This is a genomic window from Streptomyces sp. NPDC031132 (assembly GCF_055570595.1).
On record NZ_JBVIGX010000015.1, the window covers coordinates 1 to 56,336 of the forward strand.

Here is a 56,336-nt window from a genome sequence, read left to right on the forward strand (position 1 = left end):
GGATCAGGGAGCGGCGTCCGGTGCGTGCGATCGCAAGGCCGAGGAGGGAGTCGACGCGGAGCGTCGGCGAGTGACGAGAACGCGGCGAGCGCGCGCACCGGACGCCGCGAGCCCGGCCTGATCGGCAAGACACCCCCTAGGACCAGGAAGCGGCCACCAGGGAGCGTTCCGCCGCGGCCAGGTGGGTGGAGGCGGCCAGCCAGGCCCAGGCGTAGGCGTCGGGTGAGGGGTCCGTCAGGCGGCCGAAGTGGTCGCGGGGGCGGCGGTCCGCCTCCGCGGCGAGGGCCGTGGCGAGCTCCGCCGCCGCGGTGAAGCCGGCCCGGCGCAGCGGGCCGTACGAGGTGGGGCGCTCGGCGGTGCGTGCCGCCTCGGCGACGGCGCGGCGGCCGCCCGCCACTCCGGCTTCCAGCAGCCGGCGTACCCGCCACAGCGGTGAGTCGGCCAGGGGGTCCGGACCCGTGGCAGCGGCGGCGGGGGCCGCTGCCGTCCCGGGCGGGAAGTGGCTGCCCTGGAGCAGGTCGTAGCCGAGGTCGGCGCGGCCCAGCCACTCCTCGGGCAGGCGCAGGGTGTGCTCCGCGCCGGGCACCGGCCCGACGGCGAGGGGGCGCAGGGTGGCGGCGCGGTCCAGGTCGGGGCGGCCCAGGACGCGGAGCACCAGCCCCGGATGGGCGGCGATACGGCGCAGGTTGGCCGTGTGCGGCAGTTCCGGATGCGGGTGGGCGGCGCGCAGCCGCAGCAGGGGCGCGTCCGCTCGTACCTCGCGGACCAGGAGGTCCTCGCCGGCCGCCCCGACGACGGTGACCTCACAGCCGAGGAGGGCGGCTGCGGCTCCGTCCGGGTCGGTGTCCCGGTCGGCGAGCTGGGCGGCCACGGCCTCGGCCGCCGGGCGGGCGAAGAGCGCAGCAGCGGGTTCCTCGGTCCACGGGACGCCGCGCAGCGGGGTGGCCTGGACCCCGCGTCCGGCGCCGAGGCGGCCGTCTGCGGAGACCGTGGCCCCGGCGATACGGAGTCCCCCGCGCGCGAGGCCCGCGTGGTCGAGGGCGGCTCCGCCGAGGGCCACGGAGGCGGAGCCGGCGCCGCGGGCGCGGGCCAGGCCGCCGGGGCGGACGTCGGACACCGAGTAGCGGGCGCCGTCGGGGGCGAGCAGGTGCGTGACCACTCCCCCGTAGCCGGTGGCCGAGAGGACCGGCTCCCGGCACAGGCCGTACACCCGCAGGCTGCCGCCCGGCTGGTAGGCGCGGCGTACGGTGCCGGTGACCGCCGGGCCGGCCGTACCGGAGGCCAGCAGTCCGGCGGTGTGCAGGAGTTCGCGGAACGCTCCGGCGAGGTCGCCGAGCCGGTGGGCGCCGCTGCGCTCCCGGGCGGCGCGCAGGCCCCGTACGACGCGCAGGGTGGCGGCCTCGGCGCGGGGCAGTCCGGCGAGGCGCGCGGTGTGGGCGGCACGCAGCAGCTCGGCCTGGACCACGGCGCCGCCGGCCGTGACGCCGGCCGCGAGGGCCTCGGCGGCGGCCTGCCAGAGCGCGGCGGCGGCGCCGAGCTGGGCGGCGGTGAGGGCCTCGGGGGCGGGCTCGGGCCCGCCCGAAGAGCCCGCGAGCCCGGCCCCCGAGGCGACTCGCCCCGCACTCGACCGGCCGGCGGCTGCAGCTCCCGTCTGCGACCCGGCCCCGGCATCGGGCGCGCTCGCGGAGTCGGCCCCCGGCACGGAAGGAGATGCGGGCACGGCTCCGGACCCGCCCGCGGACGCTGCATCGGCATCGGCATCGGCATCGGCATCGGGGTGCGGTAGTTGGTCCGCGTCGGCCAGGGGGGCTGCGCCCAGGACTGCCGCCCGGTGCAGGCAGCGCGGGGCCAGCAGGCAGGTGCAGAGGGCCTGTTCGGCCGCGGTGACCGTACCGGCGGGGCCCGGCCGGAGGGTGACGAGCGCGTCCTCGCCGAAGCGGACGGTGACGCTCCCGTCGTCCGCCCGGGCGGCGCCCGCGGCGCAGCCCTCGATGGCGGCGTCGAGCTTCTTGCGCAGCCGGGCGGTGAGGTTCTCGACGGCCTCGGCGAGGACCTCGGGGGCGACGGGCGGCAGGAGCCCTGTGTGCGACTCGGCACTCAGCTCGGTGTCGGTGTTCGTGTCGGTGCTCAACGGGGTTCTCCACGGAGGCGGTCGCCCACCCAGCGGGCGAGGGCGAGCGGGCTGAGGGCGGCCACCGGCATGCCGGCCGCGACGAGCTGCCGGGCGACGGGGACCGAGTACCGGGGCGCCCCGGCGTCGTCGAGCGCGGCGCAGCCCAGCAGATGGGCTCCGGACGCGGCCAGCGCGCGGACCTCCCCGAGGAGTCCGCCGATCGGCGCGCCCTCCTCGAAGTCGCTGACCACGACGACGAGGGTGCGGCTCGGCACGGTGATCAGGGACCGTGCGTGGGCCAGGCCCGCCGCGATGTGCGTACCGCCGCCGACGCGGACCTCCAGGAGCAGCGAGAGCGGGTCCTCGACGCGGTCGGTGAGGTCCACGACCTGGGTGGAGAAGGCCAGGAAGTGGGTGGACAGGGTCGGTACGCCGCCGAGGACGGCGGCGGTGAGGGCGGACCAGATGACCGAGGCCTCCATGGAGCCGGAGACGTCGACCACGAGGATCAGCCGCCAGTCGGCCTCGCGGCCGGCCCGGGTGCTGAACACGGGCCGTTCCGGCACGACGACCACCCGGCCGTCGCCCTGGCGGCGGGTGTGCGCGAGGTTGGCCCGCAGGGTCCGGGCCAGGTCGAGCCTGCCGCCGGGGCGGCGGGTGGGGCGCGGAGTGGCGAGGCCGGACAGCGCCGGGCGCAGCCGGGTGGCGAGCTCCTTGGCGAGCTCGTCGACCAGCCGCCTGACCAGGGGCCGCAGCCGGGCGAGTTGGGCCTCGGGCATGCCGCCGGCCAGCGACAGGACCGAGCTGAGCAGTTCCACGGAGGGGCGGACGGCCGCCGGGTCGAGCTGGCTCAGCACGTCGGTGCGGCCCGCGTCGGCCGCCTCGGCGAGCACCTCCTCGCGTACGTCGGCGCCGAAGAGCGATTCGAGCTCCTGCGACCATTCGCGGGCCGTGGGGAACGAGGGCTCCTGGCCGCCGCCGTTGCCGCCGTTGCCCCGGCCGCCTTCGAGGTCGGCGGCGCCTTCGCCGCGGCCGTTGCCGTACAGCTCGTCGAGGGCGTGGGCGTAGCGGCGGGCGCCGGCGGGGAGCCGGTCGCGCTGGCGGCCGAGCAGCAGGCGCCAACGATCGGCGGGGGCCAGCCGGTGGTCTCCGCGCAGGGGCGCGGGTACGGCCCGTACGGGTACCGCCGGATCGGGGCCGGGTTCGGGAGCCGGGGCCGCGTGGGCCGGCAGCGGAAGGGCCTTCAGGGCCGCGGCGCCGGCGGCGTCCGCGGCGGCCCAGAGGGCGAGCAGGGCGGGCGGCGCGTCGAGGGACAGGTCGAGGCGGTCGCCGAGCCGCTCGGTGACGGTGTCCAGCAGCCGGTCGCGGGCGGCCGGGGCGAGTACGTCGAAGCCTCCGCGCAGGGCCGGGAGCCGGTCCAGGAACTCCTGGTCGGCGAGGCCGTCGATCCGGTCGAGGACCGGGGTGAGGGCGGCCGCTGAGGAGTCGAGCAGCGGTCCGGCGGCGGCCAGGACGCCGCCGAGGCGGCGGGCGAGGGAGCGCCGGCCGTCGGGGGTGCCTGCGCCGTCGATCCATCCGGCGGCGCGGTCGCCGAGACCGGCGGCCGGGTCGAGATCGAGGAGGACCCGTACGGCCAGTGCCGCGCCCTGCATCAACGGGGATGCGGTGGCGCTCAGTTCCGCCAGGGCGGTGTCCATCCGCAGGCCCAGGTGCAGGGCGGCGGCCCGGTCGGCGAGGGCCACGAGGGCGCGCGCGTCGGCCTGGTCCTCGCTGCCGGCGAGACCGGGCAGGGACCGTACGGCCGCTTCGAGCAGTCGGCCGGTGAGCGCGGCGGCGGCGGTGCGGGAGCCGTCGGAGGTCCCGGGGAAGTGCCCGCGGGAGAGACCCTCCAAGAGGTCCAGCGACTCGAGGAGTTCGGGCAGGGTGGCGGTCTGCGGCAGGACCTCGGCGGCCTCCTCCAGTCGTACGTCGACCAGTTCGGGCAGATCGCACCGCGCGGCGGCGGCCAGCCCGGTGAGGAGCTGGGCCGGGGTCGGACCGCCTTCGGCGGCGGCCCGGCGGGCCGTGTCGCGCAGGGTTCCGGCGGCGGCCTGGGCGGCGGTGACGCCGCGGACGCCGGCCAGGTCGAGGCGGGCCGGGACGGAAGGCGTCCAGGTCAGCCGCCACTTGGTGCCGAGGGCGGTGCCGTCGCCGGTGGCGGCCACGGCGAGGGGCTCCCCGTACGAGGCCCCGCAGACGGCCAGCCGCTGGAGCAGCACCTCTCGGCGCCGGTCGAGCGGGGAGCGGAGGGGGTCGAGGCGGACCTCGCGGGAGGCGGGCTCCTCGGGACCCGGCAGCCGCAGCTCCGCCAGCTCGGCCTCGACGGAGGGGCCGAGGCCGGAGCGCGGGGCGTGCGGGGTGATCCGGCCGCGGCCGGTGCCGACGAGCACGGCCTCCAGCGCGCGGGCCAGCGCCCGGCCCCGGCCCAGGGGTTCGCCCTGGCCGAGCACGGTGGTGACGGCCTCGAGGAGTTCGCCCCGGCCGGGAGCGGGGAGCCCGCGCAGGACGGCGAGGTCGCAGGCGAGCCGCAGCGTCTCGGCGGCCTCGCCGGTCCCGGCGGTGTGCCCGGCACGGCGCAGCTCCCGGCAGATGCCGGTGACGGCGACGGAGGCGGCATCCCGCACCCGCACCGGATCCCCGCCGGCCTCGAGCACGGCCTGCTGCCAGAGCGGATCCCGGATCCCGGCGGGGTACCCGGAGCGGGAGTCGAGCAGATCGAAGGAGTACGGGACGAGCGAGGTGACGGCCTCCTCACCGGCATCCGCCGCGGGCACGAGGGCCGACCCTGCGGCCGATCCCCGGAGCGCCGCTTCCGGGCCACCCCCCGGGCCGGTACCGGACCCCGCCCCGCGACCGTCCCCGGGTGCCCCACCGGACCGCGTCGCCGAGCCGTCCCCGGAAGCACGCACCGAAGCCTGCCCGCTCACCGGGGTGTCCGAGCCGACGGCCTCGCCCGCGCCGGCCGCAGCAGCCCCCACGGCCGAAGCCGCCGACGCATCGGAACCGGGGACCGGGGGCTCCGGGGCGGAAGCATCCGTCCCCGGGTCGAGCGCCGGGCCGGCCGCGGACGGACCGACGAGCGGCTGCCCCCCGCGCGCGGAAGCCGCGCCGGTACGGGGACCGGGAATCGGCACCTCGTCCGCTGCCGTGGGCACGACGGCCGCGGGCTCCTTGCCCGACGCACGGTCCGCATCGGTGGTCCGGGGCGGGGTCGAGTGAGCAGCCCGGACGGCCGGTACGGCGGCACCCTCCGGACCGGGGTCGGTGACGACGAGGGCCGGAGCGTGGAAGGCGCCGATCAGCGCGGCGACCTTCCGGCCCCCGGAGGCGGCGGCATTGACGACGCTGCGCATGTGGGCCTCGCGGGCCAGGTCGGTCGCAGGTACGGGACCGTCCTGACGCAGCGCCCAGCCGACGCCGAGCGCGGCCCGCCGAACGGCTTCCGGGGCGCAGCCGGGAGCCAGCACCTCCACGGCCCGGTCCCACAGGTCGTCACCGTCGCGCCCGGTCCCGGACGCGGTCAGCGCCTGCGCGAAGGACCGCCGGCGGCCGGGGGCCGAGTCCCCCGCCGCGTCCTGGTCCGGGGACCGCAGGGTCCAGCCGGGGTCGGTCAGGGGGAGGTCGCAGCAGCGGACCTCCGCGCCGCGCGCACGCGCCCAGCGGATCGCGGCCAGCTCCGGGGAGAAGTCCGCGAACGGGTAGAAGGCCAGCCCGCCGTCCCGTCCCGTGCCGGCCAGGGCGACGGGAGCCGTGGTCTCCGGATCCGCCAAGTGCTCCAGCCACGGCTGGAAGTCGGTCGGCAGCTCGACGCAGACCACCTCCGCCTCCGAGGCGTCGAGCAACGCCGGGACCACCGCCGCCAGCGCGGGGCTGTGGTGGCGAACACCCAGCAGGTACGGCGCGCGGGACGCGGCGAGCGCGTCCACGACGTCCCGCGGATCGGCGTGCACGCCCCGCTTCGGCGCCGTCATCGGAGGTTTCCGCGGAGGTCCCACAGGCGGCGCCACATCGCCGAGCCGTCTTCCGCGCGGCGGCGGACCGGGCCGTCCCAGTACCCCAGCAGGCGGCCGTGGTCGGCCGGGTCGTCCTTGCGGACCACGCCGAGCAGGTGGCCCGGCAGGAGGTCCAGTACGTCGCCGCCCGGCAGGTACGCCGCGGCGACGCCCAGCGAGGCCGCCACCTGGACCGCCTCGGCGGTGGACATGACCGTACCGGGGCGTTCCACGTCCCAGCCCTCCGCCGAGCGGCCGGAGCGCAGGTCCCGGAAGACCGTCACCAGCGCGTCGAGCACCGCGTCGTCCACTCCGAACGCCGCCCCCGCCCGCTGCACCGCGGCCACCGCCTGGCGGCGGATCAGCGTGGTCTCCGCGTCCGCGTCCGCGATCGGCGCGACCGTCTCGAAGTTGAAGCGCCGCTTGAGGGCGGCGGACATCTCGGAGACCCCGCGGTCCCGCAGGTTGGCGGTGGCGATGACCGTGAACCCGGGGGCCGCGGAGACCACCGCGTCCTCGGTGGCGGTCAGTTCGGGCACGCTCACCCGCCGGTCGGACAGGATCGACACCAGCGCGTCCTGTACCTCGGGCAGACAGCGGGTGATCTCCTCCACGCGCACCACCCGCCCGGTCCGCATCGCGGAGAGCACCGGGGAGTCGACGAGCGCCTGGGAGCTGGGGCCCTGGGCGAGCAGCAGCGCGTAGTTCCAGCCGTACCGGAAGGCGTCCTCCGTGGTGCCGGCGGTGCCCTGCACGGTCAGCGCACTGGTACCGCAGACGGCGGCGGCCAGCAGCTCGGACAGCATCGACTTCGCGGTGCCGGGCTCGCCCGTGAGGAGCAGGCCCCGTTCCCCGGCGAGGGTGACGACGCACCGCTCCACCAGGGCCCGTTCGCCGACGAACTTCGGGGCGATGGCCAGCTTGGCCGGGAGCCCCGCGCGGCGGCGGCCCGGCAGGGCCAGCTCCACGCCCTCGCTGCCGCACACGAAGGTGACGACGGCGCGCGGCGTGAGCACCCAGCCGGGCGGGCGGGGGCCGGTGTCCTGGGCGGCGAGGAAGGCGAGTTCGGCGGCGTACCGCTCCTCGGCGGGCAGCGCTTGCCGCGCAGAGGTCTGAACGGGTGTGTCGGTAAGGGTCATGAGGTGGTGTGTCCTTCGCAAGGTACGGGCGTACGGGGTGCGGGGGGGGCCGGGCGGCGCAGTGCCCCGCCCGGCCCGCTCGGCGGTCGGCTTCAGCGGCGGCGCGTGCGCGTGCGCTTGACCTTCAGTGCCTCGAAGCGCGGTACGTCGCCCTCGCGGACCCGCTGCCAGGCCCGCCGGTAGAGGTCCGCGGCCGGCTCGTCCGGCACCAGCACGCCCAGCACCGGCCGGCCGCCCGGCGCCAGCCCGTACATCGGGAGCTTCCACCGCTCCACCGGCAGCACCGGCGAGGACATCTCCGCCCAGCCGCCGGGCAGGAACAGCGAGCGCCCCGCCCTCGTCCGGGAGGCCGTCACCACCAGCTCGGTGGCGGCCAGCTCGGCGCGGGCGGCCTTCAGCCGGGCCGGCTTCCAGCCCGTCCAGCGCGCCACGTTGCGGTCGGTGGGGTCGGGCATGGCGAGCAGCGCCAGGTACACGGCGGCCGCGTCCGCGCCCAGGCCGTGGGCCTCGGAGACCTCCGCCACCAGCTCGGGCACCGAGCGGCTCGGGTCCTGCGGCCACCACGTGCCGTCCTTGTCGACGGCGCCGGCGCCGGCCGCCGGAGCGCCCGGGTCGGCGAGCAGCGCGGCGAAGCGCGGGTCGTGGGCGGCGCGCAGCGCCGTCTCCACCGACGACGGCTGCTGGTCGTCGCCGCGCAGCGCCGGCAGGTAGGGGTCGGATCCGGTGGAGTCGAGCAGGGCCGTCCGCAGTGCGGGCTTGGGCCGGTCGTCCTGGGTGGCCATGACCACCGCGCCGTACCGCTCGTAGCCCTCGCCCGTCTCGGTCGGCGTGCCCGCCGCCTTCCGGAAGTCCGGGAGGCTGGTGAAGTGCCCGATGGTGAGGAGCAGGCCGGGCGCGGCGAGCCGCTGCCGTACGGCAGTGAGCGCGGGCGGCAGGGCGGCCCGTACGGGATCGCCCGCGGGCAGCCGGTGGGCGAGCCAGGCCGTCAGGGCCAGCGCTCCGGTCAGGACGGACGCGGTGAAGGGCTGGCCGGCCGGTTCGCAGGGCTCGGCGTGGTCGCCCTTCACCTCCCAGGCCACGTCGACGCCGAGCGACGGGGACGCCGCGGGGTCGAGGATCGCGGCCAGCGCCCGGTGCAGGGGCCACGACGTCTTCGCGGCCCGCGTGGCCTCGGTGAGCAGCCACTCGGGCACGGGCTTGCGACGGCCCACGCGCCGGTTCCACAGCTCCGCGGCGGCGGCCACGTCCGGGCCCTCGGTCCACAGCCGCGCCGGGTCGGCGGGCAGCAGCGTCGCCACGAGCTCGCGCCGCAGCTCGATTTCGAGGCTCTTGAGTTCGGTGCGGGCGTTCTTCGCGTCGGCCAGCTTGACGCCCAGGGCGGTGCGCAGTTCGGCCGGCAGGAAATCGTGCTCGTAGCTGTCGATGCTCGGCAGGCCGGCCAGCAGCAGGCGCGCCAGGGCGGCGGACACGCCGGTGAGGCGGACGAACTCGTCGGCGGCTTCGGGGAAGAACGGCGCCGGGCCGCGGTCCGCGGCCTCGGTCAGGAAGGCCGTCAGCCAGCCGGGGCCGCGCTCCCGGTCGCCGAGCGGGGCCTCGCCGCGCAGGGTGTACGGGCCGGGCACGGCGAAGCGGCCGGCGGGGTCGTACAGCAGCGCCCCGAACTCGTGGCCGTCGGGTACGGAGGTGCAGTGCTCGGTGAGGCCGAGGACGGCTCCGCCGCCGAGCGGGAGCAGGCTGCGGTGCGAGGTGTTCCGCTCGATGCCGTCGGGGGTGCGCAGGTGGCGCTGGTCGAGGTGGACCAGGACCCGGCGCCAGCGGTCGGCGGAGCCCTCGGCCGAGTCCAGCCCGAGGGCGTCCACCCGGCCGAGCAGGGTGCACAGGGCGGTCCGCTGCTCGTCGGTGGTGCCGACGGCGACGGCCCGGTACGCGATCGCCGCGGGCTGGTCCAGCAGCTGCGTGAACGGGAGGGCGGAGTAGGGCAGTGCGGGCAGGTCGAAGTGGAGCCGGCCGGGGACCTCTTCGGCACCCGTGTCGGCGGCCGCCCGGACCAGCCCGTCGAGGTAGCGGTAGGCGACGTCGCTCTGGGCGCCCCAGCGATAGTACCCGTTGCTGCCGAGCCCGTACAGCGCCTCGGCGATCAGTTCGTCGGTCGGGCCTTGCGGCTGCCGGTCGGCGGCCGCACCCGTGTCGGGGTCCAGCCGGGCGGCGACCTCGTCCAGCGCCTTCTGCTGGACGAGCGCGAAGCGGAGCACCTCGATGATGCCGCCGATCAGCTTCGGGGCGGTGACCTGCGGCAGCGCGGCGCGCACCACGTCGGGCAGGTCGGTGACGGCCTCGGCCGCGGCGGCCGCCCGGAGCAGGGCGCCGATCGCGACCCGGTCCGCCGCGCGCAGGGCGGCCGAGGCTTCGGGGTCGCGCGGGCGCAGCGCGTACCAGAAGGGCAGCGGCGGCAGGTCCACGCTGCCGGTCGCGAAGGCGGCGTTGCGGTAGTCGCCGCGCGACTGGGCGGTGACCACGCCGTCCGGGTCGCTGATGCTCAGCTCGCGCCAGCGGTGCGTCAGGGCGCGGGGCCGCTCGTCGCCGGGGAAGGCGAGCGCGGCGACGGGCATCTCGCTGCCCTCGGGCACGCTGACGGTGCGTCCGGCGGTGTCGGAGCCCTCCCAGCCCCGGCCGGGCAGGCGTACGGTGCGCCAGCCGAGCAGGCCGCCCGCGGGTGCGCCGAGGACCGAGCCCTCGACCGTGGGCGCCGGCCGCAGCCAGCAGGACTGGGCGGGGACGGTGGCCTCTCCGAGGGGGGCGCCCGATCGGCGGGTGAGGGCGTCGGCGAGGAAGCCCGGCTGCGAGAGCCGCCCGAGGGCGCCGTCCGAGGGGTCGTATTCGCGCCAGCCGCCGACGTTCTCCTGGTCGCGGCGCTGCCACACCCAGTACGAGGTCCCGTCGTGCAGCAGGGGCTGCTCGCTCGGCAGCCGGGTGTCCCCCGCGTGCAGGACGCCGCCGCCGGTGGTGCGGCCGCCGCCGGGAAGGGGCAGGCTGATGTCGTCGGAGCGCAGGTTCCAGTGGTTGCCGGAGTGGTCCAGGGTGAAGACGGTGCCGGGCGCGGTGTGCCAGTAGCCCTCGATGCCCCCGCCGCCCCAGTGGGAGGACCAGAAGACGAGCAGTTCGCCGTCGACGTAGTGGAATCCGTAGCGGTGCGCGTTGCCGCTCGGCGCCCGCAGGTCGTGGGTGAGCACGGTGGAGTCGGCGTCGATGACGCGGACCTGGGTGGAGTTGGCGACGATCAGGTACGGCCAGGCCTCGACGACCGTCAGCGCGTGCCCGCCCTGGGCGGGCGACAGCTCGGCGACCGCGGACTCCCAGGCGGGCCAGCACAGTTCCTCGAAGAGGCCGGCGCGCAGGGTACGGGCGAGGGTCTCGCCGAGGTCGGCGGCGGCCGCGGCGGCCACCTCCTCGCGGGCGAGTTCGAGGGCCTCGGCGGGCAGCCAGGTCAGCCGGCGGATGGCCTCGGGCAGGCCGGGCAGACCGGCGGCGGTGGAGGCGCCGGCCACGTCGTGCATCCACTCGGTGAGCAGGGGACGCCCGCCGGGCGAGGCGGCGAGCAGCCGCATGACGTTCACCGCGTCGGTGTCACCGCCGAGGCCGTACGCGGCGCGCCGGAAGGCGGGCCGGAATCGCTCGTCTGCGGCGATGGCGAGGAGGTCCCGGCGCCGGTCGGAGCTCGCCCAGTCGGTCAGGTTCAGCTGGTCGTGGCGCCGGCGGGAAGCGGGGTCGGGCTCGGGGTCGGTGACCGGGACGTCCAGGGAGAGCAGCAGGTCCAGCAGGTCGGCGTCCTCGACGCCCACCTTCAGGCCCGCTTCGCGGCCGGGCTCGGCGAGTTCGGCGCGCAGCCGGCCGGCGGCCCGGGTGACGAGGTCGAGCAGGGCGGGCAGCGTGGGGCGCGAGCCCCAGCCGGTGTGGCGGGCGGCGTGGAAGCGTTCGAGCCAGCCGGCGGCGCCGTCGGAGCAGCGCTGCTCGGCGGGCAGTCCGTCCTGGATCAGCCCGGCGGTGGCGCCGGATTCCTCGAGCACGCCCAGCCAGAGGGCGGAGAGTTCGCCGTCGCCGCCACCGGGCGGCATCAGACCGAGCAGGGTGCCCCGTACGGCCGGTACCCGGCGGGCCAGCGCGACCAGAGCCGTGCGGTGCGCCTTCCACCAGCCGAACGCGGCGCGCAGGGTCGCGGGCAGCGGCAGCAGTTCGGCGAGGTAGTCCTGCTCGGCCTCGGTGCCGGTCAGGCCGGCGGCCCGGGCGAGGCGGCGCAGCTCGGTCGCGGCCTGTGCGGAGGGCGGCAGCCCGCCGGCGGTGCGGCGTACGCACAGGCGGCGGAAGCGCTCGTGGGCCTCGGCGGGGCTGACGCGGCCGGACAGCTCTTTGGCGTATCCGGTGAGCACCTTCACCGGGAGGGCGCCGACCAGGGCGAATTCGAGGAAGACGCCGTCGAGGCGGTCCTCGTCGACGGCCAGGCCGTGCTGGGCCTCGCTGGTCCGGGCGCGGCCGAACAGCTGGGCGGCGTACGTGGTGTTCTCGACGGCGAGGAAGACGCGGGCGGCCTGCTCGTAGAAGACGGGCAGGAAGTGCGGGACGGCGGCGGCGAGCCGGCCGGCCAGTTCGTGGCAGGCGTCGAGGGCGGCCTTGGGCTTGGTCTTGGCCTGGCGGGCGACCCGGTCGAGTTCGGGGACGACGGCGAGGGCGTGGTGGCCGTCCTCCGGGTGGTGGACGAGGACCCATTCGGGGAAGCCGAGGGCCTGGCGCTGGCCGAGGCCGACCACGGGCGGTTCGCCCTCGTCGAGTACGAGTCCCAGGAAGCCGGCGGCCAGGTCCTCGGCGGGACCCAGTTCGGCGGCGGCCAGTCGGACGACGACGCGGTCGTCGGCGAGGGCGGGGTGGCGGTAGCTGCGCGCGGTCAGGTCGACGGCCGAGGGGCCTGCGCCCTCGGTTCCGCGGGGCAGCACGGCGCCCGCCTTGAGCAGCAGTTCGGCGTCGGCCGCGGTGTCGGTTGCCCTCGTGGTGCTGGTGGTGGTGCTCATCGCGCGTCCCCGCCCTCTTCGATCTTGCGCCCGGCGTAGAGCGCCGCGGCCATCCGCATTCCCTCGGACCAGGCGACCGGTCCGACCTCCGTCAGGCGCACCGCCCGGCCGTTCTCGTCGTGCCAGCTCAGGGCGCCGGTGCTCGTCTCGTCCTCGTAGTACGGCTCGCCGATCCAGACCGCCGCTTCCGTGCCCCCGCCCGTGTCGCGGACCTTGCAGGTCGCGTAGCCGCCGGAGACCCGGTAGCCGAGGCCCGTCGCCCGGGCGGCCAGGCCGAACCTGCTCGCGAAAACTCCGCCCGCGTAGTCCCGGACCTCGGTGGCGGTGGCCGCGAGCCCCTCCGGCTTCTCCCAGGTCGGCCGGTGGATCTGCTCGACGCGCTGGACGATGCCGAGTTCGGCCGCGAAGTCCCGTACGTCGTCCAGGTCGGGCAGCAGCACCGGGTGCGGCAGGGTCACCGTGCGCGGGGAGAGCCGTACGGTCTCGCCGTCGAGGTTGACCACCTTCAGCTCGCCGGAGGCGGTGGCGTCGCGCAGGAAGCCCACTTCGTCCGGGTCCTCACCGACGACGGCCATGTCGCGCAGCGCGCTCTGCCAGGCCTCGTCCGGCCAGACCTGCGCGAGCAGCGCCGTCGGCACGGGCAGCGAGGACACCATCCAGGTGTCCACCTGGGCGGTGCAGGCGGCCTCGTGCCGTTCCAGCCATTCGGCGAGCCGGCGCAGCCGGTCCACCTCGGGGTGGTCGCGCAGCGCCTTGGGCAGCGTCTTCAACTGCCGTCCCGCCGCGCGGCCGGTGGCGGACCGCGCCGCCACCTTCCCTTCCACCAGGGCGATCTCGTACCCCTCGCCCGCCGCCAGCCATGCCATCAGTACGTGCCCCTCCGCCTGCCCGATCCGGATGCGCGCAGCGTCGACCAGGGGGAAAAGCCCCCTGAGCTGCGGTATGCGGGGAGACTAGCGAGAGCCACTGACAACGCCCCACGAGGGGGCCCTGCTCGACTCCGGCGTGGGCGTGGCCGGTTGGGCGTCCGGTTGAATGTCCGGTTCTGGGTAGTCTTTCCCGGACAGGGTGCGGATCCGGCTCGGGGTGGGGTTCATGGGACGTCAGATACGTGTACGGGGTGCGGCCCTGGCGGCATCGGTGCTGCTGGCCGTGGCCGGGTGCTCGGGAACCGGCACGACGAGCCAGGACGCGAAGCCCTCGGCGCCGCCCGTCTCGGCAGGCACCTCGCCCTCCGCGCCGGGGGCGGGTGACGCCAAACCGGCCGCCGGGGACGTGCTGCCCGGCATGGTCGGCGTCCAAGAGGCCCGCACCCGGCTGGCCGCGCTGAAGGTCGCGCCGCCCGGCACCATGGCCGGCTACAGCCGCGCCAAGTTCACGCACTGGGCCGAGCAGGGCAACAAGTGCGACACCCGCGAAGTCGTCCTCAAGCGCGACGGCCAGGACGTCAGCCAGGACTCCGAGTGCAAGGCGGTCTCCGGCACCTGGAAGAGCCTGTACGACGGGGCGGTGGTCACCGAGGCGTCGAAGATGGACATCGACCACATCGTGCCGCTCGCCGAGGGCTGGCGCTCGGGTGCGGCCGGCTGGGACGCCGCGCAGCGCAAGGCCTTCGCGAACGACCTGACCCACCCTCAGCTGCTGTCGGTGACCGCGGCCACGAACCGCTCGAAGGGCGACCAGAGCCCGGACCTGTGGCAGCCGCCGGACAGGGCGAGCTGGTGCCAGTACGGGCGGGCCTGGACCACCGTGAAATCGACGTACGGCCTGACCGTGACGGAACCGGAGAAGAAGATGCTTTCGACGATGCTGGACAGCTGCGCGGCATGACCGGACGGCAGCAGTGGTGCGACGAGGTCCTGGCCGGGCCCGGCGGGGCGATGACCGACGAGGTGGGTGTCATCACGGGCCCGCTGACCGTGCGGACGACGGCGGCGGCGGACGGCCGGGTCCGGATCGAGATCCAGTACAAGGACGCGGAGGAGTGGTACACCCTGACCGGCAGCCCGGTCCCCCACCACGGCGACCCGGCCGCCGTCCACGCCGCCGCGCTCGCCGCGGTCCGCGCGGGCCGTGCGGCCGAGGCCCCGGGCGCGGCCCCCGCCTGAGCCGGGCGGACCCCGAAGGATGACCCGGCACGGACCCCGGAGGAAGGCCCGGGCCCGGACCCCGGAGGATGACGCGGCCCGGACCCCGAAGGAGCGGGCGGTCAGCCCTCGTACTCCGACAGGTCGATGCTGTGGATCTGGAGCAGGTGACCGTGCTCCGGGTCCGTCGTGTCGAGGTCCAGCACCATGCCGAGCTTGCGGATCACGTTCTCGGACTCCTCGTGGCCCGACCGGTTCACCGCGATCACCCGGTCGAGTCCCCGGTCCTGCAGGGCGAACTCCAGGGTGGCCTGCGCGGCCTCTGAGGCGTAGCCCTGCCCCCAGTACTGCCGGCCGAGCCGCCAGCTGACCGCCACGAAGTCCCGCGCTTCCGCCGGGGACTGCGCCACGGACAGGCCGACCGCCCCGATCAGCTCCCCCGAAGCCAGCAGTTCGACGGCGAACAGGCCGAAGCCCTCCTCGTCCCACTCCTCCTCCCAGCGCTCGATCTCCTCGGCGGTCTGCTCCAGGTCGAAGGTGGAGCCGTCGCCGATCCAGCGCATCACGTCCGGGTCGGCGTTGATCTCCGACAGGGGGACGAGGTCGTCGTCGGTCCAGCGGCGGAGGAGGAGTCGGGGGGTGCGGATCTCGGTCATGCCCCCATCCTGCCGAACACCCGCCGACCAGCGGTAATCGGGGCCTCCACCCGGGCCGAGGGTCCTCTTCCCGCTCCGGGAGGCGACCTCAGGACACGGTGATCGCGTCCAGCTTGCCCCGCAGGTACGCGTGCGAGTCCACGGGGTCGTGCAGCACCCGGCCGACGGGCGCCGGGAGGGACTCCACCCGGGTGTGCGGGTCGCATTCGTAGAAGTAGACCAGCGAGATCAGCTCCTCGGCCGGTGCGTCGGCGGGCGGCGGCAGCACCCGGTGACGGCCCGCGCGCCAGCGGTCCCCGGTCCAGCGGGCCATCAGGTCGCCGATGTTCACGGTGAGCGCGGCCGGGTCGTACGGGGCGTCCTGCCAGCCGTCGGCGTCGGTGTGGATCTGGAGCCCGCCCGAGCCCGGCTCGCGGTCGAGGACCGTGACCGTCCCGAAGTCCGTGTGCGCCCCGATGCGGAACTGTCCGGGCAGGGGCTCGCCGAGCACCTCGGTGCCCGGGTACCAGTTGAGGTTGAACCCCCAGGTGGGGTGCCCGGTGTGGCGGGTGAAATGGTCCGCGGCGAGGCCGAGCGCAGTGGCGAGGAGCTCCAGCAGCTCGTCGGACAGGGCCCGCATCCGGGCGATGTACTCGACGGCCAGCGGCTGCAGCGCGGGCACCTCGGCCGGCCAGGCGTTCGGGCGGAACCACTCGGCGTCCACGGACGGGTCCCCCGTCGGCTCGTCCGCCGCGCACGACCAGGACTCCTTGAGGTCGGGCGGCGAGGCCGCCCCCTCCGCGTAGCTGTTGGCCTCGGCGCCCGGGCCGAGCCAGCCGCGGCCGCCGACCGCGACGGCGTACGGCTCCTTCGCCTTCGCCGGCAGCCGGAAGAACTCCTTGGCGGCCTCCCGGATCCGCGCGGGCAGCTGCGGGTCCACGCCGTGCCCGGTGATCAGCAGGAACCCGGCGGCCTGGAGGGCCTCGTCGACGCGGGCGGCGATCCGCTCCCGCGCCCCGGGCTCACCGGACCGCCACGGCCCGAGGTCGATCACGGGGACCTGGGAACGAGCGGGGGCGGAGGGAGTCGGAGGAGGAGGAGAACTCGCCATCGGGACCTGCCTTCCGAGCCGGTGTCGGTCGTCCGTCTCCGAGGCTAGCGCCCCGCAGACCCGCCGGGCCTCAAGAACGCCCCACTGCCGGCCCCGCTGCACCGCGGCGCGTACGAAACGTACGGCTGCGGCTGCTGAGCAGCTGGTACCGGGCTGCGGCCCGCACGGTGTAGCGGGTTTCGCCGTCCTCGGTGGAGCCCGTGCGCTCGAAGCCCGCCCGGGCGACCACGCCGTGCGAGGGGGCGTTGTCCGCGTCGACCCGGGCGTGCAGCGCGTTGACGCCGGGCTGGGCGAAGGCCCAGGCGACCAGGCCCTTCAGCGCCTCGGTGACGTACCCGTTGCCCCGGGCGGAAGGTACGAGGTCGTAGCCGACCTCCGCGTTCCCCTCTGCGTCGGGGGCGCCGTGGAAGCCGATCCCGCCGATCGCGCGCCGGTCCTGCGTACGGACGATGGCGTACGCACCCCAACCCGGGCGGAACGTGCCCTCTTCCTTCGCCTTGGCCACCATCCCGGCGGCGGCCCGGGTGCCCTGGCCGGGGCCGTCCTCGGCCCAGGCGAAGCCGCCGGTGCCGCCGTCGTGGAGGTCGCCGGCGACGTGCGGGGAGATCTCGCAGAGCACGACGCGTTCCGTGGCGACGGGTTCGGCGTACCAGCGCCAGGCCGTGCGGCGGGGCAGGCCAGGCAGTTCGCCCCGGCCGGTGACCCACAGCAGGGTCGGCCACGGTCCGGCGGCGTCGCGCGGCACCTGTGGGAAGAGCCGGTCGAGGACCTGCTCGCAGAGGTCCCCGTCGGGCTCCCAGTCGTGGACGCCGAGACCGTTCAGGATGTCGTGGGTGTGCAGCAGCGTCTCGACGACGCCCATCGCGGCGAATCCGTCCGGGCCCGCGAAGCCGTACGGATGCCAGGCCCGGACCCCGGGGTCGGTCACGGCCACGGCGGCGGACAGCAGGCCTCCGGTGGCCTCGATGACCTGGATCAGGCCGGTGGGGGTGGTGCCGGGGGCCGCGCTGATGTCGAAGGGGGCGTACCCGCTGGTCGAGCGCCCGGTCAGCTGGGTGGCGTACCCGGTGAAATCGCTCGCCACGTGGACGGCCGTGTCGTAACAGCTCCACTCGAGGCCGGCGGCCGGGGCGGACCAGTCGAGGTGCGCCACCCCTCGGAGCGCCTGTGCGGTGAGGGACACGGATCGGTCTACGGCGTCGGAGCCCATGATCGTCATGGGCGGAACCCTAGGTCGGCGCCCGCGCCCGGGCCAGCGGATTTCCGGCACGGCTGCGTCGCCGTCACGATCCGGGGTCCGGGAGCGGGCCGCCGCAGCGGGAGCAGGTCCGGGCGACCCGTCCGGTGGCGAGCCGTCCGCAGTCGGGGCAGACCAGGTGGAGCAGGCAGGCCGACTCGCCGCCCTCCGCGGGGGCGAGTGTGGGGGCGGGGGCGGCCGCCGGCGCGGGCGCGGACGCCTGGTCGGAGTCGCTCGCCCCCTCGGGGCCGTGCGCCGCCGGGCCGTGCGTCTTCGGGCCGTGCGCGTGCGTCGTCATGTTCCGTCCTTCCCGTACCTGTACCCGTACCCCTCCCCCGAGGCGGGCCTCGCACACCTGGCGGATAAGGTCGTAGCCGGTCTGCGTCGGCCGTACCAGGGACAGGCGCGAGGCCGAGGCGGCGGTTGATCACCCTGCCTCCGTGCCGCCTCGACCGCGTTCCCCCTGTCGTCCTGCCCCGGAAACCGCACATGAGCACCGCCATGCCGTCCCCGTCCGCCACCGCCCCCGCCCCCGAACCCGCCGCCGAGCCGGTCCGGTCCCGGATCGCCCTCGGCCGGGCTCCCGCTCGCCCCACCCCCGCCGCCGCGTTCCACAGCATCAGCGCCGTGACAGCGGTCCTGCTGGGGCTCGTCGGGATCGGCGCGATGCTCCACGAGCCCGTGCTGATACCGCCGCTGGCGGCCAGCGCCGCCCTCGTGCACAGCGCCCCCACCCTGCCCCTGGCCCAGCCGCGCGGTGTGGTCGTCGGGCACCTGCTGGGCATGGCCGTCGGCTACGGCGTCCTCGCCGCCGCCGGCAGCAGCGCCTGGGCCGCGGCCGTCGCGGTCGGAGTCACGCTCGCGCTGCTGATGGTCGCCCGTACCCCGCACTCGCCCGCCTGCGCCACCTCCGTCGTGATCGTGCTCCAGGACCCGGCCCCGGCCCGGTTCGTCCCCCTGCTGTTCGGCGCCACGGTGCTGCTCGTCATGACCGGGTACGCCGCTTCGCGCATCCGGCGCAAGGCGCCGCGGTATCCCGCCTACTGGTGGTGACCCGTCCGGTCGTGCGCCGCGCGTCCGGCCGATGAATCCACGCCGCTGCGGGAGTCTTTGTCTGCGGTGGCCGGCCCGCTCGGCCCGCCTCCGCATCGGGAGAGGCATCGGGAGAGGTGGAGAGATGACCGGCCTGCGCGACATCCTGGAACGGCACGTGAGCAGCGGATCGCTGCCCGGGGCGGTGGGCCTGGTGGCCCGTGGCGACCGGGTGGAGGTCGAGGCCGTCGGTTCGGCCGACGTCGAGGGCACGGCTCCGATGGTCCGGGATTCGATCTTCCGTATCGCCTCGCTCACCAAACCGGTCACGGCCGCGGCGGTCATGATGCTGGTCGAGGAGGGCCGGTTCGCACTGGAGGACCCGGTCGAGGCGTGGCTGCCGGAGCTGGCTTCTCGCGTCGTCGTCCGTACGCCCGCGAGCCCGGTCGACGACGTGGTGCCGGCGGCCCGCCCGATCACCGTGTTCGACCTGCTCACGTTCCGCGCCGGTTACGGGTTCCCGTCCGACTTCTCCCTGCCTGCTGTCGGTCTGCTGGTCGACGAGCTGAAGCAGGGGCCGCCGCAGCCGCAGCACATCGAGGCGCCGGACGCGTGGATGAAGGCGCTGTCGCGCATTCCCCTGCTGTACCAGCCGGGCGAGGCCTGGCTGTACAACACCTGCTCGGACATCCTGGGCGTGCTGATCGCCCGGGTCTCGGGGCAGCCGCTGCCCGAGTTCCTGGCCGAGCGGATCTTCGAGCCGCTGGGCATGGCGGACACCGGGTTCGCCGTCCCGCCCGCCGACCTGGGCCGGTTCACGAGCTACTACCGCGGGAGCGACGGCGCCCTCGAACCGGGCGACGCCCCCCACGGGCAGTGGAGCAGCGTCCCGGCCTTCCCCTCCGGCGCCGGCGGCCTCGTCGGGACCGCCGACGACTGGTACGCGTTCGGTCGGATGCTCCTCGCGCAGGGGGCGCTGGACGGGGAGCGGGGCCGGCTCCTGTCGGCCCAGTCGGTGCGGCAGATGACCACCGACTGGCTGACCCCGACCCAGCGCTCCGGCGGCGAGCTGTTCCTGGAGGGCCAGGGCTGGGGGTTCGGCGGATCGGTGGACGTCACGGCCCGCGATCCGTGGAACGTGCAGGGCCGGTACGGCTGGGTCGGCGGCACGGGGACCGCGGCCCACATCACCCCGGCCACCGGCGCCGTCTCCGTCCTGCTCACCCAGCGGGAGATGACCGGCCCGACCCCGCCCGCCGTGATGCGCGACTTCTGGACGTACGCGGCCGGCGCCTGAAACTCCCGGGGCGGCCGGGCTACAGGCGGACGCTCCAGTCGACCGTGGACTTGAGGCTGCGGGCGATCTTCGGGTCGCGGACCGAGGGCGTGCGGTCCTCGGCCGTGACCGACAGCTTGTGCGTGCGCAGGTCGAAGAGCCACAGCTCGGACACCGCGACCTCGCTCCGGCCCGCGAACCGCTTCAACTCCCGCCCGTCGAGGTACCAGCGGACGTCGAGCTGCCGGGCGTCCGCACCGGCCAGCCGGGGCACGGAGACCCTGGCCGTGTTGCGCAGCCGCAGGGTGCGACCGGTCGGGGTGAGCGCGGCGGCGGGCTTGGCGTGCTGGTAGAAGCCGGCGATCATCGCCTCGGTGCCGGGCAGGTTGAAGGGCTTGCCGAGCACGCGCATGATCGAGTTGTCGGTGGGCCGGTACAGGCCGGTGACGTAGTAGCCGCCGCCCTCGTACGCGCCGACCGTGCCGCCGTCGGGCGACGGGGCGCCGAGCCAGCGGTACCACTTGGCCTGCTCGGCAGCCATCCGGTCGGCGGGCAGGGTGGAGGTGTTGGAGTCGGCGGGTTCGGGGCCCTCGTACTTCTCGTAGCCCGGGGTGTCGGGGTAGAAGTACTCGTCGGCGAGCTTGCCCAGGGAGTGGCCGGTTTCGTGGATGGCCACCTGGCCGGACTTCGCGTTGCCCGCCGACGCGGTCGATATCCCCTCGTAGCCGAGGGTGGCGCTGGGCTCGTTGTAGCCGGCGCCGCCGTACTTGGCGCTGTTGGCGAGGACGAGGACCAGGTCGGCCTCGGGCGCCTTCGCCACGTACGCGTCGACCTTCGGCTGGTCGATGCAGAGCAGCCGTTCGATGTCCTCGCACCAGAAGTACGAGCCGAGGGCGGTGTCGCGGACGGTGGCCGGCGTGGGGTCGCCGGACACTCCCGAGTCGTGGGAGACGGCGTCGACCGTCCAGACGTTGAACAGGTTGCGGTACGTGGAGTACGGCTCGACGGCGGCGATCTCGGCCCATTTGGCCCGGGCGTCGGCGTGGAACCGGTCCTGCTCCGCGGCGGTGTAGCCGTCGCCGATGACGACGATGTCGAGGCGGTCGGTGGTCGGGCCGTTGTCGACCATCTTGGCGACCTCACCGTCGGCCGCCCGCTCGGCCTCCGACAGCTGCGGGGCCTTCTTCGCCTGCCCGGCGACGGGCACGCGGACGTGGCCGGATCCGGCGGCGGTGCCGTCCTCCGGCCCGGGTACCTCCACCTCGGTCCCGGTCTTGCCCGGTGTCGGCGAAGGTATCGGCGGCGGGGCCGCGGCCGCCGTACCGAGGGGCCCTGCAGCCAGGAGCAGGGCCGTCGTACAGACCGCGGCGAGGGCGGCGCGCAGCGTCAGGCGAAAGGACGCGTCCATGGAGTTCTCCCCCGGGAAGCCGGAAATTGCCGCGAGTTAAGCGGCTTGATAAGTGTGCTGAAGCAGTTGCTTAAACTAGGGGGCGCACGAGACGTGCGCAATGGCCTGCCGCCCCTGCACCATGGGGAGTTGGAACGACCAGGGGGTCTTCATGGACGAACCGGCCGAGATCGGCCGCAGGGTTCAGCGCATGCGCGCGGAACTCGGCCTGACACAACGGGCCTTGGCGGAGCCCTCGTACACTTCCGCCTACATCTCGACCCTGGAGTCGGGCAAGGTCCGTCCCTCCGAGACGGCGCTGCGCTTCCTCGCCGGGCGGCTCGGCACCTCGTACGAGGAGCTGACCACCGGGCGCCCCGCCCACCTGGCCACCGAGGTGCGCCTCGCCCTCACCGACGCCCAGCAGACGCTGGCCACCGGCGACGCCGCCGAGGCCGCCGTCCGCTACCGGCAGCTCCTCGCGGACGCGGAACGGCTCGGCCTCGACGCCGAGCAGGCGGAGGCGCTGCTCGGCCTCGGCGACTGCGCCATCGAATCGGGGGAACTGCCGGAGGCCATCGCCCACTTCGAGGCGGCCGAGCGGCTGCTGGCCGACGAGCCGCTCCCCCGCCGCGCCCGCCCGATCCGCGGCCGGGCCGTCGCGCATCTGCTCGCCGGGGAGCTGCGTTACGCCTGCTACCTGCTGGAATCCGCCATCGACGAGCTCAACGCGAGTGGGCTGGCCGATCCGGAGGCGTTGGTGCTGCTCTACGCCGCCGTGATCGGCCCGTACATCGACATGGGCGCCCACGCCCGGGCCGCACACGCCGCCGAGCTGGCCCTGGCGCTGGCCCCGGAGGTGGCCGACCCGGCGCTGGTGGCGGGCATGCACCGGCAGGTCGCCCGAACCTTCCTCACCGCGGGGCGGCCGGCCGACGCCGACGCCTCGCTCGCCAAGGCGCAGGCCATCTACCGGCAGCTGCGGCTGCGGACCGATCTGGCGCACTGCCACTGGATGCGCGGCTACGTACAGGCACAGAACGGCGATCTCGTCGCGGCGGAGGCGGAGTTGCGCACGGCCCGGGACATGCTCTCGGCCCGGCGGGCCGCCCTGTTCACGGCGCAGGTCGAGGTGGAACTCGCCGACGTACTGCGCCGGCTCGGCCGGTGCGAGGAGGCCGCCGGGCTGCTCTCCGCACTGCTGGAGCTGGGCGACAGCCACGGCGCCGTGCATGCGGGCGGCGCGCACCGGCTGCTCGGCCTGATGGCCGAGGAGCGCGGGGCGACCGAGTCCGCCGAAGAGCACTACGTCCAGGCGCTGACCCTGCTGGAGCGCAGCGGCGCCAGCGGCGATCTCGCGGACCTGTGCCGGCTGCTGGGCGACCTGCTGCGGCGTACGGGTCGGATCGAGGCCGCGCTGGACGCCTACCGTACGGGCCTTGGCCACCGGGCTGCGCCGGGGACCACCACGCTGGGCCCGGCGCCCGCATCACCGCTGCGGCGGTGATGCGGGCGGCCGAATGCGGGGGCGGCGCGGTCAGTGGTTCTCGGTGGGCCGGAGGTCGCGCGGGATCATCGTCCAGGTGGTGGCCGCCGCGGCGACCGCGAGGAGTCCCGCGATGAGGAACGCCGGCGTGATGGCGAGGGTGTAGGCCTGGGAGGCCGCCTCGATCAGGCCCTTGCCCGCCGTGCCGCCCAGCCGTTCGGCGACGTGGGCGGCTTCGCCGACGGACTCGCGGACCGCCGCGGCGGTCGAGCCGTCCAGGTCGAGGGCCGGCAGGTTGCCGCGGTAGAGGACGGCCGCGGTGCTGCCGAGGACGGCGACACCCATGGCCGAGCCGAGTTCGTAGCAGGTCTCCTCGATGGCGGCTGCGCTGGATACCTCGTCGGCGGGCGCGGCCGAGATCAGCGTGACCGAGGCGACGGTGGTGGCGAGGCCCGCACCCAGGCCCATGACCGTCAGGGCCACGGCGAACGCCGCGTAGCCGAGGTCGGTGAACTGCTGGAAGGCCCAGGGCAGGGCCATGCCGGCGGCCAGGACCACCAGCCCGGCACCCAGCACGTGCCGGATCGCGAAGCGCTGCATCAGGCGGGGGGCCACCATCGAGGCGCAGATCAGCGCGAGCGGGGCGGGCAGCAAGCGCAGGCCGGCCTCGAGCGGGGTGTAGCCCTGGCCGTACTGGAACCACTGGGTGACGAGGAAGAGGATCGCGCCCATGCCGACCATGGGCAGGAAGATGGCGGTGGCGGCGACGCTGAAGGCGGGCTTGGCGAACAGCCGCACCTGGAGCAGCGGGTTCTCCACGCGCAGCTGGCGGCGTACGAAGACGGTCAACGCGACGGCGGCCAGGGCCAGCAGGGCCCACGGGAGCGGCTCGGCGACGCCGCTCTTGCCGAGCTGCTTGATGCCGCCCGCGAGGGCGAGCATGCCGACGATCGACTGGCCGACGCCCCACCAGTCCCAGCGGCCTGCGCTGCGCGCGGAGCGGGACTCGGGGAGGTAGCGCAGGCCGGCCGCGACGATGAGTGCGGCGACGGGAAGGTTGAGCAGGAACGCGGAGTGCCACCCGTAGTCCTGGACGAGGAGCCCGCCGACGACCGGGCCGAAGGCCATGCCACCGCCGAAGACGGCCGCCCAGACGGCGAGCGCGAAGGCCCGCTCCTTGGCGTCGGTGAACACGGTGCGCAGGATCGACAGGGTGGACGGCATGATCGCCGCGCCTCCGATGCCGAGGAGGGCGCGGGCCGCGATCACGTGCCATGCCTCGGTGGAGAAGACGGCGATGAGGGAGGCGACGGAGAAGATCGCGAAGCCCGCCGTCAGCAGCCGCTTACGACCCCAGCGATCACCCAGGGCTCCGGCGGTGACGAGCAGGCCGGACAGGGCGAGCGCGTAGACGTCGATGATCCACAGCTGCTGCACGGCGCCGGGCCGGAGGTCGCCGACGAGGGAGGGAAAGGCCACGTTCAGGATCGTGGTGTCCATCGAGATCAGCAGGAGGCTGCCGGACAGGATGGCGAGCACGATCCACCGACGCGGGTCGAGTGGAGCGGCGGGGCGGCGGGCGTGCATGGGGTTCCGTTCGGGGTTGCGGCGCGGCGAGGAGGCGGTCGCATCGCATCACAATGAGCCTCCCTCGCCTCGAATGATACAAATTTGTCTCATTCGATGCAAAGGAGGCTCATACCCGAGATCCGCGTACGCTGTTTTCTCGCCCTGCCCGCCCTGCCCCGCCCCCGCCCCCGCGAACGGAGATCCGCCGTGCCGGACGACAAGACCGAGGATCACGCCTCCGCGGCGGCGGAGCACGAGAAGTGGAAGGAGAAGGGCGTCGCGCTCCGCGCGTTCTTCTACATCTTCGGGACGCACGTGTTCGCCGGGTTCGTCTGGCTGCTGTTCTACCTGGGCGAACACGCCAAGAAGTAAGGCCCCTCAGGGATCCCGACTCGCCAGGCCCTCAGGGCCTGGCAGCGTCAGGGCCTCATAGCCTCAGGGCCTCAGTCCTCGCCGGTCCGGGCGCGCGCGCCCGACCTGGTCCGCCCCGGCGTCTGGGCACGCTGCGGGTGCCGGCGTACGTACTCGTGCTCCAGCTCGTTCATCCGCTGCGTATGGGTGACCAGGGCCTCGTCCGACCCGTACAGCAGGGTCTCGTGGCGGGTCCGGTGGATGGCCTCCAGCTCCTTGAGGAGCCTGCCTTCCTCCAGATTCGCTGCCGACGGACCGCCGTCATGTTCCGCCATCGCGTCGCACCTCCTCCACTCCATCATCCCCTCCGCCGCCGCGTTCGTCCCGGCCGCGGCCTTCCGCCCCGGCGTCCCGGCTACCCTTGCCGCATGACGCTGCGCAGGACGGTCAACGTGAGTGTTGACGCGATGATCGAGGACCTCAGGACACTCGTCGAAACCGAGTCTCCGTCGCGCGATCTCGAGGCCCTGGCCGCATCGGCCAAAACCGTCGCCGGCGTCATCGAGAGCCGCCTGGGCGGACAGGCCGTCCTCATCGACAGTGAAGCCGGACCGCACGTCCACTGGTCGGCCGGCGGCGATCCGAAGGTGCTGATCCTGGGTCACCACGACACGGTGTTCCCGCTCGGCACCCTCGAACGCCGCCCGTTCGCGGTCGAGGACGGGCACGCGACCGGCCCCGGGGTCTTCGACATGCTCGGCGGTCTGGTGCAGGCGATCCACGGTCTGGCGGCGCTCGAGGACCGGTCGGGCGTCGAGATCCTGGTCACCGCCGACGAGGAGGTCGGTTCCCACTCCTCCCGCGCCCTCATCGAGGAACGGGCCCTCGCCTGCGGCGCCGTGCTGGTCTTCGAAGGCGCCGCCGACGGCGGAGCCCTGAAGACCGGCCGCAAGGGCTGCGGCACGTTCCAGGTCTCCGTTGCGGGCCGGGCCTCGCACGCCGGCCTCGAGCCCGAGGCGGGGGTCAACGCCCTGATCGAGGCGGCACACCAGGTACTGGACATCGCCGCCCTCGGTCGGCCCGAGATCGGCACGACCGTCACCCCGACCGTCGCGTCCGCGGGAACCCTGGACAACGTCGTTCCGGCAGGGGCAACCGTCGTCGTCGACGTCCGGGTCGAGTCGGCAGACGAGAAGGAGCGCATCGAATCCGCGTTCGCGGCGCTCGCTCCGCATCTCGCAGACGCGCAGATCACGGTCCACGGATCCATCGGCCGTCCCCCGATGCCGGAGTCGGCGTCGACCGGTCTCTTCGCGGTGGCCCGGCAGCTGCTTCCCGGCCTCGAAGGCCGGTCGGTCGGCGGCGGAAGCGACGGCAATTTCACGGCCGCCCTGGGGGTGCCGACCCTTGACGGCCTGGGAGCCGTCGGAGGCGGCGCCCACGCCGACCACGAGTACGTGGTCGTCGAGGCCATGGCGGAACGGGCGAACCTCGTTGCCGGGCTGGTGCACGCGATCCAGAACGGGCAGGCGAGCGAGGACCTTTAGCACCTGCCCCTCCTCAGCGGGGTGCTGAGGGCGGCGGCGGGAAGAGGCGGTCCAGGTGGTGGCGGAGCACCGATGCGGCCGATTCGTGGGTGCGTTGGCCCACCAGGATGCTGGTGCCGAGGCCCGCGGACATCGCCAGGAGGCTGATCGCCTCCGTACGCGCATCGGTGTCCGGCGGGGCCAGTTCGGCGGCGACCGCCTGCCGGAGGAGGCCCGTGAGGGCGTCCTCGGCCGCGTTCGGCTTGTCGATGAACGGCTGGGCGGCGAGCGCCTCGTCCGTCAGGGCCAGGGCCGCGTACGCGGTGTACACGACGTGGAACGTCCGGCTGGCCTCGTCCGTGGGCAGTGACTCCATCAGCAGCGCCTCGATCACCGCGCGCGGCCCCGGATTCTCCCCCACCGCCCGCAGCCTCTCCGCCACCCGGGCGCCGAGGCCGGCGGCCAGGTGCTGGAGCCCGTAGAGGAGCAGGTTCTCCTTGGTCTGGAAGTAGTACTGGACGAGGCGCAGCGAGACCCCGGCCTCCGCGGCCACGTCCCGCATGCCCACCGCGTGCAGTCCGCGCCGGCCGGCGACGCGGACCAGCGCCTCCGCGATCTGGCTGCGCCGCTCCTCGTGGTCCACACGCTTCGGCATCCGCTATGTCTCCGCCCGCTCGGTCTGTCGTGGCCCGGCCCGGCCTGGCCGTCTCGTCTCGTCTCGCGGCGCCCGGCCCTGCCGCAGATTTTCATGGTACCGCCGTACCAGCATCGTGGTACGGTCGTATCAACAAAGCAACGGACCACCGGAGGTGCCCACCGTGCCCGAGACCATGACGCGCGACCGCAACCGCAACCGCGTCCCGGCCGACGTCGGCCGCTACGTGAGCGACGAGCTGCGCGATCGGTACTTCGCCGCCTGCGACGCCGTCTACGCCCTCGCGCCGGCCGCGGACGCCGAGATGGACATCGAGACGAGCTTCGGAACGACCCGCGTCTACCGCTTTGGCCCCGCCGATCCGCAGGCCGCCTCCCGGACCCCGGTGGTGCTCGTGCACGGCGCCGGGTCCAACTCCTCGATGTGGTACCCGAACCTCGCCGCCCTCAGCGCCGAGCGGCCGGTGTTCGCCGTCGACACGCTCGGCGATCCGGGCCGCAGCGTGCAGCACACTCCCATCCACCAGCCCGAGCGCGCCGCGCAGTGGCTCGACGAGGTCCTCGGGGGCCTCGGCCTCGACCGGGTCCACCTCGTCGGCAGCTCGTACGGCGGCTGGCTGTCACTGAATCAGGTGCACCGCCGGGCCGAGCGGCTGGCGTCGGTCACCCTGCTCGACCCCGGCGGCCTGGAGAAGACGGGAGCCCGCTTCTTCGTCTGGATCTTCATCAGCCTCTTCGCGACCATCGCCCCCGAGCCGATCCGGCGGCGCATGGCGGCCTGGCTGGACCAACCGGTCCTCATCGTCCCGGAGTTGCGCGCAATGACCATGCTCAGCGTACGCGCGTACCGGATCCGCCGGCCCGCTCCGCAGCCCCTGACCGAGGACGAACTGCGCACCATCCGCACGCCGCTGTACGTCCTGCTCGGCGAGCACAGCCTGCTCGTACACCCGGAGCGGCAGCGTGAGCGCGTCCCGCGCCTGATCCCCGGCGCCGTCGTCGAGATCATGGGCAACACCGGGCACGGACCCCAGATCGACCATGCCGACGAGACGAACACCCGGATGCTGAAGTTCATGGACTCCATCGGCTGAGCGGCGAGTACGTCACGATGCCTGTTCGGGCTGGACCGCCTGCTCCTGGGCGGCCGCGTGAGCTGGGCGGCCGCCGCGCGGCGTTCGTGCAGTGGAGGGCAGGACCCCGCCGCGGTGCCGTTACCTCCGTCGTCGCTCTCGCTCTCACGGTCGGCTGCGGGACGTCCAGGTGGTCAGTGACGTGCGGAGGGCGAGGGTTTCGGCGTGGTCGGGGCCCAGGACGCGTTCGAAGTCGGCGGCCATGGCGGCGAACTGGTCGCGGGCGGAGGCGGGGTCGCCTGCCTCGCCCGTCCACTGGGCGAGGTTCCTGCGGGTCATGAGGGTTTCCGGATGGTCCGGGCCCAGGACCCGGCCCTGCATGGGCAACAGGACGGCGAACTGGTCGCGGGCGCCCGCGGCGTCCCCTGTCTGGGCCGTCCAGTAGGCGAGGTTGGCGCGGGCGACGAGCGTGGCGGGGTGGTCGGGGCCCCAGACGCGTTCGCGGACCGCCAGCAGGGACGTGTACTGGTCCCGGGCGGCGGCCGCGTCGCCGGCCCGCCCCGTCCACCAGGCGAGATTGGAGCGGACCCACAGCGTCAGGTGGTGCTCCTCGCCGAAGACACGGTGGTGCCGGTCGAGCAGTTCGACACACTGGTCCCGAGCGGCGACGGGATCCCCGTTCTCGCCCAGCCAGCGTGCGTACTGGTCACGTGCGGCGAGGATGTCCGGGTGGTCGGCGCCCAGGACGCGCTCCCTGACCGGCAGGAGCGCCGCGTAGTGGGCACAGGCCCCGGCCGGGTCCCCGGCCTGGCCGGTCCAGAAGCCGAGGTCGGCCCAGAGGGTGAGGGTGTCCGGGTGTTCCTCGCCCACCGCCTCGCGCAGCCGGGGCAGCAGGTCGGCACAGATGTCCCGGGCGCGGGCCCAGGCGCCGGCCTGGCCCGTCCAGTCGGCGAAGCGACCGCGCAGCGCGAGGGTCCGCCCCTCGCCCGCGCCCCAGGCGCGTTCGCACTCCGGCAGCAGGGCCTCCAGCATGTCGCGGGCGGCGGCCGCGTCGCCGACCATGCCGGTCCAGTTCGCCAGTTCCGCCCGCGCGCCCAGGGTGTCGGGGTGCCCGGGGCCCAGGCGCGCGGTGAGGTCGGTGCAGATCTCGTCCTGCACCATCCTGGCGGTGCGGAAGTCACCGCTGGCGCCGAGGTACGCGACGAGTTTCGCGGTGCCGGGACGGTCCGGGCCGAGCGTGGCGCGGGCGTGCGGGACGAGCGCGCCGTAGACCGGCCAGGTCTCCGGCCGGTGCGGGTCCTGCGGCAGGGCGGCCTCGACCAAGGCGGCCATCGAGCCGCACCAGGCCGGCCGCTCCTCCTGGGGCAGGGCGTCGAGCGTGATGGCCTGTACGAGACGGTGGACGGAGACTGCGCCGTCCGCGAGCGGGCTGACCAACGAATAGCGGCGCAGGGCGAGGACCGCGTCCGCGACGGTGAGTTCGTCCTCCAGGAGCGGCGCGATCAGTCCCGCGGTCGCGGCGTCCTCGAAGACGGGCGCAGGAGCGTCCCCGTCCACGGGAGGTGGCAGCAGCAGCGGCAACGGGATGGCGTCCGGCGCGCAGCACGCCAGGAGGCGCAGCAGCGCGACGGCGGACGGCTCGGTGCGCTGGAGCCGGCGGAACGACAGTTCCCAGGTGGACGCGACCCGGCTCTCGTACGCCCAGGGTGTGCCACGCCGTAGCAGCGCCACGCGTTTTGCGGCGAGTTGGCCGCGGTACCAGCGTAGGGTGCGCCCGGTGGCGGCGATGAACGAGGCGGCCTGCGCGAGGGCGAGCGGCAGCGCACCGAGTTCGTCGGCGAGGGCCAGCGCGGCGTCGCGGTCGGTGTCGCCGGAGCGGGCCGTCAGGTAGTCGGCGGCGGCATCGCGGTCCAGTACCGTCACTTCGAGGTCCACCGAGCCGGGCCAGAGGGCGGAGCGGGTGGTCAGGAGAATGTCCCCGTCGCCCCCGGAGGGCAGCATGGTCCGGATCGCCTCCTCGTCGGCGACGTTGTCCAGCAGGAGCAGCCAGCGGTCGGTACGGGCGGCCAGGGCGGCGTGCACCTCGTCCACCGGGTCGACGTTCTCGGCCCGGTCCTTGAGGTCGAGCGCGACGGCGAGACGTCCGTAGTCCGCGGACAGGACGGCCGGGTCTTCGGCTCGCAACTGCCAGACCACCCCGTACTCGTCCTGGTGGCGGTGGGCGTACTCGACGGCGACGCTGGTCTTCCCGACACCGCCGAGGCCGTGCAGCACGAGCAGCCGGGGGCCGCTGACGGAGGACGGGCCCATGGCCGGAGCCGTGGAGGCCAGCCGTTCGCCCATCGTGGTGAGCAGAGGCTCCCGCCCCGCCAGGTCGGGCACCCTCGGATCGAGTCGGAACGGCCGTGTGGGCACGGCCCGCTGATGGATGACCGTCCGTAGGTCGACGTTCAGATCGCCGCCGACGGTCACCGTCGTCAGCTCCACCGAACGGACGTCACGCGCTGCGCCCTCGGGACCGGCGGCCGGTTCGGGCTGACGGGCCGCGGCTAAGGGTGGGGCGGGGGCTCCTCACCTGCGCGTACGTTGGTGATGGTGACGTCCCCGGTGAACTTGCCCTGCCGTACGCGCACCCCTGTGCCGGACGCCTTGACGGCGTCGATGCTCAGGGCGGCGGCCTCGATGCGCTCGAGGTCGATGCCGACGGCCGGTGCGGCCGTCGGCTGGTGGTTCTTCACCTGCTCGATCAACTGCCGGGCCGCATTGAGCAGTTCGACGTCCTCACCCGCCCCGGCCGCCGTCAAGTCCTCTTCAAGGGATCCACGCTTGGCCTCGGACTCCGGCCGCCGCTCGACCGCCGATACGTCCACGTCGGATCCGTAGCGCTCGCTGATGAGCCGTTTGAGTCCCTGGTAGGCGTCCCGTACCGCGCCCGCGGCGGATTCCTGCACTCCCGCCACCGCACCGAGTGCGATGGCCGACACGATCAGCGTCACTGGGTCCACGGTCCGAATCCTCTCCAAGGGCACAAGGCCGGTCAAGGCGATCGGCCAAGTCGGCTCACGGTCGTACAAGCGGGCCAGGACGTCTGCCTGATTCGGAAGGCAGTCGCACCGCCACGGGGCGCCCAGCAGCCGCAGGAGTCGGGCAGGACGATCGCAACCACGCCGCCACTCCCCCGGGAACGTGCAACCTGCGCGCCGAGGGCCGGGCCGTGCGCACTCGCACACGCGCGAACCCCTACCCTGGTGCCCGAGACGTGGCGGGATTCGAACAGTGCGGCGAACAGGGAGTTGACAGGTGACGGGGGCGAGCAGCGCGGATCTGACCGGCGAGGTTCTGGGCGGGCGATACCGCGTGACCGCCACGATCGGCCGCGGTGGCATGGGTGTGGTCGCCCGGGCGGTGGACCAGTTGCTGAACCGCGAGGTCGCCGTCAAGGTCCTGCGGGCCTACACCGACGCCTCCCCGGCCGAACTGGCCGATCTGCGGGTCCGGATGCAGAGGGAGGCGCAAGCCGCGGCCCGTATCCGTCACAGCGGTGTGGTCACCGTGCACGACGTGGTCGAGGAGCAGGGGCTGCCGGTCATCGTCATGGAGTTGGTCGACGGGCCCTCCCTCGACACTGTGCTGGCGGAGCGCGGCTCGCTGGATCCGCGCGAAGCGGCCGCGATCGGCGCCAAGCTGATGGACGCGCTCGACGCGGCACACCGGGCCGGGGTCCTCCACCGGGACGTCAAGCCCGGCAACGTACTGCTCGAGCGCAGCGGCCGGGTCGTGCTCACCGACTTCGGCATCGCCAGCATGGAGACCTCCGGCGACGAGGCCCTGGCCAAGCTGACCCAGAGCGGTCAGATCGTCGGCTCTCTCGACTACCTGCCACCGGAGCGCGCACAAGGCCAGGTACCGGGTGCCGCGTCGGACATCTGGGCGCTCGGCATGACGCTGTACGCGGCCGTGGAGGGCGCTTCGCCCTTCCGCCGTACGTCGGTGTGGTCCACGCTGACGGCGATCGTCAGCGATCCGCTGCCGGAGCCCCGGCGCGCCGGACCGCTCACCCCGGTGCTGCAGGCGCTGATGGCCAAGGATCCGCTGCAGCGACCCGACGCCGCGCAGGCGCGCAAGATGCTGGAAGCGGTCGCCGGGGGCAAGGAGGACGACCTCACGACGGCACCGGCGCCGCAGCCCCTCACTCCGCCGGGCTTCGGTCCCCCCGTCGCCGCACCGTTCTCCCCGCCCGCCCCCCAGCCCGTCGCTCCCTACATGCCGGCCGGCCCGTACGCCGCCCCTCCGCCGGCGGGCCCCGTGCAGCCGGGCATGGCGCCCGGCATACCCGCCGGTCACGGCAGCGGTCCCGAGACCCGCGCCACGATGGTCCGCGGGCAGCGCCGGCGCACCCGTACGATCGTCGCGGTGGCGGCCGCCACCGTCCTCACCTGCGCCGGAGTCGCCTACGCCCTCGTGGACATGCAAGGCGCGAAAGGCGGCGGCGGGTCGAACACGGCGCTTCCCACGGCGAGTACCCGCGCCGACGGTGACGTGTCCGGCGCGGGCGGGACGTCCATCAGCCCGGGCGGGACGCCGTCCAGCACGCCCTCGAAGAAGGACGGGGACCGAAAGACCGGTCCCACGCCTACGCCCGGCAACGGCGGTGGCAAGCCGGCCGGCGACCCGTCAGCCTCTGCGAAGGCAACTCCCGGTGCCACGGTGAAGCAGCCCGCCCCGGTGTCGACGGCGTGCACCGGCTGGGCCCACTCGAACAGCAGCGATGGCTCCGGCCACGCGTCCCAGGAAACCCACCTTTACACCGGCCCGTACGCGGCGTGCTCCTATGTGACCCTGGTCAAGTCCGGCACGAAGGTCTACTACCACTGCTATGTCACCAATGCCGAGGCCAACAAGTGGATCTACGCCCGCATCGCGGGCACGGGCACCGAAGGCTGGGTGTTCAGCGAGAAATCCACCCTGGACAGCGGCACACTCGCCCGCTGTTGAGTCCGGTCTTCCCCGACGCCACCCCCGAAAGCCACTTGGCGGCGTCACCCCGGCCTCGACCCACTCCGGGTTGAGGGTGTCTGGAAGGCGCCCGAGCTCCAGCGGAGCATGGCCGAGCACGGCCTGGTGATCTCGGCCGGCAAGTTGTCCGGCCTGGCCACCTTCGCCGAGTTCGAGTTCGACGTGCTGCGCATGCGCACCCGCGCAGGCATGGCGGTGGGTCGGGCGGTCAGGAGCGAACTCAAGCGGATGCAGGTTCAGTTGACCGCACGTCAGCAGACGCACCTGGTCCAGCAGCACCAGTCCGGCGGGCAGTGACGTGCTGCTCTACGTCTACCGGGTCACCCAGTACGACCCTGCCGACCGCGATCGGCACGGTCACCACACCGGCTCCGACCCCGCGACCAGCGACCACGGACCGGTCGAAGCCGCCTACCTCCAGGCCATCGCCGCCTTCGCCGAAGAGACCGGTGTCGACCAGTTGGCCATCCGTGAGCCGCAGATCAGCGGCTTCGCCCACTTCGGCCTGGAGCCGCCGGTCGACGGCTACGGCCTGGCGGACCTCTTCCCAGCCGGCCTCACCGGGTTCCATGACGGTGCGCTGGTGCCGAGCACCACCGGTCTGGAACTCGTCCGGGCCATGCTCCGCGACAACGGCGCCTGGTGCCGCTTTGAGGCGGAGGCTGCGTCCTGCGGAGGTTGCGCCGGCGTACGGTAACGCCGCGCGCCGCTCAGTACATACGTATCGCCGGACGCGGCCGACGCGACATCGAACACCGCGAAGCGCCGGCCGTCGGAGGGCTTGGAGGCCAGATCGACGCGGTGCGCCGCCACCAGCGAAGCGGTCAGGGTCATGGGAACGTGTGAACCGTGATCAGTTTGGTCCGACGTCCCACTGACAGCCCCGGCGTCTGAGAACCCGGCCGCTCTCCAGGCCCTGGGCCGTACTCAAGCGCCGCGGTCGGGCCAACCTGAGCACCCCTGTCTGCCGGCGTGCGTGCCTGGGGTCATCCGGGGATGGCACCGGGGTCGACGCCGGTCAGGTCACAGCTTGCGTCCCACAACCGCGCCGCGACGGAGGGGTCGGCCAGGTGCTTCCACACCGGTTCACGTCGGGGCTCGCCGCGCAGGCCGAAGACGCGCGGTCCCCACAGCTGGCCTCCACGCACCGCCGCGTCGAGCACCGCCCGGACCGCGGGCCATGCGCCGGCGTGCTTGCCCTGGACGAGGAGCGCCGCAGGTGCCGCGCTCAGCCGTGCGCCGGTGGTTCGCACATGGATCGGTGGCCGCGACGGGGTCAGGGAGTCCAGCGCGCCGCCGGGATGGACCACCACGCTCGCCACCGTGCTGCCGGCAGCGCGCAGGCGGCGGTCGAGTTCGACGCCGAAGTACATCTGTGCCAACTTGGAGCGTCCGTAAGTGCGCTTGGGCTGGTAGTCCTTCCGGGACTGCAGGTCGTCGAGGTCGAGCCGCTCGGACTTCGCCGCGAAGCTGCCCATGGTCACGACGCGGGCCGCCGGCGCGGCCGACAGCAGCGGCATCAGCCACTGGGTCAAGGCGAAGTGCCCGAGGTGGTTCGTGCCGAACATGAGCTCGTGACCGTCCCCGGTCTCCTTGCGCGGCGGGTCGTCGAGCGCGACGCCGGCGTTGTGGACCACCGCGTCGAGGCGGCCCGCCTCCAGTGATTCCACCGCTGTTTCGAGCGACGAGAGGTCGGCGAGGTCCAGCCGTACGACACGCACCCGCGCGCCGGGGACACGCGCACGGATCGAGGCCACGGCAACCTCGGCCTTGGCGGGATTGCGGCTGCCGAGTACGACGGTGGCTCCGGTTGCCGACAACTGCTCCGCGACGAAGTACCCGATGCCGGCGTTACCGCCGGTGACCAGGAAGACGCGGCCATCGGCACGCGGCAGCCGTTGGACATTCCAGGGCGGGGTGGAGGATGCGGACGACATGGCGACGGGGCTCCCTTGCTGGTGAGGGCGGCTGCGACTGCTCCGCCGGCAACTCGACACCCACGGTTCCAGCGGCCACCGACACGTCGCCCATGGATCACCGACAGCCCCGCCAGGAGACCGACATCCTGCCGACGCGGTATCGGCCGTCGCCGCACCGTGCCGGTGAACGTCGCGTCAGCCGACCGGAGCGCTCAAGGGCCAACGGGGACGCTCGGCCACCAGGGGCCAGACGACAAGCTGGGCTGAAATGGGGGGTCCTGACCTGACGGCATTTCGGGTCGTCCCGGGCCGTGAGGGCGCGGGCGAGGTCAGAGGATCGTCGCCGCCGGTGTCGCGGGCGAGGCGCTGCTCGAGGTCGGCGGTCCACTGCTGGGCCCAGTCCCGCAGGTCGGTGATGGTCGCGGGGTCGAGGCCGTACGCGTCGAACTCCTCGTCGTCGTACCAGTCGGCGCCGGGCGAGGCGGTCGTGGAGGTCCTCGAGGCGGAATTCGTCGCGGCCGTGGCGCCGACCGAGGCTTTCGAGTGCGGCGGTGGTGCGCAGGCGGGAGGCGGCGTGGACGTCGATGAGGTCCCGGACGGCGCCGCGGTCGGCCAGGGCGCGGACCTTGGTGCCGATGACGTCGTCGAGGGCGAGGACCGGGCCGTACTCGGTGTGGGCCGGGGCGCTCCAGAGGTTCTCTTTGAGGACGTCGACCTCGCATTCGGCGCCGTCTGCGGGGTCGGTGACCATGAGGCGGGCGGACAGCGGGTCGACGGCGATGACGGCGACCTGCCAGCCGCGTTTGGCCAGCTCGTGGGCCAGGTCGGCGGTGATGTCGGCCATGGGTGCGGGGTTCTCGGTGGCGACGTCGAGGTCCTGGCTGAGGCGGTCGACGAGGCCGTGGGCCTGGACGGCGTAGCCGCCGGTGATCACGAGGGGGTAGGGCGTGCCGATGGCGATCACGTCGGCCAGGAGCCGGCGGTGGAGTGCGCTGAGGTTCACGCCGCGGACGTCGTCCGCGTCCGGGCGGTGAGTTGGGGGAAGCGGTCTTCCCAGACCTGGCGGATGTGCCGGCTGACCAGGGTGCGCAGGACGGGCCACTGCTCGGCCGGCAGGTCGCGGTCGAGGAGGGCGGTGAGGTCGTCGCGCTGGCCTTCGGCCAGGACGGTGCGGTACAGGCTCATCCGCTGCCGGGGCCGGTCCAGGTCGTACGCGCGCAGCCCGGACCAGGCCACGTGCAGGGGCAGCTCCACCACTCCGCGGGTCGGGCCGGCCAGCTCGCCGAGGGCGGCGGGCAGACGGCGGCGGCGGGCGCCGGTGAGACGGGGGACGAGAGCTGAGCCATGAGGTCAGTGTCCCGTGCCACGGCCCCCACAGGTCCAGCGGATTGCGACATCCGTCCCGTCCTTGGCCTGCGTCGCTCCACTCGCACCATAAATCGAACACATGCTTGAATTGGTGGATGCAGTGCACCTCCTTCCCCGACGACCTGGTCTCCCTCCAGGCCGAGTGGCTCCGTACCTACCGGGAACTGGCCCGGCGGCCCGCAACCGCCGGCACGACCCCGCTCCGCCGACGGCTGATCACGCTCTCGCGCGCGTTCGCCGCTCATCCGTACTGGTCATGCCCGGCCCGTACGGCGGGCGGCCCGGTCGAGCTCCGCCGCGTGGCGAGGGCCAGGGCCTGGGTGAGAGCGGCATGACGAGCGCCTGCCCCGGAAACGACCCGGGACCCGACACGCCGACCCCTGCTCCCCGCCTGGTCGTCCATCCCCCGGACCACCGCGGATGGCGCCGCGTGCGGTACGAGGGCCAGAGCCTGGGCACGGCATACCGAATCGGCGACATCGCCGTCTTCCTCGCCGCGACGGGCATGGAGAACGCCGAGGACTTCGACGTCACGGACCCCACCCTGGTCGACTGGCGCGGCGGCGGCCCCGACTGCTGGACACCACCGCCGGCGTAGCGAGCCCCGGCCGGTGACGGCGGCGACGCCCGGCGGCGAGGGCAGGGCACGCTAGTCGGCTCGCGGGCGGCTGCCGCGCGAATCCCCGCCGGCGCGGGGAGCAGGCTTGCTGAGCTGCCAATCGAGAGACTGTCCCGTAATGATCACCTGGCTCAGGGCGGTCACGGGTTAGAACGCCAACGCCCACCTTCGGCTTGTCTGAGCTCCCTCGCGGCGCAGGGCGGTCACGAGCCCGAAGCAGCGCGGGCTCAGCCTGGCGAACGGGGCTATCCAGGACGGTTGCGACGCCGTGATCACAGCAGCCATTGCAAGATCGTCTCATCTGCCAGTGCGGCAGTTGCCAAGCCAGTCTGCCTGTTCTGCACGATTGGCGCCGGCGTCGCCATGCACCACGTAAGCCAGCGCCTCAGCGAAGGTCGACCCCAGAGGCCAGAGGAAGTTCGGCGCGACGGCGACGACGACGCGGTACCGGATCGTCCGGTCGACGGTCTGCCGGTAGCGCAGCCAGTCGCGGCCGAGCAGCGGGCGCAGCGCGGGTTCCGCGAGCGCCGCGGTGAGCCACTCGCCCCAGGTGGGGAAGACCGAGGACGCCCGCTGGCCGCAATGTACGACCTGAACTGGACCGACCACAGACCAAGGGGACTGTAGTGCTCTGCATACCGGTGCCTCAGCTTGGACGCTTCTGCGGCGGTGTCGACGCAGGCCTCAACAGCGTCTATGTGCAGTGACGAGGCAGGGACACGGGCGGGGGAGCTCTTGACCGTCAGCTCGCCGAACTCTGCCCAGATCCCGACCACCGGGTCATCGAGCACGAACCCAGCGGCTGCCAGTTGCAGTCTCCAGCGCGCAGTGCCGACCTTGCGACCTGCTGTCCACCCAGCAGCGCCAAGTGCCGCCAACACCGACGGACCACACCCCGCCAACGACCCACTGATCGATTCTATGCGCCCTCCCCGCCCACGCGGCCGTCTCCGTTGCCCGAAGTCTGCCGCACATGCGGACCGGCAGACAGGGCTGCTCGTCACAGAGCGTACGGAGATCGTTCAGGGACAAGCTTTAGGCGGCCGGCAAACTCCTGCCAGCGCACTTTCACTGATCGCGGCAACTGCGGCACACCATTGCTGACTCGGCTACCGCGTAGTGACAGCTACCCCCCGGCCGGCCTCGGAGTCGCCGGGGTAAGTCCGGATCGGCTGCTCCAACGCGAACACTCAGAGTTGACGCGGCGTTCTGGTGACATCCAGCCGTTCGATGACCAGAAGTCAACTAGGCCTTTCCACAAGCGAATCAGCCCCGTAGCGTCCCAGGGGTTCTCCACCCTCAGGGCTGGGGTTCACCGTCTGCAATAAAGGGTGGGTATGCAGTTCAAGAAAGCAGCGGCGATAGCACTCGGCGCGGCGGCTCTGTTAGGCAGTTCGCCCGCGATCGCGTACGACATCAATTCGTACAAGGACGGCGCGGTCCACGCCTACTCGTACGGGACCAACACTCGGGTCGCCGTGAGTGACACCAAGCAGGACGGCCACCCGGTCTACGTGAACTACAAGCGTGAAACCAGCACCGAGCTGTACACACTGTGGAACAAGAGCGGCAACGGCTCGACCACCACAAGTGCCTCCGCCGGCATGATCTACGTCATCCAGGCATGCGTGTCCATCGACGGCTGGCCCGACAGCTGCGACTCCAATCGCGAGTGAGTCCCCGCACGGGATCACACCAGAAGATCACGGCAGCCTGACGACCTGCCTGCAAGGACGGATTCACTTCATTCCACAGGGGGAGCGTGTGCGGTACAGGAAAACGGCTGCGCGGATCGCAGTAGTGCTCGGCGCGGCAGCAATCTTAGGTAGTTCGCCCGCCATGGCGGTCGACATCCACTCTTACAAGGATGGCGCGGTTCACGCCTACTCGTACGGTACGAACACCCGATCTGCGGTGAGCGACACCAAGGAAGACGGTCACTCGGTCTACGCCGAATACGGACGTCAGGCCGAGTCCGGGCGGTACAGACTCCACAACAAGAGTGGAGAGGGCACGACCGCGACCAGTGGTGCCGGCTCGGCGGTGTGGTACCTGCGAGGGTGCATCTCCCTGTCATGGGAACCCGACCGCTGCGACATCGATCGAACCTGATCACCGCACGGAACGTTGAGTGGGGTTACCGGTGCCGGTAACCCCACTGCCCTTTCAGTAAGTAGGGAAGCATGGGAAAGCACGGCGTGTCGGATACGGCGCGGGGATCCACTGCACTGGAGCTGAGCTCGCTGCGGTACGCCATCGGCGGTAGAACCCTGTTCGAAAGCCTTGACCTTCGGCTGCCGGTGGGTGAGTCCGTCGCCGTGATGGGCCCCAGTGGCAGCGGAAAGAGCACGCTGATTTCGTGCGCCCTCGGGCTGGTGGCACCACAGGGCGTCGTGAGGGTGGCGGGCACCGACATCACGCGGATGCGGCGGCGGGAGTTGGCGCGGCATCGCGGAGCCCACACAGGGGTGGTGTTCCAGTTCGGCGAGCTTCTGCCGGAACTGACGCCGGTGGAGAACGTGGCACTGGCGGGCCTTCTCTCCGGCGCCTCGCGCAGCGACGCCTACGAGGACGCGGAGAAGCTGCTTGCGGAACTGGGCGTCCCCGGCGCCGAGCGCACCACCGGGACCCTGTCGGGCGGCGAGCGCCAGCGCACGGCGGTGGCCCGCGCGCTGATCAACAAACCGGCACTGCTGCTTGCGGACGAGCCGACAGGCGCGTTGGACGATGCGAACCGCAACAGTGTCGCGGACATGTTGTTCCAAGTGCCGAGCCGGTGGGAGTGCGGTCTGTTGGTCGTCACCCATGACGAGCAGGTGGCGAGCCGAGCCGATCGCGTTCTGCATCTCGTCGACGGCCGGTTGCAGGCGAGGAGGACGTCATGAGCCGAGGACGGCGCGCGCCCTTGTGGTGGCAGCTGTTGCGGATCGGAACAGCTGCAGGCCGCGAGGCTTCGGCCGGACGAGCCCGGTTCGTCGCGCTCAGCTGTGCCACGCTGGCGGTTGGCCTCGTCCTCTCCGCGCTCACACTGATCTTCGCCGCGTATGAGGGACGCGATCTGCGCGATGCGGCCCGTTCACCACGGCACGCTTCGGAGAACGCCAAGGCGGAGGCGCCACTGCTGTACCGGCCCACATTCGACGTGGTGGAAAACCTGCAGTTCCAGGTCGTCTATCTGGTGCCGCTGCGTGACGATGCCCCCTTGCCCCCTGGTGTCTCTGCGTGGCCGCAGCCGGGCCAGGCGATCCTTTCGCCGGCACTACTCGCTGCGGGCCGGGACGAAGGCATCACGACCCGCTACGGCGCCCTGGCCGGCACGATCGGGGAAGAGGGGTTGGCGAGCCCGCGTGAGCGGTTCGCGTACGTCCGGCCGGCCCTGCCCCCGGGCGACACCGACAGGATGTGGCCGGTCACCGGCTTCGGTACGCCGTCCCCTTCCGGCATCGGCGAGGGGCTGTTCGTCAAACCTCTCTACCTGCTGCTCGGCATTGCCGTCTTCATGGGGGCGATTCCCGCTGCTGCCCTGTCCGTTTCCGCCGCGCGGGCCGGATCGGACGCCCGCGATCAGCGCACGGCACTGCTGGGGGCATTGGGGGGCGGCTGGCGGGTCCGCGCCCTCATCAACATGGGCGAGGCTGCTCTTCCGGTGGCTGCGGGAGCACTCGCCGGCATGGCCGCGAGCCTGTGGGTTCTGTCCCGTGACACCGGACTGCCATGGGTGGGATACACCCTCTCGGTGGCCGATGCGCGCCGGTGGGGCTGGGCCCTGCTGGGCGCCCCGCTCCTGGCTGCCGGTCTCGTTCTGCTGTGCGTTGTTCTCGCGCATCCGCCGCAGGACAGACGCCAGGGCGTACGGCCTCGTCTCGTGCGGACCCGCCTGCCCCGGTGGTGGCCTTACCTCTGCCCGTTCATGGTGTTCATCGCGGTACGGGGTCCCGGACTGGCCCCGAATCCGCCGATGCGCCTCCTGATCTACGTGATCGGTGTGAGCGGCACGATTCTCACCCTGCCCTCGCTGATCGGCCTCGCGGCGGTGGCGGCCGGGCACGGCCTGGCCTCCCTGGGGCGCCGTACCGGCCGGTCAGGCGCCCTCGTCTCCGGGCGCTGGGCGGCTGCCTGGCCCGGTGCGACCGTCCGGCTCACCGCCGGTGTGGTCATCGCGTTCGTCCTCGTCGGGCAGACGCAGTTGTGGGTCACCCGCAACACCGGGCCGGCAGTGCAGGCACAGCAGACGGTCAAGCGCGTGGGGACCGGTGCAGTCCTGGTGGAGCTACGAGATGACAAGCCGGTTCCACGTGCGTTCCTCGATGCCCTGCCCCCGGGTGTGGAAGCCGTGCGGTTGAACGTCGACCAGGTCAAGGCCACTGCCGAACTCAACGGCCCGTGCGAGGCGCTGCAACGTCTTTCCCTCCCCTGCACGCCGGAACCGGCAGCCGTTGAGCTGCGCAGTGCGGACGTGCGGGTCAAGGAGCTCTACAGCTGGGACACGCCCGGCCAGGGCCTGTTCGCCCGGCAGACCCCGACGCCGAAGGGGTCCGTCATCGTGCTGGTGGGCCTTCCGGAACAGCAGATCTCGGTGCCCGCGGTGAAGGAGGCCGCCAACCGGCATCTCGGCATTGCGGTGCCGGTTGAGACCATCGCCGGCTCCTGGCTGAACGCAGCGAACATGGACAGCCGCCAAGGGCTGTGGGTGCTACTGTTCGGCGCTTTCGCAGTCGTCGTCATCGCGGTCTCCATCGTCGTGTCGAACCTGGCGGAATTCGTCCGCTTCAGCCGCCAGATCACCGCGCTGAGCGTGCTCTCCGGCAACCGGACCGTCTACCTCAGCACCTCGTTCTTCACCCTGTTCATCCCGTTGTCGGTCGCGTCCCTGATCGGCATGGCCACCCACTATTGGCTGGCCACACCCATGACGACCGGCGCCTATTCTGACGGCGCATCCCACTCCTGGCCGGTCCTGACCGCCGTACTCGGCACCACGCTCGCCATGGCGCTGCTCGTGTGGCTGTGGGGCGCCTACGGCGCGGTGCGCTTGACGCACCGGTGGCGTCCGACAGCTGATTGATCACCGATTTACCCACCACCCCGTGCCCCCTGCATGGAGCCGTCGGCGACGAACTGTGGGCTTTGGCCCTGCGCCCTGTTGGGTTCCCCCGCCGATGCCCCTTGCTGCGCCCCCACCGAATACGACGAAGCCACCAGTGCTCACCTCAAGGGCAGAGCCCATGACTTCTCCGCCCGTCTCCTCGGCGGCGCCTGCGGCATCGCCGACACCTTCTCCTTCCTCGACGACCTCGCCCTCTTCCTCCGCCATACGCTCGCCCTCGTCCAGGGAGCTTTCGGCCCCACCACCTGGATCAAGGACTCCCTCCGCATCCACACCCCCGACACCGAGGCCCACCAGGACATTTGGGTCCACCACGGCTTCACGGGCACCGGCATGTGGATCAGCCCGGTCGAAGGCCGCTGGGCCGTCCTTCTCACCAACAAGCTCCGCATCAACCGAGACCGCGAACCCCTCACCGGGATCCGCAACGCGTTCCGTGCTGCTGCGATGCCTCCCTGTAGGGCTAACCCTCTTCGTGGGCGTTGATACGGCCCTCACCGCGACGGGGGGCAGCTGCTCGAAGGGAGATTCACCCGGCAGTCCATCGCCGCCTGAGCCGACGATGACGCGAAGGCCGCCGTTCTTATCGCGAGGCGCCTCGCCTGGCCGTGCCGATCCGATCGCGGGAGAGCGGGGCTGCGGTGTGCCCCGTTGCGGCCCACGTGTGCCTAGGGAGGGTGGGCCGCACGGTGCGGTGGGTCATCGGCTGCCGGCGATCCATCGTTGGACGGCTGCGTTGGTGATGGCGTCGAGGGCGGAGACGGCGTCGATGGCGTGAAGGTCTCCGGCGAGCGGTGGGATGCCGGCCGCGGTCAGCGCGGCGTGCAGGTCGAGGCGCCGGTGGTGTGCTGCGCTGATGCGGCTGAGAGGCGGCTCCGCCGCGTCCAGGGTCGGCACGGAGCTTTGGAGGCGAGTGTCCTCCTCGTCCTCGAGTCCCCGGACGCCGGGGAAGCGGTAGGGGTCGAGCGCCCCCTGCGGTTTCGGTGTGTGCGAGGCAGCTCGCCACGTGTTCATGCAAGGACCTCCTGGAGTCTGCCTGTCGGCGGTGAAGTTGCGGTGGGGCTGTACGGGAGCGGCGCGGTGGGGAGCGAACCGGATGCCTCCGGGCGCGGCGGGGAGCAGGTGCTCACGTCCGCTGCTGCTGCAGGGCCATGGCACCCGCGGCGACCACCTCGGCGAGCTGGTTGGCGACCGCGACGCTGCATCCGCCGAGCCGGACGAACCCGCGGCAGCCCAGGGGTCCGTCGTTGGCCAGGGAGGGGAGGACCAGCCCTGCGAGCGCGAGGGCCGCCTCGAGATGGGCGACGGCCTCCTGGCCTGTCTGGTAGGCGGCGTCCTGCAGTCGCTTGTACTGGATTCGCTCAGCGTAGGAGGGCTCGTACGCCATTGTTGCTGTCCTCTCTCAATAGGCCAGGGGAGGTGCGGTGTGGAATGCGGGGGTCGTGATGCTTCAGTGGCTCGCGAGCCCGTTCGGTCCGGGGCGGCGGGGCGGGACGGGCCGTCGGACAGGTGGCAGCGGAGTCCGGGCAACCGAGATGGGCTCCGAGCTGCGGTAAGTCAGGTGGCGGGGCCGGCTTCGCGTGCACGGGGGGTGGTCGAAGGCTGTTGTGCCGAGATTGCGGACCGCCCGTGACTTATCGGATTCGATTGTCGTTCCTCAGGTGTAAACGATCACTCAGTCGGGCTTCGGGAAGGACCACGTGCTCCATGCGGTCAGCGGCTGTCACGCCTTCGCCTCCGGCGCCGTATGCGGCGGCGCCGGCTCTGCCTTCGGCGGCGCGGCCACGACTGACGCAGCAGACTCCGGCCCGGCCCGCCCAAACGGTCGCCCCCTCCGCCAGGGCGTCGTGGCGGCCCTCACCGCCCTCGACCGCACCCGGCGACCGTCCGCCGGGCCCAGAACTCCTTCGCACGGGCGGCGGACCGACCAAGGCCAGGGACTTCCAGGACGTGACCGTCATGCCCCGTAGTGGAATTTGGGGGCCGGGGAGGACCTGGAGTTGCGGTGCCGTGGCGTCGGTTGACGGGGCGGTCGGGTGAGAGTGATCTGGCGGACGAGCTGTTGGAAGCAGGCGAGCGCCGCAATGGCGGGAAGCGTCGCCGCGGCCTCGGCGGCGAACGTCCTCGGCGCCTGGGCCACGCACAGGAGCGTGGCCAGCGTGGAGAACAGCAGGACGATGGACCAGGAGTGGATGGCGCGGCGCTGGTGCAGGGCCGCCCTGAGGATGGACAGGGAGGCGACCATCCAGGGTCCGTAGATCAGCAGCGGCCACCAGCTGACCACGTCGTGGGCGGTGCGGGGCGAGGCACTGTGCCGAAGGGCGTCGCAGATGGCAAGGCCGCTGAGGACGCTCACGACGGCGGCGATGAGTCCGACCAACACGGCCGTGCACAGGCTGCCCGTTCGCAACAGCGCCACTGCCGAGGCCTTCGCTTTGACGGCCCGGCGGTGCCCCCCGGCCGCTGCTGCCTCCGGTAGCCCGACGACGCCCGGCAATCCGGCTGCCAGCCCGGTGGTGCTCACCATGTCGCCGGCTTCGTCGAAGCCGCCCCGATCGAAGGGCTCCGCCTGGCCGGCGGCCATGCTCCCCTGAAGGAGACAGGCGAGCTCCTCCGCCGGATCCCATGTGCTGTTCCCCTGGGCCACTCCGAACGGCGAGTGCCCCGTGGCGATGTGCTGTTCGGGATCCGGTACGGGCCGAAAGATGCGGGCGTCCGGCTGGGTGGGGAAGCCGTTCCAGTCGTGATGACCGTACGGTTCATACACGGGGGCCCTGCCTCACTTGGCCGTCGGTGCACATTCCGGATGTCTCGGACGTCCCGGATGCAGCCACGTCTTGCGACCGTCGGTTGAACTCGTGATGGATCGTGCTGATCACCTTCAGGAAATCCTCAAAGATCGAGGACGAGTAATTCAGCTCGATTTTCCGACCTTCATGCTGCAGAGTCGCGTTCTCGCCCTGGGTGCGGTCCGCTGAAGCCGGTGTGAATGTCCACTTACCCATCTGGGAGGCCCCTGGGCCCACAGGGAGAACTTCCTCTTCCGTATGCCGACGGAAGATTGCATCGAAGCTTGCTGTTGTCATAGTCCAACCAACGCTTCCGACGCCGGGCGGGGTATGAGCTATGCGGGTGATGATGGTGGTGCGAACGAGTGGTGGCCGTTTCCGTTCATCATTTATGCACTCGCGCCGAACCCGTCAGGACCGCCTCGCGCGTCTCGCCTGCGATGCATCGTCTCAGCTCAGGTGGGTTACGGTGCGGTCGTGGGCGGGCCGGCGGGCCGTCGGGCCGTCACGCTTCCACCCGGCCTGCCGGCATGCCGGGATGCCGGGATGCCGCGACGCCGGACTGCCGGCGGTAATCGGTAATTATTACCATCGGACGGAGTGCTGCACATGGCTGCAATGCGACGGCGGGGCATAACTCTGCATATGCCGCTGCGTTATGTCGAGATGTTGCCGAGGGCTCGACCACGGGCCCCGCTGTGCGAATCCGTCACCCCAAAGGACCCGCTGTGACAGACGTGTTGATGAGGCTTGTGCTGATCTGTGCCGTACTAGGTGCGTTCTGGAGCGCATTGGCATCGTCGGGGGTGGGCCGAATGCGGCAAAGGGACATCCTCGAACTGAAGCGCCAGCAACACTTCAGGTACGTCCTGGCCCGGAATGCGAATGCGCCCTGGCTCCCCCACCAGGAAGACCCGGCGGCTGCCGCGCCGACGCAGGAAACCGTCGCCGGTGCGCCGTGTACTGCCTGCGGAGCCCTGTCCGGTTGGGAAGGCGGTATTCCTGGCTGAGTGCCGTCGCGGCCCACCGCTTACGAGGATCGGGTGTGGAGCCGGATGGTGTCGTGGATGAACCGGCGGCTCTGTTCGAGGCTGAGTGCCTGTGCTTGGAGGTGGTCGTACATGAGGTGGTAGGGCTGTCGGTCCACGGGCTTCTCCAGGTAGAGGTCGCTGGTGAAGCGCTCCAAATACACGACTCCCGCGTCGCTGTCGCGGAACGTGAGGATGGAGAACTGCCCCGAGGCGCCGGGGTGGGCTCCTGCGGTGTGCGGGAGGACCTGCACGGTGATGTGCGGCTGGGCGCCCAGGCGGTTCAGGTGTTCGAGCTGTTCGCGCATGACGTCGGCGGCGCCGACGGCGCGATGTAATGCCGATTCGTCCAGAACAACCCATAAACGGAAGGGGCGGGCGGGGTGGTGGGCGCGATGCTGGCGCCGTAACCGCACCTCCAGTCGGGTGGCGGCTTGCTCGGCCGTGATGTGAGGGTTCGTTTCCTCAATGACCGCCGCGGCGTAGGCGGGGGTCTGCAGCAGGCCCGGGATCACCAGCGGCTCGTACGAGTGGATGGAGGCGGCCTCCGTCTCCATCCCGATGAACACGCTGTAGGGGACGTCCCCGTAGGCGACCCACCAGCCCTGCCGGCCGGACTCCTTCGCCATCCGCATCAACGAGGCGACGAGCGACTGGTCGGTGACCTCGTAGAGCTCACACAGATCACGCACGTCACGCGGGTTGATGGCGCGACGTCCCGTCTCCAAAAGGCTGATCTTGGACTGGGACACCAGGAGCCGACCCGCCACCTGTTGGGACGTCATACCTGCGGCACGACGCATCTGGCGAAGTTCCGCGCCCAGGCGGCGTCTTCTGACGGTGGGGCTTCCGTTCGCCGCCATCAGCGGTACTACCTCCAACTACAGGAACTCACGCAGAAATACACAACCCTAAGCACGCGGCAAAGGCATTCTGCATACCCGAACCGACAAGGAGCACATCCAGACAACGAAGATCACCTGTCCGGCCCAAAGGGCACCTGCGGCAGTAACACCCCGGTGCCAGGCGGCCCGACGGGCCGCGCCAAGCACCGTCGGACGTCCGGGGACCGTCCCGCCCGCAGCCTCTGTGAGGCGAGCTGTGCCCCGAAAGGCGGCGGCGTTCCCGCCGCGCTGCGGGCGTCTTGCCGAGCGGCATCGATCCAGGTGGCGGCAGCCCGTCGCGAACCACCTCGAAGCCTCTGCCCGCGGGCCGCCGGGGCCGCACCCCTGTACACGAGTTGCGGGTTCCGGCTCACGTTCCGTGGAGCCTGCACGCTGAGTGCCGGTTGCAGTCGAGCCCTTGGATCGATTGCCGGCCCTGGGAGCGAGGGGTCCGTTGGACGGACTTGGCTTCCAGGTGTCGCGCTATCAGCCACACCGTACCCGGCATGGAGATCGAGATGATGGATCGTCAGAGATGGTGCACGGTGGCCGCACTGTCCGACCAAAGCCAGTTCACGGGCGCGTACTGTTTCTTCAGCGCGGTGCGCTCACGCCCGTAGCCCTTCAGCGCGGCCTCCACCGCCACCGCCAGGTCGTCCAGGTCTTGCGGCACTGGCACCCGCAGCAGCAGGTGCTGCTTGCGATGTGCGAGGAGCAGCTCCCCTGCGGGTGTGCACTCCAACAAGGCGAAGTGGACGAGAGGTTTGAAGGGCTTCTCCGCAGTGGACATCCGGGCGCGCAGCACCCCGTCGGCACTCCACGCGTACATGCCGTAGCGGTTGAGATGGAAGGCACGGGCGCGATGCGGGTCGGCAACGACGGTGAAGTCGAAGCCGGTGAACGGGCTGTCCTCGCGCAGGTGCAAGCCTCCCAGTCGGCCGCGCAACACCCCGCGGTCGTCGACGAGGGCGAAACTGAACTCCTGCCCCCGGTTGGTCGAACGGTAGGTCTTCCCGAAGACCGGGACGACGAACAGGTCATCGCCGAGCGCTGCCGGGCGGCTCATCCTGGAGTCGAGGTAGCCGTAGAGGCTGCCGCTGGTCCCGGTGAGCTCCGACAGGGCCTCGGTCAACGAGGGCGAGGGCCGGTTGCCGCGCCCCACCGGCTCGTCGCCGTACCGCACGTGCGCGTACGAGTCGGCGTCGCTCTGGCGGTCGGTGCGCGCGTCCAGGGTCGCGATGGCGCGCAGCACGGGCTTGCGGCCTGGGCCGAGTGGTGTGCCGGGTTCGGAAACGGCGACGATGTTGGGATGGGCACGGCCCAGTTGCTGAGCCCGTACTCGGAGGTCATGCACAGCAGCCGACCCGCGGGGGTGACGGCGATCGACGCGGCGAACGGGTCGTCCCCGGGGCCCTGCTGCTTTCCCCAGCCCCAGGGCATCGGCCAAGAGGCGCGGACCTCGTCCAGGCCCGGGGACAGGAGATGGGTGCTGCCGGGCTTGGAGCTGAGGGCGACCGCGCCGTCCGGGAGGACGGCCAAGGTCGCCACGTCGCCCTCCGGGATGGCCGACGGGCTACCGCCTGGCACCGCCTGTCCGAACACGGCGGTGGCTGTGGGCTTTCCGTCGGAGCCGTGGCGGGTGATCAGCTGGTAGCCGAAATCCTGCTCGGCGGGGTCGGCCGAGCCGACCGCATGCGCGCGGTAGCGGCGCAGGCCGGTGAGGACGTAGGTGTCGCCGGCTGCCGTCGCGACCGCGTGATCGACCCTGAGCCCCCATCCGTCGGCTTCGGGGTCGAGCTGGTGGACGTCCAGCAGGGACGCGGGCGCGGTGATCGGCAGCAATTTCATAGCACATCCTCTCCCCCGCCAGCGACAATCGTCACTCAGAGTGCATGCTCTACGGAAAGCAGGCCAGAACCCGTTCTCGCGTACAAAGCCACACCGCCGAGGTTCAGCGGCTGAACGTGCCGGGGCTGACGCAGACGATCGCCCAGGAGTACCGAAAGGCCGGAGCCGGCTGAGACCGGGGATGCGCGAAGGCCCCACCTGTTGCGGTGGGGCCTTCGTCGTTCGATCTGCGGGCGCGTCCTACGACAGTTTCTGCGCCGCGGTCTTGTACTCCTCGGCTTGGGCGGGCGTGAGGTAGTGGCTGACCCGGATGAGATGGACGCCGTGGACGTAGTCGTACTCGGTGAGGCTGGGAAGGGCCTTGGTGGCGGCCTGGATGTAGGTGGCGCGGGCCTGGGCTTCGGTGTTGCTGGCGAAGGTTTCGATGGCACCGCCGAGTTGTACGTCGCCGGGCTCGAGGCCCTGGGCGTCTGCCGGTTTGATGCGACTGTCCCCGAACGTGATCTTCGACGTGTACTGGCCGGGCCGGCCCAAGAGGTGGTTGGGGTCGTTGTCCGCGGTAACCGGAGTGCCACCGGTCGCGGAGGGTACGGCCGCCGCGATCTTCTTGAACGCGGTCGCAGCATCGGCGGCGGGCTGCGCTGCGGAGGACGAGGTTGCCGCGGTGGGCGGCGCCGGCTGGGGTTTGCTGTCGTTGCTGCTGGGGCTCGAGCAGGCGGCGGCCAGCAGGGCGGTACCGACTGTGAGCGCGGCGAGGCGCGTGGTGCGGGTCATGAGTCCCACAGGGTGTCTGCCGCGGGAGGGCCCCGTTCGCGGTGTTGCTGACTCGTGACCTTGAGGTTCGAGCTGGGGGCCGTTGGCGTATGGCCCGTTGGCGGGTGATGACACGTCGATGCCCCTGCCTCTCGGCAGGGGCATCGCGCTGGTCTTCGGCCGACAGTCCGTCCCGCCCCTGGACCTTGCCGGCTATCGGGCGACCGCTCCCTTGTGTCGCCCTCCGCAGGTCAGGCGCCGCACCGACCCGGATCCTCACCCCAGCCATGGCCTTTACGGAACGGCAGCCAGGGTGCCGGAAAATGATGGTGCGTCAGCCGAGTGAGCGTCGAGGTGGAGCGTTGGGGACAGCTGGCAATCAGTCGTGCGGCGATTCGTCGGCAGCCGACCGACGCCCCCCGATGGAGGCGACCAATGCGTCTGCCACGAGCGCCGCATCGGCGTCTGCAACATCTGCCGGGTATTCCGGCAGCAGATCGTCCCAGACGGGCATCCATGATCCGTACAGCTGCGTCTGTCCCTCGGGCCGGGCGAAGAACCAGATGTGCAGGTGTGCGCCTCCATCTCCGATGCGGTAGACGTGGGCTCGCGAAATGTGTGGCAGGGCCTGCACGTGGCGGACGATGTGCGTGGACAGGACGCCCAACTCGGCTGCCAGCTCATCGGGCAGGTCGGCCATGTCATAGTGCTCAAGAGGATGCAGCATGAGCACCAGCGGCACACCAACTCCCGTGATCCGGGTGAGCCGCCAACTGTCGTTGAACCAGATCCCAACGCCTCCGTCACGGCACGCCCCGCAGTTCGACGGGTCCTCGCCGTGTCGCGGAGGCTCGGGCAGAACCGGAGGGCGCAGCGGCGCGACGCGCAATCCGTCCGGCTCGAACGGGCTGATGTCCCACCCTGTCATGCGCGCGAGCGGGAGCCGACGCTCCCCGTCGGCAGCGGCAAGCGCGTGGTCGTAGAACTCGTCAGGTCGCAAAGCCATGATCCGAAGACTAGTTCGCCATCGACACCCAATGAGGACCGGGGTGACCTGACTTGACCCCTGTGCGGGGCAGAGCACGAACCTGGTTGTGGATGACCTGCAGATTCACGAAATCGCGGCCAGAGCCGAACTCACAGATCCTCATCGCTTTCACCGAAACCGGCAAACCCGGCGCATCCACCTGCATGCCACACCCCTGCAGGGCTGCGCCCATCCTGCTCGCCGGCCTTGGTGGGAGCGCACCACCGTCCTCGCCCGGTGAAGCCTCGGCCACAGAAGGTGCGCCCAACCGATAGCCGCAGGCGCAACCCGGTGTACGGGCGCTACTCCGCACCATAGACGGCCCCAGCCACTGTGCTGCCTTTGACGATGCACGGCCACAACGCGCTCGCCACCGTCCCTCACAGCCCAGTTGACGACACGGGTACCGGAGCGCGGCGCAGGTCGCAGCCAACCCCATGGAGCCTGACGGGTGGATTCGAGACACCGTGGCGGTGCACCGTCCCCCACAGGGATGAAAAACACGTTGGCCGGTCCGCCGCGGAGCTGCGACGATGCCCTCTGTTTCTCTAGCGGAGGACGTTTGTTCGTTTTCGTGTGTGCTGGGTGCGGCGCCAGGCTGACCATCCCGCTGTCCCAGGTGGAGCTGCCGGCTCACGCCCATCAGAAGTACGGGAACGGGATTCAGCTCCCGGTGCTCATGGAGTCAGGCACGTTCGCCGTGGAACCGGAGCCGTGGGGGCCGCCGTGGCGGAGGTGGCAGGATACCGATCCAGACGAGGCGGCGGCCCGCGGCATCCACGCTCCGGTCTACGCCTTGTCCGACGGCCCACCCGGCACGATCGTCATCGCGCCCGGGGATGCCCCCGGCACCGTGCTCGTCCCGGAGGAAGGCGGCGGCTACTGCTGCGGCCTCGACTGGGGCGACGGCCCCAACATGGCCTGCGAGGCGTGCGGTCTGCCCGTGGCAAGCCGGATCGACGACTGCTCACTCTGGCAGGCGGTCTGGCTCGTGCCGGATGCCGTGCACCGCCTGCCCGTCGACGACGCCGACACCACACCCCTCTCCTGGGCAGAAGTGTTGGAGGAGGGGAAAGCCACGCCCCCGATCGCGCCGATCACCAGGTGGGGCTCGCTGCTCGGGCTGAACCACTGGTGGTCATGGAGCCCTCAGTGGGAAGCGGCAGCCGGCCGGGCGCTGGCCCACCTGCTGGCAGCCTCGGACGGCCGGACGGTGACTGTCCCACAAGGCCTGATCGCGCAAGTGTTCCAACGCGCCCTCGACGCCCTGCTACCCGCGGTCCAGCCGGCGCGGCGCGCCGTCCTTGCCGGACCCGGACTACCCGCCCCCGCCACGGACGCCGACATGGTCCTCGTACCGACTCACCCACAGACGGGGGAACCCTGGAGGCCCGCCGGCCCGGCCGCATCGGCATACCCGGTGCCGCTGCCGTTCGGGGTGTGGATGTGGATGGCCTTTCCCGAGCCACACCTACACCTACCCGCGTCGGGGACCATGCCCGACGGCGTTCTCCGCGACGACCCGCCCGCGCCGCGCCCCCACCACTGTTCCGGGCCGACCCGGGGACCTTCCAGCACACGCTGGTCCGGTTGCCGGCCGTCCGCAGCCCGTGGCTTCGCGAGATCCGCGAAAACCTCACCCACCACATGCGCGCCGGCCTCTTCTAGCCGACCGACAGGGGCATCGGTACTCACTCTCAGGAACTGCCGCAATCGAACAGCATCGGGCAGTGGTGCCTTCCGGAATGGTGGTCGTCCGACTTTTGTACGCGGACAAGAGTCGGGGCGGCTGCGGGCTCCCCCGAGCTCAGCATCCGCCGGATCTCGTCGGGCAGTTCCAGCAGCACCAGCTGGTTCGTCACCCACGACGGCGAGCGCCCCAGCCGCTCCGCCGCCCCGGACTTGGCGCCGTGCTCACGGCCTTCCTCCTCCGCGCAGGTGTCGACCGGCTACTGCAGTCAGGCCACAGCCGCAGGTACGCGCTCCTGCTGGCCACGACGCACGCGGAGAGCCGCGCCTGCCGCAGCTCCTCGCCGAAGTTGCGGCGCGCGTTGTGGGGCGTGGCAGAGATCTGCTCCAAGGGGACTCGGAGCGGTTCGTGCGTCGGCACGTCGCCCTGGGCGACGGGCGTGGCGGGCCGGCCGCGGTTGCTGCGGCCGCCGGTGTGGCGGGCGTTGCTGACGGCAGCGGCGGTTCCGAGGGGATCGCTCTTGCTCATGCCGCGATCCTCCGGACGATCTCGCGCACCGCTTCCGCCTGCTCGCAGGGGCAGCTTGACGGGAACGGCCTCCTTTTGCTCCTTCAGGTCGGAGATGAAAGTGATGACGGGCAGCGTCCACTCGTATAGTAGACACTGTCTATGGAACAGCACAGCCCACTCCGGGAACGTCTGATCGACGTCGGCGTCGACCTCGTCATGACCGAGGGCACCACCGCGCTCGGCCTGCGCGAGATCGCCCGCCGCGCCGGGGTGTCGCACGGCGCGCCCCGGCGCTACTTCCCCACCCACCACTCCCTGCTCTCGGCGATCGCCCGGCGCGGATTCGCCGACCTCGGCGGCCGGTTCGCGGCGGCGACCGCCGGCGCGTCCTCGCCGCGCGAGCAGGTGCGGGCCCTCGGGTGTGCCTACGTCGGCTACGCGCTGGAGCACCGCGGGATGTTCGAGCTGATGTTCCGCCACGAACTGCTCGACAGCAAGGGACAGGAGGGCGCCGGGCAGGAGGAGCCCGGGCAGCAGCAGCCGCGGCTGCGTGAGTCCACCCTGCCCCTGTTCCGCCTGCTCGTCGGGCTCGTCTCCCGCTGCCGGGCCGGCGGGGACCCCGAGGTCAGCGCCGCCGCCCTGTGGGCCAACCTGCACGGCGTGGCCCAGTTGTGGGCCTGGGGCAGCCTGCCCCTCGTCCTCGGCGACCCGGCCGGCCACCCGGCCGGCGTCGAACGGCTCGTCGACGCCGCCCTCGACGCCCACCTCGGGGCGGTCCCCGCATGACCCGCCCCAGGCAGCGGATCGCGCTCCTCGTCAGCGTCGGCGGCGCGATGCTCGTCGCCCTCGACGGCACCGTCCTCAGCGTGGCGCAGCCCCGCCTGCGCCACGACCTCGGGGCGGGCGTGGCCCAGGTCCAGTGGACCAGCACCGCCTACCTCCTCGCCGTGGCCGCCTTCCTGGTCATCGCCGGCCGCCTCGGCGACCGGTACGGGCATCCGCGGCTGCTCCTCATCGGCGTGCTCGGCTTCGCCGCGACCTCCGCCGGGATCGCGCTCGCGCCCGGCATCGGCTGGGTCATCGCCCTGCGCGCCGCCCAGGGCGTGTGCGGTGCCCTGCTGCAACCGGCGACCCTCGCCCTGCTGCGCCTCGCGTACCCGCCCGACCGGCTCTCCACCCCGGTGGCCGTCCGGACCAGTGCCATCGGGGTGGCCGCCGCGGCCGGTCCGCTGCTCGGGGGCGTGCTGGTCGCGCAGTCCGGCTGGCGTTCCGTGTTCGTGCTGAACGTGCCGATCGCCCTCGCGATCGCCGCGCTCACCCTCGTCGTACGGGTGCCCGCGCCGCCCCGGACCGCATCACAGGGCTCCGGGTCGGACCGGCCCGCGCTGACCGGGGCGGCCCTGCTGGCAGCAGCCCTCGCCGTACTCGTCCATGCGCTGGCCGGCGTACCCGCCCACGGCTGGACCGCGCCGACGACGCTGCTCGGGCTCGGCGGGGCCGTGGCCCTCGCGGCAGTGCTCGTACGGTACGAACGGCGGGCCGCGCAGCCCCTCGTACCGCGCGCCGTGGCGCGGTCCCGGCCGGTCGCGGCCTCGATGGCGCTGCTGCTGGCCGTCTCCGGCGGCATGTTCGGGGCGCTGTTCGTGGCGACGTTCCTGCTCCAGGACGTACGGGGGCTCGACCCGCTCGCCACCGGCCTGCTGGTGCTCCCGCTCACCGCCAGCATGGTCGCGGGCGCGCCACTGGCCGGGATGGCGCTGCGCCGGTACGGGCCGCGCCGCACCGCGCTCACCGGTACGGGCCTGGTCGTGCTCGGGGTCGGCGGGCTGGGCGCGTGGTCCGGCCCGGCGGTCATGGCGGCCTTCGCGGTGCTCGGCGCCGGGTTCGCCGCCGTCATGGTGACCGCCACCGGCACAGTGGTCGGGGACGCCCCGGCCGGGTACGCGGGGGTCGTCGGCGGGCTGAAGCAGACGGCGATGAACGTCGGTCCGACCCTGGGCATCGCCGTCGCCGCGGGAGGGGGCGCGGGCGCGGGGGCCGCACCGACCGCCCTGTTCGTACTGGCGGCGCTGGCCGCCGTGGGACTGCTGCCGGCCTCACTGCTGCCGCGCGGCGCGCGCCGTGCAGCTGCGGGCGACGTCGTCGGCGAAGACACGGGCCAGCGGCGACAAGGACGCCCAGCGGCGGACGGCCCAGCCGACCGCGAGCGGCGGCAGAGCCGGGACCGGGACGAGGCGCAGCGGGCCCTCTGATCCGGGGACCCGCCAGCCGGGCAGGGCGGGCACGACGGCGTGGCCGAGGCCCAGCTCGGCCAGCAGCAGGGCGGTGTCCCAGTCGGCCACGCTGGTGTCGGACCGTATCCGGATGCCGGATTCCGCGAAGGCGGCGTCGAGGTGGGCGCGGGACGCGGAGTTCTCCGGGAGCCGGATGTGGCGGATGCCGGCGAGGTCGGCCGGCTCGATGCGGGGCCGGGTGGCGAGGGGGTCGTCGGCGCAGACGGCGAGCACCCAGGGCAGCTCCATCACCGGGCGCTGTTCGATGCCGCGTACGGACCTGCCGATGGTGATCCAGGCGAGGTCCAGGTCGTCGGCGGCGAGCGCGTCGAAGCAGCTGCGGCTGGAGTTCTCGGTCTGGAACTCGAGGCTGACCTGGGGGTGTCGGCGCCGGAAGTCGACGACGGCCTCGGACATGAAGTGCCGTACGGTCGTCGCGCCCGTGGTGATGCGCACCGAGCCGGTGTCCCCGCGGACGAGGTCGTCGAGGCGGCGCAGGGCGCCGTCGAGCCCGGCGATGCCGTCGGCGGCGGCCGCCTGGAGGATGCGCCCGGCCTCGGTGGGGACGACGCCGCGGGCGTGCCGCTCCAGCAGATCGGTGCCGGTCTGCTTCTCGAGGCGGCGGACGTGCTGGCTGACGGCCGACTGCGTGCAGCCGAGGTCGCGGGCGACGGCGCTGAGACTGCCGGCCCGGCAGACGGCCACGAAGACGCGGAGATCGTCGAGAGTCATGGGATCCAAGCTACAGCTTGGGACTTGATAGAAATTCAGAGGATTGACTTGGGTTTACGGCTCGACCATGATCAATGCAGGGCCCAGGGCGGCAACCCGTCCCCGCCTGCACCACGGTCCGGACCTGGCGCAGGCGGGGACGGGTGTCGACCCACACCATTCGTTCAGGCGCGAGGAAGGACCACGCCCATGCCTGTACCGGCACGCCCCGGCGGGACGGAGGAGCGCGCGCTCACGTTGCTGCGCGAGCTGGGCGCCGGGCACCTCGACCACCCCGGCGGCACCCTGCTCGCGCATCTGGAACGCGTACAGGCGCAGCTCGGGGCGTGGGGTGCCCGCCCCGCGCTCCGACTCGCGGGCCTGTGCCACGCGTTCTACGGTACGGACGGCTTCGCCACCGCCCTGCTGCCGGTCGACCGGCGGGCCGCGCTCGCGGCGGTGATCGGGGCGGAGGCCGAGGAGATCGTCTACTTCTACGCCAGTTGCGACCGCGCCGCCTCCTATCCGACGCTTGCCGCCGACGAGGAGGGCGCGGCCTCGTTCCGCGACCGGTTCACCGGTCAGGTGTACTCCCCCGACCGCCGGTCGCGGCGGGATTTCGCCGAACTGTCCGCCGCGAACGAACTGGACCTCGCGCGGATCGACCCCGTGTTCCGTGCGGCCCACGGGCCCGGCCTCCTCGCGCTGTTCACCCGCCTGGGGGGCCTGTTGACCGAGCCGGCCCGGCGGGACTGCCGGGCCGTGCTCGGCGGAGCCGCGCCCTGAGCCGTGAGCGGCGTCAGGGCGTGAAGGCCCAGCGTTGGGCCGGGCTGTTGTCGCAGGCGGTGCGGGTGAGTGCGGTGCCGTTCGCGGTGCCGGCGCCGACCGGGGCCAGGCACTGGCCGAGCGTACGGAGGCTGCCGTCCGGCCCCGGCTGCCAGGTCTGGCCGGTGGCTGCGCCGCACGTCTGTACGGTGATCCGGGAGGCGCTCGTACCGTCGAGGCAGACCCCGCCCAGGCCGGTGAC

45 protein-coding genes and 7 pseudogenes (1 of these 52 running past the window's edge) are annotated in these 56,336 nt (G+C 72.7%); 21 read left to right on the forward strand and 31 right to left on the reverse strand.

Translation table 11 applies throughout. The features are described 5' to 3' along the window. Positions 1–136 precede the first annotated feature (136 nt). The 5 genes from ACZ49B_RS22675 to ACZ49B_RS22695 form a co-directional block, all read right to left on the reverse strand. Positions 137–2,131 carry a hypothetical protein gene (locus ACZ49B_RS22675; protein ID WP_468308715.1) on the reverse strand — a complete coding sequence of 665 codons (1,995 nt, stop codon included), beginning with the start codon at positions 2,129–2,131 and terminating at the stop codon, positions 137–139. Further along, the gene (locus ACZ49B_RS22680; protein WP_468308718.1) at positions 2,128–6,123 is read right to left on the reverse strand and encodes a DUF5682 family protein; all 3,996 of its coding nucleotides are present in this window, start codon (positions 6,121–6,123) and stop codon (positions 2,128–2,130) included. Before ACZ49B_RS22680 ends, ACZ49B_RS22675 begins: the two co-directional genes overlap by 4 nt. Continuing rightward, entirely contained in the window at positions 6,120–7,283 is a 1,164-nt protein-coding gene (locus ACZ49B_RS22685; protein ID WP_468308720.1) for an ATP-binding protein, read from the reverse strand. The genes ACZ49B_RS22680 and ACZ49B_RS22685 overlap by 4 nt, the downstream gene beginning before the upstream one ends. A gap of 92 nt (positions 7,284–7,375) precedes the next feature. Beyond that, positions 7,376–12,343, reverse strand: coding sequence for a DNA-binding protein (locus ACZ49B_RS22690; protein WP_468308723.1), 4,968 nt, complete (start codon positions 12,341–12,343; stop codon positions 7,376–7,378). Further along, positions 12,340–13,209, reverse strand: a complete 870-nt coding sequence (locus tag ACZ49B_RS22695; protein WP_468308724.1) for a DUF4132 domain-containing protein — start codon at positions 13,207–13,209, stop codon at positions 12,340–12,342. The genes ACZ49B_RS22690 and ACZ49B_RS22695 overlap by 4 nt, the downstream gene beginning before the upstream one ends. A 229-nt stretch (positions 13,210–13,438) precedes the next feature. On the opposite strand from ACZ49B_RS22695, the gene ACZ49B_RS22700 reads away from it, so the two are divergent. Together ACZ49B_RS22700 and ACZ49B_RS22705 are read left to right on the forward strand one after the other, a co-directional pair. Further along, a complete protein-coding gene (locus ACZ49B_RS22700) occupies positions 13,439–14,173 on the forward strand; it encodes an HNH endonuclease family protein (protein WP_468308727.1) in 735 nt (244 codons plus the stop codon). Continuing rightward, the gene (locus ACZ49B_RS22705) at positions 14,170–14,451 is read left to right on the forward strand and encodes a hypothetical protein (protein WP_468308730.1); all 282 of its coding nucleotides are present in this window, start codon (positions 14,170–14,172) and stop codon (positions 14,449–14,451) included. Before ACZ49B_RS22700 ends, ACZ49B_RS22705 begins: the two co-directional genes overlap by 4 nt. A gap of 101 nt (positions 14,452–14,552) precedes the next feature. On the opposite strand, the gene ACZ49B_RS22710 is transcribed toward ACZ49B_RS22705, so the two are convergent. The 4 genes from ACZ49B_RS22710 to ACZ49B_RS22725 all read right to left on the reverse strand — a co-directional run bounded on the left by ACZ49B_RS22710 (position 14,553) and on the right by ACZ49B_RS22725 (position 17,711). Beyond that, positions 14,553–15,086, reverse strand: coding sequence for a GNAT family N-acetyltransferase (locus tag ACZ49B_RS22710; protein WP_468308732.1), 534 nt, complete (start codon positions 15,084–15,086; stop codon positions 14,553–14,555). An 88-nt stretch (positions 15,087–15,174) separates the two neighbouring features. Next, positions 15,175–16,176 (reverse strand): isopenicillin N synthase family dioxygenase, encoded by a 1,002-nt coding sequence (locus ACZ49B_RS22715; RefSeq protein ID WP_468308734.1) that lies wholly within the window; start codon positions 16,174–16,176, stop codon positions 15,175–15,177. A 70-nt stretch (positions 16,177–16,246) separates the two neighbouring features. Continuing rightward, entirely contained in the window at positions 16,247–17,395 is a 1,149-nt protein-coding gene (locus ACZ49B_RS22720; RefSeq protein WP_468308735.1) for a GNAT family N-acetyltransferase, read from the reverse strand. Between the two features lie 64 nt (positions 17,396–17,459). Further along, positions 17,460–17,711 (reverse strand): hypothetical protein, encoded by a 252-nt coding sequence (locus tag ACZ49B_RS22725; RefSeq protein WP_468308738.1) that lies wholly within the window; start codon positions 17,709–17,711, stop codon positions 17,460–17,462. Between the two features lie 191 nt (positions 17,712–17,902). On the opposite strand from ACZ49B_RS22725, the gene ACZ49B_RS22730 reads away from it, so the two are divergent. Then, positions 17,903–18,466 (forward strand): HPP family protein, encoded by a 564-nt coding sequence (locus ACZ49B_RS22730; RefSeq protein WP_468308740.1) that lies wholly within the window; start codon positions 17,903–17,905, stop codon positions 18,464–18,466. A 124-nt stretch (positions 18,467–18,590) separates the two neighbouring features. After that, a complete protein-coding gene (locus ACZ49B_RS22735; protein WP_468308743.1) occupies positions 18,591–19,742 on the forward strand; it encodes a serine hydrolase domain-containing protein in 1,152 nt (383 codons plus the stop codon). Positions 19,743–19,761: 19 nt separating this feature from the next. Here the strand turns inward: ACZ49B_RS22735 and ACZ49B_RS22740 are convergent, their stop codons facing one another. Beyond that, the gene (locus ACZ49B_RS22740; RefSeq protein ID WP_468308745.1) at positions 19,762–21,129 is read right to left on the reverse strand and encodes a M64 family metallopeptidase; all 1,368 of its coding nucleotides are present in this window, start codon (positions 21,127–21,129) and stop codon (positions 19,762–19,764) included. 151 nt (positions 21,130–21,280) lie between these two features. Between ACZ49B_RS22740 and ACZ49B_RS22745 the strand changes: the two genes are divergently transcribed. Then, the gene (locus ACZ49B_RS22745) at positions 21,281–22,615 is read left to right on the forward strand and encodes a helix-turn-helix domain-containing protein (protein WP_468308748.1); all 1,335 of its coding nucleotides are present in this window, start codon (positions 21,281–21,283) and stop codon (positions 22,613–22,615) included. Positions 22,616–22,645: 30 nt separating this feature from the next. Here the strand turns inward: ACZ49B_RS22745 and ACZ49B_RS22750 are convergent, their stop codons facing one another. Next, entirely contained in the window at positions 22,646–24,181 is a 1,536-nt protein-coding gene (locus ACZ49B_RS22750; protein WP_468308751.1) for an MFS transporter, read from the reverse strand. Positions 24,182–24,370: 189 nt separating this feature from the next. On the opposite strand from ACZ49B_RS22750, the gene ACZ49B_RS22755 reads away from it, so the two are divergent. Beyond that, the gene (locus tag ACZ49B_RS22755; protein ID WP_467946357.1) at positions 24,371–24,535 is read left to right on the forward strand and encodes a DUF6126 family protein; all 165 of its coding nucleotides are present in this window, start codon (positions 24,371–24,373) and stop codon (positions 24,533–24,535) included. Between the two features lie 71 nt (positions 24,536–24,606). On the opposite strand, the gene ACZ49B_RS22760 is transcribed toward ACZ49B_RS22755, so the two are convergent. Continuing rightward, complete coding sequence (locus ACZ49B_RS22760) at positions 24,607–24,849, reverse strand: DUF6158 family protein (protein WP_468308754.1); 243 nt, start codon at positions 24,847–24,849, stop codon at positions 24,607–24,609. Positions 24,850–24,942: 93 nt separating this feature from the next. On the opposite strand from ACZ49B_RS22760, the gene ACZ49B_RS22765 reads away from it, so the two are divergent. Further along, entirely contained in the window at positions 24,943–26,061 is a 1,119-nt protein-coding gene (locus ACZ49B_RS22765) for a M20 family metallopeptidase (protein ID WP_468308757.1), read from the forward strand. Positions 26,062–26,074: 13 nt separating this feature from the next. Here ACZ49B_RS22765 and ACZ49B_RS22770 read toward each other — a convergent pair whose 3' ends face one another. Then, the gene (locus ACZ49B_RS22770; RefSeq protein ID WP_468308759.1) at positions 26,075–26,695 is read right to left on the reverse strand and encodes a TetR/AcrR family transcriptional regulator; all 621 of its coding nucleotides are present in this window, start codon (positions 26,693–26,695) and stop codon (positions 26,075–26,077) included. A gap of 175 nt (positions 26,696–26,870) precedes the next feature. Between ACZ49B_RS22770 and ACZ49B_RS22775 the strand changes: the two genes are divergently transcribed. Continuing rightward, positions 26,871–27,788, forward strand: a complete 918-nt coding sequence (locus ACZ49B_RS22775) for an alpha/beta fold hydrolase (protein WP_468309018.1) — start codon at positions 26,871–26,873, stop codon at positions 27,786–27,788. Between the two features lie 144 nt (positions 27,789–27,932). Here ACZ49B_RS22775 and fxsT read toward each other — a convergent pair whose 3' ends face one another. Both fxsT and ACZ49B_RS22785 read right to left on the reverse strand, forming a co-directional pair. Next, positions 27,933–30,254 carry an FxSxx-COOH system tetratricopeptide repeat protein gene (gene fxsT, locus ACZ49B_RS22780; RefSeq protein ID WP_468308761.1) on the reverse strand — a complete coding sequence of 774 codons (2,322 nt, stop codon included), beginning with the start codon at positions 30,252–30,254 and terminating at the stop codon, positions 27,933–27,935. Between the two features lie 62 nt (positions 30,255–30,316). Next, complete coding sequence (locus tag ACZ49B_RS22785; RefSeq protein ID WP_468308764.1) at positions 30,317–30,772, reverse strand: hypothetical protein; 456 nt, start codon at positions 30,770–30,772, stop codon at positions 30,317–30,319. Positions 30,773–31,067: 295 nt separating this feature from the next. Between ACZ49B_RS22785 and ACZ49B_RS22790 the strand changes: the two genes are divergently transcribed. The 3 genes from ACZ49B_RS22790 to ACZ49B_RS22800 all read left to right on the forward strand — a co-directional run bounded on the left by ACZ49B_RS22790 (position 31,068) and on the right by ACZ49B_RS22800 (position 33,480). Continuing rightward, positions 31,068–32,762 (forward strand): serine/threonine-protein kinase, encoded by a 1,695-nt coding sequence (locus tag ACZ49B_RS22790; protein ID WP_468308767.1) that lies wholly within the window; start codon positions 31,068–31,070, stop codon positions 32,760–32,762. A gap of 108 nt (positions 32,763–32,870) precedes the next feature. Further along, positions 32,871–33,080: a hypothetical protein gene (locus tag ACZ49B_RS22795; protein WP_468308769.1), complete on the forward strand. Its 210-nt coding sequence runs from the start codon at positions 32,871–32,873 to the stop codon at positions 33,078–33,080. Between the two features lies 1 nt (position 33,081). Next, the gene (locus tag ACZ49B_RS22800) at positions 33,082–33,480 is read left to right on the forward strand and encodes a hypothetical protein (RefSeq protein WP_468308772.1); all 399 of its coding nucleotides are present in this window, start codon (positions 33,082–33,084) and stop codon (positions 33,478–33,480) included. A 289-nt stretch (positions 33,481–33,769) separates the two neighbouring features. Here ACZ49B_RS22800 and ACZ49B_RS22805 read toward each other — a convergent pair whose 3' ends face one another. The 3 genes and pseudogenes from ACZ49B_RS22805 to ACZ49B_RS22815 all read right to left on the reverse strand — a co-directional run. Beyond that, positions 33,770–34,720: an SDR family NAD(P)-dependent oxidoreductase gene (locus tag ACZ49B_RS22805; protein WP_468308774.1), complete on the reverse strand. Its 951-nt coding sequence runs from the start codon at positions 34,718–34,720 to the stop codon at positions 33,770–33,772. A 318-nt stretch (positions 34,721–35,038) separates the two neighbouring features. Then, positions 35,039–35,705, reverse strand: a pseudogene (locus ACZ49B_RS22810) (nucleotidyl transferase AbiEii/AbiGii toxin family protein); the annotation flags it as partial. Next, positions 35,702–36,007 (reverse strand): annotated as a pseudogene (locus ACZ49B_RS22815) (hypothetical protein); the annotation flags it as partial. The pseudogenes ACZ49B_RS22815 and ACZ49B_RS22810, both read right to left, overlap by 4 nt. Before the next feature lie 158 nt (positions 36,008–36,165). On the opposite strand from ACZ49B_RS22815, the gene ACZ49B_RS22820 reads away from it, so the two are divergent. Continuing rightward, positions 36,166–36,405 carry a hypothetical protein gene (locus tag ACZ49B_RS22820; protein WP_468308776.1) on the forward strand — a complete coding sequence of 80 codons (240 nt, stop codon included), beginning with the start codon at positions 36,166–36,168 and terminating at the stop codon, positions 36,403–36,405. After that, positions 36,402–36,668: a hypothetical protein gene (locus tag ACZ49B_RS22825; RefSeq protein WP_468308778.1), complete on the forward strand. Its 267-nt coding sequence runs from the start codon at positions 36,402–36,404 to the stop codon at positions 36,666–36,668. Before ACZ49B_RS22820 ends, ACZ49B_RS22825 begins: the two co-directional genes overlap by 4 nt. 177 nt (positions 36,669–36,845) lie before the next feature. Here ACZ49B_RS22825 and ACZ49B_RS22830 read toward each other — a convergent pair. From ACZ49B_RS22830 to ACZ49B_RS22840, 3 genes and pseudogenes are all read right to left on the reverse strand, one after another. Further along, positions 36,846–36,974: pseudogene (locus ACZ49B_RS22830) on the reverse strand (IS5/IS1182 family transposase); the annotation flags it as partial. Positions 36,975–36,986: 12 nt separating this feature from the next. After that, complete coding sequence (locus tag ACZ49B_RS22835) at positions 36,987–37,298, reverse strand: hypothetical protein (RefSeq protein ID WP_468309027.1); 312 nt, start codon at positions 37,296–37,298, stop codon at positions 36,987–36,989. A gap of 14 nt (positions 37,299–37,312) precedes the next feature. Continuing rightward, positions 37,313–37,693 (reverse strand): annotated as a pseudogene (locus ACZ49B_RS22840) (SUKH-3 domain-containing protein); the annotation flags it as partial. A gap of 333 nt (positions 37,694–38,026) precedes the next feature. Between ACZ49B_RS22840 and ACZ49B_RS22845 the strand changes: the two are divergent. From ACZ49B_RS22845 to ACZ49B_RS22860, 4 genes and pseudogenes are all read left to right on the forward strand, one after another. Continuing rightward, positions 38,027–38,365: a hypothetical protein gene (locus ACZ49B_RS22845; protein WP_468308780.1), complete on the forward strand. Its 339-nt coding sequence runs from the start codon at positions 38,027–38,029 to the stop codon at positions 38,363–38,365. A gap of 507 nt (positions 38,366–38,872) precedes the next feature. Further along, positions 38,873–39,574 (forward strand): ABC transporter ATP-binding protein, encoded by a 702-nt coding sequence (locus ACZ49B_RS22850; protein WP_468308782.1) that lies wholly within the window; start codon positions 38,873–38,875, stop codon positions 39,572–39,574. Continuing rightward, positions 39,571–41,754, forward strand: a complete 2,184-nt coding sequence (locus ACZ49B_RS22855) for a hypothetical protein (RefSeq protein WP_468308785.1) — start codon at positions 39,571–39,573, stop codon at positions 41,752–41,754. Before ACZ49B_RS22850 ends, ACZ49B_RS22855 begins: the two co-directional genes overlap by 4 nt. A gap of 87 nt (positions 41,755–41,841) precedes the next feature. Further along, positions 41,842–42,282: pseudogene (locus ACZ49B_RS22860) on the forward strand (serine hydrolase domain-containing protein); the annotation flags it as partial. A gap of 213 nt (positions 42,283–42,495) precedes the next feature. On the opposite strand, the gene ACZ49B_RS22865 reads toward ACZ49B_RS22860, so the two are convergent. The 7 genes from ACZ49B_RS22865 to ACZ49B_RS22895 form a co-directional block, all read right to left on the reverse strand. Further along, entirely contained in the window at positions 42,496–42,810 is a 315-nt protein-coding gene (locus ACZ49B_RS22865) for a hypothetical protein (protein WP_468308787.1), read from the reverse strand. Positions 42,811–42,922: 112 nt separating this feature from the next. Beyond that, a complete protein-coding gene (locus tag ACZ49B_RS22870; protein WP_468308788.1) occupies positions 42,923–43,183 on the reverse strand; it encodes a hypothetical protein in 261 nt (86 codons plus the stop codon). 570 nt (positions 43,184–43,753) lie between these two features. Next, positions 43,754–44,563, reverse strand: coding sequence for a hypothetical protein (locus ACZ49B_RS22875; protein WP_468308791.1), 810 nt, complete (start codon positions 44,561–44,563; stop codon positions 43,754–43,756). Positions 44,564–45,615: 1,052 nt separating this feature from the next. After that, positions 45,616–46,476, reverse strand: coding sequence for a helix-turn-helix domain-containing protein (locus ACZ49B_RS22880; protein ID WP_468308793.1), 861 nt, complete (start codon positions 46,474–46,476; stop codon positions 45,616–45,618). 550 nt (positions 46,477–47,026) lie between these two features. After that, the gene (locus ACZ49B_RS22885; RefSeq protein WP_468308795.1) at positions 47,027–47,749 is read right to left on the reverse strand and encodes a hypothetical protein; all 723 of its coding nucleotides are present in this window, start codon (positions 47,747–47,749) and stop codon (positions 47,027–47,029) included. Positions 47,750–48,585: 836 nt separating this feature from the next. Further along, entirely contained in the window at positions 48,586–49,119 is a 534-nt protein-coding gene (locus ACZ49B_RS22890; RefSeq protein WP_468308798.1) for a hypothetical protein, read from the reverse strand. Between the two features lie 358 nt (positions 49,120–49,477). Continuing rightward, positions 49,478–50,104, reverse strand: coding sequence for a hypothetical protein (locus tag ACZ49B_RS22895; protein ID WP_468308801.1), 627 nt, complete (start codon positions 50,102–50,104; stop codon positions 49,478–49,480). Positions 50,105–50,687: 583 nt separating this feature from the next. On the opposite strand from ACZ49B_RS22895, the pseudogene ACZ49B_RS22900 reads away from it, so the two are divergent. Continuing rightward, positions 50,688–51,793, forward strand: a pseudogene (locus ACZ49B_RS22900) (hypothetical protein). 29 nt (positions 51,794–51,822) lie between these two features. Here ACZ49B_RS22900 and ACZ49B_RS22905 read toward each other — a convergent pair. Then, entirely contained in the window at positions 51,823–51,987 is a 165-nt protein-coding gene (locus tag ACZ49B_RS22905; protein WP_468308804.1) for a hypothetical protein, read from the reverse strand. 497 nt (positions 51,988–52,484) lie between these two features. On the opposite strand from ACZ49B_RS22905, the gene ACZ49B_RS22910 reads away from it, so the two are divergent. Both ACZ49B_RS22910 and ACZ49B_RS22915 read left to right on the forward strand, forming a co-directional pair. Further along, the gene (locus ACZ49B_RS22910) at positions 52,485–53,111 is read left to right on the forward strand and encodes a TetR/AcrR family transcriptional regulator (RefSeq protein WP_468308805.1); all 627 of its coding nucleotides are present in this window, start codon (positions 52,485–52,487) and stop codon (positions 53,109–53,111) included. Next, positions 53,108–54,439: pseudogene (locus ACZ49B_RS22915) on the forward strand (MFS transporter); the annotation flags it as partial. The gene ACZ49B_RS22910 and the pseudogene ACZ49B_RS22915, both read left to right, overlap by 4 nt. Here the strand turns inward: ACZ49B_RS22915 and ACZ49B_RS22920 are convergent. Next, positions 54,422–55,330 (reverse strand): LysR family transcriptional regulator, encoded by a 909-nt coding sequence (locus ACZ49B_RS22920; RefSeq protein WP_468308807.1) that lies wholly within the window; start codon positions 55,328–55,330, stop codon positions 54,422–54,424. The pseudogene ACZ49B_RS22915 and the gene ACZ49B_RS22920 overlap by 18 nt on opposite strands. Positions 55,331–55,519: 189 nt before the next feature. On the opposite strand from ACZ49B_RS22920, the gene ACZ49B_RS22925 reads away from it, so the two are divergent. After that, positions 55,520–56,095: a DUF6817 domain-containing protein gene (locus ACZ49B_RS22925; protein ID WP_468308810.1), complete on the forward strand. Its 576-nt coding sequence runs from the start codon at positions 55,520–55,522 to the stop codon at positions 56,093–56,095. A 13-nt stretch (positions 56,096–56,108) separates the two neighbouring features. Here ACZ49B_RS22925 and ACZ49B_RS22930 read toward each other — a convergent pair whose 3' ends face one another. Then, a protein-coding gene (locus ACZ49B_RS22930; protein ID WP_468308813.1) for a TIM-barrel domain-containing protein crosses the window boundary here: on the reverse strand, positions 56,109–56,336 show its final stretch. The gene runs 2,982 nt beyond the window's last position; the window shows 228 of its 3,210 coding nt (coding positions 2,983–3,210); the start codon falls outside the window, past its right edge; its stop codon occupies positions 56,109–56,111.

Bases quoted from the DNA above. Each gene is read 5' to 3' on its own strand.
- ACZ49B_RS22820 (WP_468308776.1), top strand. From the start codon at position 36,166: ATGCAGTGCACCTCCTTCCCCGACGACCTGGTCTCCCTCCAGGCCGAG.
- ACZ49B_RS22685 (WP_468308720.1), bottom strand. From the start codon at position 7,283: ATGACCCTTACCGACACACCCGTTCAGACCTCTGCGCGGCAAGCGCTG.
- ACZ49B_RS22700 (WP_468308727.1), top strand. From the start codon at position 13,439: ATGGGACGTCAGATACGTGTACGGGGTGCGGCCCTGGCGGCATCGGTG.
- ACZ49B_RS22735 (WP_468308743.1), top strand. From the start codon at position 18,591: ATGACCGGCCTGCGCGACATCCTGGAACGGCACGTGAGCAGCGGATCG.
- ACZ49B_RS22680 (WP_468308718.1), bottom strand. From the start codon at position 6,123: ATGACGGCGCCGAAGCGGGGCGTGCACGCCGATCCGCGGGACGTCGTG.
- ACZ49B_RS22705 (WP_468308730.1), top strand. From the start codon at position 14,170: ATGACCGGACGGCAGCAGTGGTGCGACGAGGTCCTGGCCGGGCCCGGC.
- ACZ49B_RS22910 (WP_468308805.1), top strand. From the start codon at position 52,485: ATGGAACAGCACAGCCCACTCCGGGAACGTCTGATCGACGTCGGCGTC.
- ACZ49B_RS22740 (WP_468308745.1), bottom strand. From the start codon at position 21,129: ATGGACGCGTCCTTTCGCCTGACGCTGCGCGCCGCCCTCGCCGCGGTC.
- ACZ49B_RS22865 (WP_468308787.1), bottom strand. From the start codon at position 42,810: ATGAACACGTGGCGAGCTGCCTCGCACACACCGAAACCGCAGGGGGCG.
- ACZ49B_RS22890 (WP_468308798.1), bottom strand. From the start codon at position 49,119: ATGACCCGCACCACGCGCCTCGCCGCGCTCACAGTCGGTACCGCCCTG.
- ACZ49B_RS22730 (WP_468308740.1), top strand. From the start codon at position 17,903: ATGAGCACCGCCATGCCGTCCCCGTCCGCCACCGCCCCCGCCCCCGAA.
- ACZ49B_RS22870 (WP_468308788.1), bottom strand. From the start codon at position 43,183: ATGGCGTACGAGCCCTCCTACGCTGAGCGAATCCAGTACAAGCGACTG.
- ACZ49B_RS22855 (WP_468308785.1), top strand. From the start codon at position 39,571: ATGAGCCGAGGACGGCGCGCGCCCTTGTGGTGGCAGCTGTTGCGGATC.
- ACZ49B_RS22695 (WP_468308724.1), bottom strand. From the start codon at position 13,209: ATGGCATGGCTGGCGGCGGGCGAGGGGTACGAGATCGCCCTGGTGGAA.
- ACZ49B_RS22765 (WP_468308757.1), top strand. From the start codon at position 24,943: ATGACGCTGCGCAGGACGGTCAACGTGAGTGTTGACGCGATGATCGAG.
- ACZ49B_RS22880 (WP_468308793.1), bottom strand. From the start codon at position 46,476: ATGGCGGCGAACGGAAGCCCCACCGTCAGAAGACGCCGCCTGGGCGCG.
- ACZ49B_RS22825 (WP_468308778.1), top strand. From the start codon at position 36,402: ATGACGAGCGCCTGCCCCGGAAACGACCCGGGACCCGACACGCCGACC.
- ACZ49B_RS22805 (WP_468308774.1), bottom strand. From the start codon at position 34,720: ATGTCGTCCGCATCCTCCACCCCGCCCTGGAATGTCCAACGGCTGCCG.
- ACZ49B_RS22745 (WP_468308748.1), top strand. From the start codon at position 21,281: ATGGACGAACCGGCCGAGATCGGCCGCAGGGTTCAGCGCATGCGCGCG.
- ACZ49B_RS22920 (WP_468308807.1), bottom strand. From the start codon at position 55,330: ATGACTCTCGACGATCTCCGCGTCTTCGTGGCCGTCTGCCGGGCCGGC.
- ACZ49B_RS22715 (WP_468308734.1), bottom strand. From the start codon at position 16,176: ATGGCGAGTTCTCCTCCTCCTCCGACTCCCTCCGCCCCCGCTCGTTCC.
- ACZ49B_RS22795 (WP_468308769.1), top strand. From the start codon at position 32,871: ATGGCCGAGCACGGCCTGGTGATCTCGGCCGGCAAGTTGTCCGGCCTG.
- ACZ49B_RS22760 (WP_468308754.1), bottom strand. From the start codon at position 24,849: ATGGCGGAACATGACGGCGGTCCGTCGGCAGCGAATCTGGAGGAAGGC.
- ACZ49B_RS22775 (WP_468309018.1), top strand. From the start codon at position 26,871: ATGACGCGCGACCGCAACCGCAACCGCGTCCCGGCCGACGTCGGCCGC.
- ACZ49B_RS22770 (WP_468308759.1), bottom strand. From the start codon at position 26,695: ATGCCGAAGCGTGTGGACCACGAGGAGCGGCGCAGCCAGATCGCGGAG.
- ACZ49B_RS22925 (WP_468308810.1), top strand. From the start codon at position 55,520: ATGCCTGTACCGGCACGCCCCGGCGGGACGGAGGAGCGCGCGCTCACG.
- ACZ49B_RS22750 (WP_468308751.1), bottom strand. From the start codon at position 24,181: ATGCACGCCCGCCGCCCCGCCGCTCCACTCGACCCGCGTCGGTGGATC.
- ACZ49B_RS22720 (WP_468308735.1), bottom strand. From the start codon at position 17,395: ATGACGATCATGGGCTCCGACGCCGTAGACCGATCCGTGTCCCTCACC.
- ACZ49B_RS22845 (WP_468308780.1), top strand. From the start codon at position 38,027: ATGCAGTTCAAGAAAGCAGCGGCGATAGCACTCGGCGCGGCGGCTCTG.
- ACZ49B_RS22725 (WP_468308738.1), bottom strand. From the start codon at position 17,711: ATGACGACGCACGCGCACGGCCCGAAGACGCACGGCCCGGCGGCGCAC.
- ACZ49B_RS22710 (WP_468308732.1), bottom strand. From the start codon at position 15,086: ATGACCGAGATCCGCACCCCCCGACTCCTCCTCCGCCGCTGGACCGAC.
- ACZ49B_RS22850 (WP_468308782.1), top strand. From the start codon at position 38,873: ATGGGAAAGCACGGCGTGTCGGATACGGCGCGGGGATCCACTGCACTG.
- ACZ49B_RS22895 (WP_468308801.1), bottom strand. From the start codon at position 50,104: ATGGCTTTGCGACCTGACGAGTTCTACGACCACGCGCTTGCCGCTGCC.
- ACZ49B_RS22690 (WP_468308723.1), bottom strand. From the start codon at position 12,343: ATGAGCACCACCACCAGCACCACGAGGGCAACCGACACCGCGGCCGAC.